This window comes from Streptomyces sp. NPDC029296, assembly GCF_055569255.1.
Map to the genome: position 1 here is coordinate 78742 of NZ_JBVHXT010000026.1, position 56407 is coordinate 135148.

A 56407-nucleotide genomic window follows, 5' to 3' on the forward strand; every position below is an offset into this window, starting at 1 on the left:
GTACGAGGGCCTCTTCTGCCGCCTCCCTCCCCCAGGCGGTGGTGCGCCCGGCGGCCCGCCCCCCCTCGACGGTCTCGGGGGTCTGCACCTCCGGCCCGGTGTACGGCGCCGGCGCGGGCTTGCCGACGTACTCGGGGCGGCGGATGTTTCCGGGAACCGAACGGGTGGGGGACAGCTCCCCTGGTACGAGCAGCGACTGGCCAGACATGCCAGCGAGTCTAACCAGCGGGCATGGGGGAACATGTCGGTGGCGAGAGGAGCTGCCCATGGCCCTGTTCAAGAAGCGCACCGCCGGAAAGCCGGGCGAGTGGTACTACTGCCTGGAGCACCAGAAGGTCGAAGAGGGTCCCGACTGCCCCGGCAAGGACCGCTTCGGGCCCTACGCCTCCCCCGAGGAGGCCCGGCACGCGATGGAGACCGCCGCCGAGCGCAACCTCCGGTGGGAGAACGACCCGCGCTGGCACGACGCGTCCGCGGGCGGGAAGACCGAGGAGGGCTGAGCGGCCCGCGCCGGTCACCAGGGAGGCGGCGGCGGAGCCGTCAGGGCCTCCGTGAGGCGGGACAGGCGGTCGCGGAAACCCCGGCGGGACCGCGAAGGACCCGCGTTCTCGCCGGCCGCCGCGCTCACCAGGTGCTGCACGCTGTCCAGGTCCAGCTCCGCCCCCCGGGGCACGGCCAGCGTGTCGTGGGCCATCGCGGCCAGCCCGCCGCCGCCCGCGCCGCCCAGCGCCAGCACCGTCACCCCGGCCCGCCGGGCGTCGTGCACCCGCTCCAGCAGCGAGGCGGGCTCCTCGGGCGCCACCACCAGCAGGGTCTCCCCGCGCCGCGCCGCCGTGATCCGGCCCGGCCCGACCGCCAGGTGCGCCGGATCCAAGGGGTGCGCGTGATGCCGTACCAGCGTCGGTGCCAGCTCCGGCGTGCCCGACCAGGCGGCCTCGTCCACCAGATGCGCCGCCAGGTGCCACGGCTCGTACTCCGGGGTGCCCACCAGCAGCAGCCCGCCCCCGTGCGCCACCACCGACCCGCGCAGCACCCCCGCGAACCTCCGGGTGGCCCCCAGCCACTCCGTCCCGGCGAGCACTTCCCGCAGCAACGCGACCCGTACGGCGTCCATGGGCCCGCATCCTGCCGCAACCGGTCACTCGTGACCCGGAGTTCACCGCGAATTCGCCCGACCCGGGGAGGGGCGCCCCAGACGCGCCCCGTGCGCGCCCCCGTCCGCGACCGAGGAGCCGCCCGATGACCGATGTGACCGTCCCCTTCCGCGCGGGCCGCGAGGGCTACGCGAGCTTCCGCATACCCGCCGTCGTCGCCACCCGGGCCGGCACCCTGCTCGCCTTCTGCGAGGGCCGGGTCGCCTCCGCCGCCGACCACGGGCACATCGACATCGTGCTCAAGCGGTCCACGGACGGCGGCCGGACCTGGGGCCCGCTCCAGGTCGCCGCGAGCAACGGCACCGGCCTCGCCGGCAACCCCGCCCCCGTCGTCCTCGACACCGGCCGGGTGCTGCTCGTCCACGTCCGCGCCGCCGCCTCCGCGACCGAGGCCGCCATCCTGCGCGGACAGGTCCCGGAAGCCGACGGGCGGCGGGTGTGGGTCCGGCACAGCGACGACGACGGAGTGACCTGGTCCGCGCCCAGGGAGATCACCGGGCAGGTGAAGAAGCCGGGCTGGCGCTGGTATGCCACCACCCCCGGCCACGCCCTCCAGCTGACCTCGGGCCGCGTCCTCGTCCCGGCCAACCACACCCTGCCGCCCACCGGCACCGACACCGGCGCCGAGGCCAAGTACAACAGTGGGCACTGCCTGCTCAGCGACGACCACGGCGAGAGCTGGTACCTCGGCTACCTGGACGAGAACACCGACGGCTACGTCAACGTCAACGAGACCACCGCCGCCGAACTGCCCGACGGCCGCGTCTACCTCAACACCCGCAACGACTCGCCGTCCCCCGGCAACCGCGCCGACGCCCACTCCCCGGACGGCGGGAAGACGCTCCGCAAGCCCTTCCGCCCGCAGGCCGGACTGACCGCGCCCGTCTGCGAGGCCGCCGTCCTCCAGCTCCGCGATCCCGACCTGCTGCTGTTCTCCGCCCCCGCCGACCCGGGCGGCGCCCGCGCCCTGATGACGATCCGCGTCTCCCGCGACGGAGGCACCACCTGGCGCCCGGCGTTCACCGTGGACGGACTGCCCGCCGCCTACTCCGACCTGGTCCGCGTCGACCCGCGCACGGTCGGGCTGCTGTACGAGACGGGCGACTTCGGCGCCTACGAGACGATCACCTTCCGCCGGGTGCCGGTACGGCGGCTGACCTGAACCGGTGCCCCGGCCGGCCCGGACGTAGAGTCGGGCCATGACCTCTACCGACAGCGCACAGAAGGCCCCCGTCAAGGACCCCTGGGACCTGCCCGACGTCTCCGGGTACACCGTCGGTGTGCTCGGCGGCACCGGACCGCAGGGCAAGGGCCTCGCCTACCGGCTCGCCCGGGCCGGCCAGAAGGTGATCATCGGTTCCCGCTCCGCCGACCGCGCCGGGTCCGCCGCCGCCGAACTCGGCCACGGCATCGAGGGCGCCGACAACGCCGAGGCCGCGCGCCGCAGCGACATCGTGATCGTCGCCGTGCCGTGGGACGGCCACGGCGACACCCTGAAGGCGCTGCGCGCGGAACTGGCCGGCAAGCTCGTCGTGGACTGCGTCAACCCGCTCGGCTTCGACAAGAAGGGCGCCTACGCCCTCAAGCCCGAGGAGGGCAGCGCCGCCGAACAGGCCGCCGCCCTGCTGCCCGACTCGCGGGTCACCGCCGCCTTCCACCACCTGTCGGCCGTGCTGCTCCAGGACCCGGGGACCGAGAGCATCGACACCGATGTCATGGTGCTCGGCGAGGACCGCGCCGACGTGGAGATCGTGCAGGCGCTGGCCGGCCGCATCCCCGGCATGCGCGGCGTCTTCGCGGGCCGGCTGAGGAACGCGCACCAGGTGGAGTCGCTGGTCGCCAATCTGATCTCCGTCAACCGCCGGTACAAGGCGCACGCCGGGCTCCGCGTGACCGACGTGTGAGCGGCCGGGGGCCATGGGGGACACTGGTCGGCGAAGCAGTTCCGAGCAGTGTCCCCGACAGGAGCCCCCCGTCATGCCCCGCATCGCCCTCTACGCCCTCGTGGTCTGCGTCCTCGCCGTGGCCGCGGCCGTCGTCTCCTTCGTCCAGGGGAACTGGCTGGGGATCGTCTGGGTGCTGCTGGCGGGCCTGTCGTCCAACATGAGCTGGTACTACGTCAGGCGCGCCCGGACCGCCTCCGCCCGCGACGCCTCCGTCACGGGTTGAACGAGCAGATCGCCGGGCTGTCCTCCCAGAAGCGGTACTGGGCGTCGCCGCAGTACTGCGAGAAGGTGTCCACGTCCAGCGTGCGCATGATCGCGTCGACCACGTCGAAGAACGCCTCGTTGACCGACGGCAGCCACAGCACCGCGAACACGAACAGCAGCCCGAACGGGGCGAACGGCTCCACCTGCCGCCGCACCTTGTACGACAGCCACGGCTCGATCACGCCGTAGCCGTCCAGGCCCGGCACCGGCAGGAAGTTCAGGATCGCCGCCGTCACCTGGAGCAGCGCCAGGAACGCCAGCGCGAACCGGAAGTCCGCGGGCACGCCGTCCAGGGCGTCCAGCCAGAACGGCGCCGTGCACACCGCGGCGAACAGCACGTTCGTCAGCGGGCCCGCCGCCGAGATCAGGCTGTGCCGCCAGCGGCCCCGGATCCGGCCGCGCTCGATGAACACCGCGCCGCCGGGCAGACCGATCCCGCCCATGATCACGAACACCACCGGGAGCACGATGCTCAGCAGCGCGTGCGTGTACTTCAGCGGGTTCAGCGTGAGGTAGCCCTTCGCGCCGACCGTGATGTCCCCGCTGTGCAGGGCGGTACGCGCGTGCGCGTACTCGTGCAGGCACAGGGAGACGATCCAGGCCGCGGTCACGAACAGGAACACCGCGACACCCGGCTGCTCGGCGAACCCGGTCCAGGTGGCCCAGCCGGTCACCGCCGTCACGGCCAGGATGCCGACGAACACGGGACTGACCTGCCGGTCGCCGGGGCGGGTGGTGGCGGTGGTCATGCATCGGCTCCTGGGGTGACGAGGGACACGAGAGGGGACTCCCGGAAGATCCGAGAGCATACGGGGAAAACGTCTCGCGGTCGCCGCCGGGTTCCTGGAAGGTGGGGGTGCGTACGCCGAGCCGTTGGGCGTGCGGACGGCTTCGCCGGGCTTGCCTGGTGGGTGGGTGGGTGCCGAGCCGGTGGTCGTCCCGCGCCCCGCCGGGCTCGCCCGGTGGGTGGGGGCGCCGAGTCCGCGGCCGTCCCCGGCGTCCCCCCATCCGCCCGCGCCTCCACCGGCGGTCACCGCCCGCATCCCCTACGGAGACAATGGACCCCGTGCGATATCGGCTGCTCGGCACCACCCAGGCGATCCGTCCCGACGGCACGGCCGTCCCGGTCGGCGGGGCGCGGCTGCGTGCCCTGCTCAGCGTGCTCGCCCTGCGGGCCGGCCGGACCGTGCCCGCGGCCGTGCTCGTGGACGAGGTGTGGGGCGCCGACCCGCCCGCCGACGCCCCCGGCGCCCTCCAGGCACTCGTCGGCCGGCTCCGCCGCGTCCTCGGTGCCGGGGCCGTCGCCTCCGTCGACGGCGGCTACCGGCTCGCCGCCGCCCCCGACGACGTCGACCTCACCCGCTTCGACCGGCTCACCGGCGACGGCCTCGCCGCCCTCGCCGACGGCGACCCCGCCAAGGCCACCGCCGTCCTCGACGAGGCCCTCGCCCTGTGGCACGGGCCCGCCGTGCCGGACCTGCCCGACCGCACCGCCGAGGCGGCCCGCTGGGAGACCCGCCGGCTCGATGCCCGGCGTGCCCGGCACGCCGCCGCCCTCGCCCTCGGCCGCGCCGAGCAGGCGCTGCCCGAACTGACCGCGCTGTGCGACGACCACCCGCTGGACGAGCCGCTCCAGGCGCTGCGGCTGCGCGCCCTGCGCGACACCGGCCGCCCCGCCCGGGCCCTCGCCGCCTACGAGGACGTGCGCCGGCTGCTCGCCGACCGGCTCGGCTCCGACCCCGGGCCCGAGCTGCGCGCCCTGCACACCGAACTGCTGCGCGCCGAGGAACCGCCCGCCCCGGCCGCCGGCGGACCGGGCAACCTGCCCGCCCGGCTCACCTCCTTCGTCGGCCGCGAAGCCGACCTGAAGGCCATCGCCGCCGACCTCGCCGGGGCCCGCCTGGTCACCCTGCTCGGACCCGGCGGCGCCGGGAAGACCCGGCTGTCCCAGGAGGCCGCCGAGGCGGTACGGCACACCGTCCGGGACGGGGTGTGGCTCGCCGAGCTGGCCCCCGTGGACGACCCGGACGCCGTGCCCCAGGCCGTGCTGACCGGCATCGGCGCCCGGGACACCGTGCTGCACGGCGCCGGCGTGGACGGCATGCGCGCGGTCGCCGAGCGCCATGACGACCCCCTCGAACGGCTCGTCGAGCACTGCGCCCGGCGCCGGATGCTGCTCGTCCTCGACAACTGCGAGCACGTCGTGGACGCCGCCGCCCGGCTCACCGGGACCCTGCTGGCCCGCTGCCCGGAGCTGACCGTCCTCGCCACCAGCAGGGAACCCCTCGGCGTGCCCGGCGAGCTGGTACGGCCCGTGGAACCGCTGCCCGAGCCCGTCGCGCTGCGGCTGCTCGCCGAGCGCGGCGCGGCGGCCCGCCCCGGCTTCCGGGTGGACGACGACCCCGAGGCGTGCGCCGAGATCTGCCGCCGCCTGGACGGACTCCCGCTCGCCATCGAGCTGGCCGCGGCCCGGCTGCGCATGCTGACCCCCCGCCAGATAGCCGACCGGCTGGACGACCGGTTCCGGCTGCTCACCTCCGGCAGCCGCACCGTGCTGCCCCGCCAGCAGACCCTCAGGGCCGTCGTGGACTGGTCCTGGGACCTGCTGGACACCGGCGAACGGGACGTCCTCGCCCGGCTGTCGGTCTTCGCCGGCGGCTGCGACCTGGCCGCCGCCGAGGCCGTGTGCGGCCCGGCCGCGCTGGACGCCCTCGGCTCCCTGGTCGACAAGTCCCTGGTGGTGGCCGCCCCCGCGGGCGGCGGCATGCGCTACCGGCTGCTGGAGACCGTCGCCGAGTACGCCGCCGAACGGCTCGCCGAGACCGGGCGGCGCACCGAGACCGAGCGCGCCCACCTGACGTACTACCGCGAACTCGCCCGCACCACGGACCCGTTGCTGCGCGGACCCGAGCAGCGCGCCGCCATCGGCCGGTTCCAGCTGGAGTACGAGAACCTGCGCACCGCCCTCAGACACGCCGTCGCCCTCGACGACGAGCAGGAGGGGCTGTGCCTGGTCCACTCCCTGCTGTGGTTCTGGCAGATGCGCGACCAGCGCGTGGAGACCCGCTTCTGGTGCCGGGAGGTCATGGCGCTCGGCCCGGACCCGTTCGCCGAACCGGTCCGCCGGGCCGCCCCGGTGTGGCAGCGCTGCACCGACACCCCGCCGCCCTATACCGGCGAGGCCCTCGTCGAGGCCCGGCGCGGGGTCCACCTGGCCCATCTGGCCTGCATGGACACCGAGATCGACGCCTGGCAGACCCCCGCGGCACAGGCCAAGCTGCGCACGGTCGCCCAGGTCTACGAACCCGGACTGCCGCAGACCTGCCGGGTGCCGGGCCTGCTGTGGTTCTTCGCGGTGCTGCTGACCGGCGGCGCCGACCGGCTGCACACCATCGTGGACGCCTGCGTGCGGACCTGCCGCACGACCCCGGGCTTCGAATGGGAACTGGCCGGCGTGCTGCACCTGCGCGCCAACTTCCTGTCCAACCGGGCCGCCTGGACGGGCGACGCCACCCGGGACGCCGACGAGTCGCTGGAGATCTTCCGCCGCCTCGGCGACGCCTGGGGCGCCACCGAGGCCCTGGCCGCCCGCGGCGAGGCCAACGAGCGCAAGGCCGCCTTCGACCGGGCGGCGGCCGACTACCGGGCCGCCATCGAACACGCCGAACTCCTCGGCGCCCGCGCCCAGAAGGCCGTGCTGCGCGCCCGGCTCGGCGGCGTCCTGCTGGAGTCGGGCGACAGCGGGCACGGCGAGCGGATGCTCCGGGACGTCGTCGCCGGCCAGGACGGCGGCCTGAACGAGGCGACGACGATGGCCCGGCTGCACCTGGCCTCCTGGCTCGCCCTGACCGACCGCACCGCCGAGGCGCGCGAGCAGCTACGGGTGCTGCGCGAGGAGCTGCCCGTCGCGCGCTTCGTCATCTTCGACTCCCTGCTGACGTGCCAGGAAGCCCTGGTGGACGCCCTGGACCGGCGGACGGAGCCGGCCCTCGCCGGGGCCCGCAAGGCGCTGCGGCTCAGCGCCGAACCGCTGTCCCAGGCCCTCACCCCGCATCTGCACTCCGTCTGCCTCACCGCCGCCGCGATGGCCCTCGCCGACGGCGGCCGGGCCCTCGACGCCGCCCGCTGCCTCGGTGCCGCCCGGGCGCTGCTGCCGGCCGGCCATGTGGTGGCCGGCGTGGAGCTGCGGATCCGCGACCTGGCCGGGGCCCGGATCCGGGCCCGGCTGGACGAGCGGTCGTACGAGGCCGCGTACGCCGAGGGCGGTGGCCTCTCCCTCGCGGAGGCCACCGCCCTGGTCTGACCGGCGCGGCAGGTCAGCTCTTCGTGCGGAACTTGTGGATCGCCACCGGGGCCATCACCACGGTCAGCCCGACCGACCAGAGGACCGTCACCCACAGGGCGTGCGCGACCGGGCCGCCCTCCATCAGGCCGCGCGCGCAGTCGGCCAGCGCGGAGAGCGGGTTGTAGTCGGTGAACGCCTGGAGCCAGCCCGGCATCGACCGGGTCGGCGCGAAGATCGAGGAGCCGAACTGGAGCGGCATCAGCACCAGGAAGCCCATCGCCTGCACCGACTGGGCGTTCTTCATGATCACGCCGAGGGTCAGGAACACCCACATCAGCGCCGAGCCGAACAGCGCGGACAGCGCCACGGAGCCCAGCAGGCCGCTCCAGCTGCCGACGTCGTAGCCCACGAGCAGGGCGACCACCAGCAGCACCGCCGTCGCGAACAGCATCCGCAGCAGCTCCACCGCGATCTTCGCGAAGAGCACCGAGCCGCGCCCGATGGGCAGCGAGCGGAAGCGGTCCATCACACCGGAGTTGAAGTCCTGGTTGAAACCGGTACCGACGCCCTGGGCCATGTTCATGCCCATCATGGCGAGCAGTCCGGGCACCACGTACTGGACGTACTGGTCCTGGCCGCCGCCCAGCGACTGGCCGATGGAGCCGCCGAAGACGTACACGAACAGCAGGGTGAAGACCACCGGGAACAGGATGGCGTCGAACATCGACTCCGGGTCCTGGCGGATCCACAGCAGATTGCGGCGGATCAGCGCGCCGGTGTGCCGCAGGTGGGCCCGCAGCGGGATCGGCGTGTCGGCCTTCGCGGCGGCCGGGGACAGGGTGGCGGTGCTCATACGGCGACCTCCTGGCGGGCGGGCGCGGCGTCCTGCGGGGCACCGGCACGGTGGCCGGTGAGGGACAGGAACACCTCGTCCAGGCTGGGCAGTTCGGTGGTGATGGAGGACAGGGTGATGCCGCGCGCGGTGACCGCGCCGACCACGGCGGTCAGCTGCTCGTCGCTCAGGATCGGCACCAGCAGCGCCCCGGTCTCGGCGTCCACGGTGGTGGACGCCAGCCCGGTGATGCCCAGCTCGTCCAGCATGCCGGCGAGCGGGCGCAGCTGGAGCGGGTCGACCGGCCGCACCCGCAGGGTGCGCCCGCCGACGCGGGCCTTCAGCTCCTCGATGCCGCCCTTGGCGATGACCCGGCCCCGGTCCACCACGGTCAGCTCGGAGGCGAGCTGCTCGGCCTCCTCCATGTACTGGGTGGTCAGCAGCACGGTGACGCCGTCGCCGACCATCGCCTTGACCTCGTCCCACACCTCGTTGCGGGTGCGCGGGTCGAGACCGGTGGTCGGCTCGTCCAGGTACAGCACGGCCGGCCGGCCGATCATCGAGGCGGCCAGGTCCAGCCGGCGCCGCATGCCGCCGGAGTAGGTGCCGGCCGGGCGCCGGGCGGCCTCCGTCAGAGAGAACCGCTCCAGCAGCTCGTCGGCGCGGGCCCGGGCCTCCTTGCGCGACAGGTCCAGCAGCCGCCCGATCAGGTACAGGTTCTCCCAGCCCGGGAGCTTCTCGTCCACCGACGCGTACTGGCCGGTGAGACCGATGACCCGGCGCAGCTGCCGGGGCTGGCGTACGACGTCGTAGCCGGCCACGGTGGCCTGCCCGGAGTCCGGGGTGATCAGGGTGGACAGGATGCGCACGAGGGTGGTCTTGCCGGCGCCGTTCGGCCCGAGCACACCCATCACGGTGCCCTCGCGCACGTCCAGGTCGACCCCGTCCAGCGCCTTGGTCTCGCCGTAGTGCTTGACCAGCCCCCGTACGGTCACGGCGGCACGTCCGCCGGCGGGGTTGTCGTCGATGCGTGTCATGGGGACGACAGTGCCAGGCCCCACCGACAAACCGCCGACAGAGCGCCGACAACGGCTGCCGGCGCCTGTCGGCGCGCGGGCGGGGCGCTACGACACCTGCCGGATGTCGGCGCCGACGAGCCTGCCGCCAGCCACGGTGTAGGTGCCCCGGAACACCCGCACGCTGCCGTCGGTCTGGGTCGCCCGGATCTCCGCGGCGACCTCCCCGCCGCCGTTGTCGGTGGCGGTGACGTCGATGCGCGAGGTGGAGGAGAAGCCCGCCACCCAGTCCTGGTAGGAGCCGCCGAAGAGCCGGTCGCCGCCCAGGGACCAGGCCGCGGAGAAGTTCCCCGCGTTCAGGTAGCCGTAGTAGGCGGTGACGACCGTGCTCGCGTCGGCTGCCCCGTCCGAGGGCTCGGGAGCCGGGGTGTCCTGGCCGTCGTCGTATCCGCCGTCGTCGCCGGACGCGTAGTCGCCGGGCGTGGTGTACCCGCCGTAGGCGGAGGACGCGGTGGCGCTCCAGCCGTCGTGGCTCCCGGGCGACACCGAGACGGCGGGCAAGCCGTCCGCCGACGCGCTGCCGGGACGGTTCGCGACCGCCACCCCGAGCGTCACCCCGCCGGTCACCAGCACCGCCAGCAGGGCCCACGGCAGCCACACCGGCAGCCGGGTGGAGCCGACGCGCACGTACCCGCTCCCGGGCGGCCGCCCGGCGGCGAGCGGTGCCCCGCAGCCGGGGCAGTCCGGCCGCGCGGCGTCCTCCACGCGCGTGCCGCAATGCACACAGAAGTCCATGGCCCCCCGCTTCCCGTCTCCAGGCCCTGTGCGGCTACAGGCCGCGGACGGCTTCCTCGATGGCCACCGCCAGCGAGGCCAGCGCGGTGAACCCGGGCACGGCCTCCACCAGTGCCTTCGCGACCCGGCGCAGCTTTCCCGTACGGGGCTCCGGCCCGGCCAGCTCCTCGCGCGCGTCCTCGGCGAACTCCGCCAGGTCCTCCCGCTCCGGGTGGTCCGAGCGGCGCAGCTCCTCGATGAACCGGGCCAGCAGGTCGCTGATCTCCTGCGGGGTCGGCGGACGGTCCCCGGCCTGCTCCGCCGCCTCCCGGGCGACCCGGAAGTCGACGCGCGCGTTGCTGCCGCTCGCCACCACCGTGTTCCTGACCTGCGCGTTCCCCGTCGCGATGACGCCGTCGTTGGTACGTCCGTGCATGCCCGTCCCCGTTCGTCCGTTGCGTGTGCGGTGGCTGTCAGTCGGTGTTGGGCCGCGGGATCTTCTTCAGGATGGCCGAGATGCGGGACTTGTCGCCCGAGGCGACCGCGCTCGACTCGACCCTCGCCCCCGCGGTGGCGATGATGCCGTTGTTGATGATGGTCTCCTGACGCTTGATCAGGTCGCCCGCGTCGATGTCGTGGTCCACGGCGAACTCCACCAGCGCGTCCAGGATCCGCCGTTCGACGGTCTTGAGGACCATGCCGGAGTCGACCTTCTGGAAGTACCGCCGGTGGTCCGTGGCGGAGGCGAGCTGCCGCACGCTCGCGCGCGCCCCGTAGTCGAACATGCCGAGCCGGGTGATCTGCCGGTGCTGCTTCTTCAGCCGGCCGCGCATCCGGAAGTCCGGGAAGAAGCCCGTGACCGCGCGTCCCGGCGAGGCGATCATCACGAAGGGCGTGCTGGCGAGGGACTGGAGCGCCAGCGAGAGGAACTCGCGCGGCGAGGGGGCGGGCATGAGGGAGTCGATGGTGCGGTAGCGGTCCAGCAGCGGGCACAGCACGGTCGGCAGGGCCTCCACGAACAGGTTGGAGTCCGAGCGCACCAGCCGCAGGAACACCGAGGTCACCAGCTCCCCGCCCCAGCCCGAGGAGTGGGTGACCAGATAGGCGCGGGCGGTCTCCTCCGGGTCCCGTTTCAGTGCGTCCAGCCGGTCGGTGCCGATCTTCGCCACCGGCCGGCCGAGCGGGTCGGGCAGGAAGCGGGTGTCGCCCAGCAGCGCCGTGCCCTCCACGAAGACCCGCTCCTCCAGCTCCAGACAGGGCAGCGACAACTCGCCGATCCGCCGGGCGACATGGGCGTACAGATCGGTGACGTCGAAGTCGCGCGGCCGCACGCCCTCGCGCCCGGAGGCGGTCACGTCGAAGGTCAGCGACCAGGAGTCGAGTTCCTGGCCGTATCCGGTGAACGGCGAGAAGCCGCTGTAGACGGTGAGGTTGCCGCGCGCGTACTCGTCGATCCGGCGCAGCCGCCGGGCGACCGACTCGTTCGGCGGCGGCGGCGCCTGCGCCGGGTCGAACCGGTCGGGCCGCAGCCGCTGGAGACGCTCGCCGTAGTGCGTCGAGAGCGCCGACACCAGGGTCGTCACCCAGCCGGCCAGCAGCATGAGGAACACGACCGGGCCGCTGCCGGCCACCAGCCACCCGAGGACCAGCACCAGGAACTCGGCCGCCAGCAGCAGGTCCCTGGCGTGCCGGCGCGCGTTGGCCTCGTAGGCGTGGCGCAGCACCACGGGCACGTCGCAGCCGGGGGCCGGGGCCACGCCGAGATGCGGTTCGGCGGCGACGTCCCTGATGAGCGAGTCGGCGTAGTGCCGGTCCAGGAAGACGGCCGCGCACATGTACCGGGTCAGGTCCCGGCCGCCGGTCCAGCGGGGCACGGCGAGGCCGGGTGCCGGGCGGTCCGCCTCGGGGGCGTCGCCGACGGTCAGGGTGGCCCCGCACGCGCCGCAGAAGGCGGCCCCCGGCACGGTGGCGGTGGAGCAGTCGGAACAGACGGCCGGTGCCTGGCTCATTGTCTCTCCCCCGAGTGTGAGACGGCCCACACTGTCGAGTGCACCACTCGGCCGGGAACCGGGAAGACCCCGCGGCGGTTTCGACGCCACTCCGTTACAACTGCCGTTCCGTACAGGCAAGTCAAGGCCAAAGATGCGCGGCCGGAAGGAGGGCGGGGACGCGCGGCGCCGGAAAGCCGGAAAGCCGGAAAGCCGGAAAGGCTGGTAAGGCCGGAAAGCCGGAAAAAGGGGACGGCCCGCCGACGGGGGAAGATCGGCGGGCCGTCCGGTGGTGCCGCGGTGGACTAGTGGACGGAGTGCTCCGCCGCCGGGAACGCGCCGCCGACCACGTCCTCGGCGAACGCCTTGGCCGCGCCGGTCATGACCTCGCGCAGGTCGGCGTACTTCTTGACGAACTTCGGCACCCGGCCGGAGGTCAGGCCGAGCATGTCGGTCCACACCAGTACCTGCGCGTCCGTCTCCGGACCCGCGCCGATGCCGACCGTCGGGATGTGCAGCACCCGGGTCACCTCGGCCGCCAGCTCGGCCGGCACCAGCTCCAGCACCACCGCGAACGCGCCGGCGTCCTGCACGGACTTCGCGTCCCGCAGCAGCTGCTGGGCGGCCTCCTCGCCGCGCCCCTGCACGCGGTAGCCCATCGCGTTGACGGACTGCGGGGTCAGCCCGATGTGTGCCATGACCGGGATGCCGGACTCCACCAGCAGCCGGATCTGCTCGTGCGAGCGCTCGCCGCCCTCCAGCTTGACCGCGCCGACCCCGGCCTCCTTCACCAGCCGGGTCGCCGAGCGCAGCGCCTGCACCGGGCCCTCCTGGTAGGAGCCGAAGGGCAGGTCGCCGACGATGAGGGCGCGCTGCGTGCCGCGCACCACGGCGGCCGACAGCATGGACATCTCGTCGAGGGTGACGGGCACGGTGGTGTCGTACCCGAGGTGGCAGTTGCCCGCCGAGTCGCCGACCAGGATCACCGGGATCCCGGCCTCGTCGAAGACGGACGCGGTCATCGCGTCGTAGGCGGTGAGCATGGGCCACTTCTCGCCCCGCTCCTTGGCGAGGGCGATGTCGCGGACGGTGATGCGGCGCGTGCCCTTGCCCCCGTACAGCGCCTTGCTGCCGTCGGAGGGCTTCGTCTGGGCAGCCGAAAGCTGCGTCATTGCAACGGCTCCTTACGTCATCTCGAGGCGCCCTGACGGCGTCCCCGGACCGCCTCCATGGTGGCACCTCGTGCCGGGCGGGGCCAGGGGACCCCCCGTGATCCTCCGAACCGCCTCGCCGCGTAAGGCGTTGGCAAAGAAAATAAGATACGAGACCGTTCCGTATCGAAATGATCGTAGGGTCGGACGCATGACAAGTCCCGTCCCTGCCGCCCGCATACCGGAGGCCGTGCACCGGCGCCGCTGGGCGATCCTCGGCGTGCTCATGCTGGCCCTGCTCATCGTCGTCCTCGACAACTCGATCCTGAACGTCGCGATCAAGACCATCGCGACCCCGGCGCCGACCGGTCTCGGCGCCACCCAGAGCGAGATCGAGTGGGCGATCAACTCCTACACCCTCGTCTTCGCCGGCCTGCTGTTCACCGCCGGACTCGTCGGCGACCGGCTCGGCCGCAAGAAGGTGCTGCTCGGCGGCACCCTGGTGTTCGGCATCGGCTCCGCGCTCGCCGCCGAGTCCGGCACGCCGAACCAGCTCATCGCCTACCGCGCGGTGATGGCCCTCGGCGCCGCCTTCGTGATGCCCGCCACCCTGGCCGTCCTGATGAACGTCTTCGAGCGCCACGAGCAGCCCAAGGCCATCGGCATCTGGGCCGGCGGCGTCGGCCTCGCCATCGCCATCGGCCCGATCACCGGCGGCGCGCTCCTCGACCACTTCTGGTGGGGCTCGGTCTTCCTGATCAACGTGCCCATCGTGATCGTCGCGCTGATCCTGATGGCCTGGCTGGTGCCCGACTCCCGCGACCCCCGGCCCGGCCGCCTCGACCCCATCGGCGTCGTCCTGTCCGTCGTCGGCCTGATCCTGCTGGTCTACGGCATCATCAAGGGCGGCGAGCTGGCCGACTTCACCGACGCCAAGGTGCTCGCGACCATCATCGCCGGTGTCGTCGTCCTGGCCGTCTTCGTCGTCTTCGAGAAGCGCACCGCGCACCCCTCGCTGGACGTCACCTACTTCAAGAACAAGGTCTTCTCGGCCGCCATGAGCGCCATCGCGCTGGTCTTCTTCGCGCTCATGGGCGTCACGTTCTTCGGCGTCTTCTACACCCAGAGCGTGCGCGGCTACTCGGCACTGGAGTCCGGCCTGCTGATGCTGCCGCTCGCCGTCGCCCAGCTGCTCTTCGCGCCGCGCGCCCGGCTGGTGGTCGACCGGTTCGGCTACCGGGCCACCACCACCGGCGGCCTGCTGCTGATCGCCGCGACGCTGGCCGCGTTCGCCGGGTTCGAGGCCGACACCCCGATCTGGCTGCTGGAGGTCGTCTTCTTCCTCATGGGCACCGGCATGGCACACATCATGACCCCGACCTCGGTCGTGATCATGCAGGCCCTGCCCCGGGAGAAGGCCGGCTCCGCCTCCGCGCTCAGCAACACCTTCCGCCAGGTCGGCGGCGCCCTCGGCATCGCCGTCCTCGGCTCGGTCCTCGCCACGTCCTACCGCAACGGCATCGAGGGCAAGCTCGGCGCGCTGCCGCCGAACCTGCGCGACAGCGCCGCCGAGTCCATCGAGGCCACCCTCGGCGTCGCCGAGAAGCTCGGCCCGCGGGGCGAGGCCCTCGTCACCCCGGCCAACGACGCGTTCCTGCACGCCATGCACGTCACCGCGCTGTGCGGTACGGGCGTCGCGCTGGTCGGCGCCGTGGTCACGGCCCTGTTCCTGCCGGGCCGGACGCCCACCGGACCGCAGGGTGAGAAGGAGCAGGAACTGGTCACCGCGATGGACTGAGCCCCGGGACGGCACCACGCCGCGACGACCCGGCTCCGGGAGCACGGCACCACGGGAGAGCGGAGACTCCGCGCGCGGCCCACGGGGGAGACCGGGGGCCGCGCGCGTCGCGTCGGGGGCCGGGCGGGCGGCCTGTGGCGGGTGCCGGGGCTCGGGCCGGTGTGACGGGGAACCGGGCCGGGGTGGGGCCGCGGCGGACGCCGGCGGCCGGGCACGGCACCACGGCAGAGCGGAGGCTCGGGGCGGGGCCCACGGGGGGACCGGGGCCGTGCGCGGTGGGTCGGGGGAGCGGAGCCGGGGTGCGCCCGCGCCGGGTGCCGGGTCCGGCGCGGTGTGACGGGAAGCCCGGCCGGGCGCGGTGCGACGGGGAACCGGGCCGGGCGCGGTACCTGCGGCGGTGCCGGGGTTCGGTGCGGCGGGGGAGGGAGGCCGCTGCGGGACAATCGCCGCAGCACAGCGAGAGGACGGAACGACGTGAGCCCTGCCGGCAGCCGACCGGGACCGGACGACGTACCCGCGCGGGGCCGCCCGCGCAGCGAGGCCGCGGAGCGCGCCATCCTGGAGGGAGTGATGCGGCTCCTGGAGGAGGGCGTCCCCCTCGCCGAGCTGTCCATCGAGCGGATCGCCCGCACCGCCGGGGTCGGCAAGGCCACCATCTACCGCCGCTGGAGCGGCAAGGACGAACTGTTCATCGAGGTCGTCCGCGCGGCCGAGCCCCCGGAGCCCGACCTGCCCGGCACCTCCATGCGCGACGACCTCCTCGTCCTGCTGGAGAACCTGCGCCGGCGCGGACTGGCCAACCGCTCCTCGGTCCTGCTGCACAACGTGCACGTCCAGATGAAGTCCAACCCGAGGATCTGGGCCGCCTACCACGACAACGTCATAGAGCCCCGGCGCCGGCTCGTGCTCGACGTGCTGCGCCGCGGACAGCGCAACGGCGAACTCCGCGCCGACGTCGACGTGGACCTGGCCAACGACCTGTTCGTCGGCCCCATCCTGGTCCGCTCCGTCATGCGCCCCGACGCCGACCTGTGCGAGGACCTGCCGGAGCGGATCGTCGACGCGATCCTGGCCGGCCTACGACCCGTCAGCTCCACAGCCTCGTAGCACTCATGTGCGCGTTTCGTCACAGACGCCGCCCGCCGGGGGCCGACCGGAACTCCCGCCCCCGCATCGCACGTCATCGTCTTCCGTACAGCCGTCATGGGACGGCGGGAACGGAGCCGATCATCCCCTAGGGTCGGGGGCTACGGGGGACGAACGGTGTGCACGGCAGGCAGTGAGGCAGACGGTATGGCGCAGCAGGCGTACACGACGGAGACGGCGGACGGCGGCTCGGGGCCCGAGCGTCCGGGGGCCCGGCTCCGACGCCTCGCGCACCGGCTGATCGCCGGCTGGCGGGGCGACCCGGGCATCTGGCGCCGCGGCGCCGTCCTCGCCGCGCTGGCCCTGCTGCTCGCCCTGGTGATGCTGCTGCACGCGCACATCCCCAACGCGGTGGGCAACCTCGGCAGCCTCACCGAGACCTTCCTGCCCTGGCTCGGCCTCGCCCTCCCGGTGCTGCTGGTCCTCGGCCTGCTGCGGAAGTCGGCGACCGCGCTGATCGCCCTCCTGCTGCCGGCGATCGTCTGGCTGAACCTCTTCGGCGGGCTGCTGGCCGACCGCACGGGCGCCGGCGGCGATCTCATGGTGGCCACCCACAACGTCAACGCGGACAACCCCGACCCGGCCGCCACCGCCACCGACGTGGCCGCCTCAGGCGCCGACGTGCTGGCCCTGGAGGAACTGCCCGCCTCCGCCGTCCCCGTCTACGAGAAGGCGCTCGCGCCGACGTACGAGCACCACGCGGTGGTCGGCACGGTCGGGCTGTGGAGCAAGTACCCGATGACCGACGTGCGCGCCGTCGACATCAAGCTCGGCTGGAAGCGGGCGATGCGCGCCACCGTCGCCACGCCCGAGGGCCCGGTCGCGGTCTACGTCGCCCACCTGCCCTCGGTCCGGGTGAAGATCGAGGCCGGGTTCACCGCGCGGCAGCGGGACAAGAGCGCCGACGCGCTCGGCGAGGCCATCGCCGACGAACCCCTGCCCCGGGTCGTGCTGCTCGGCGACCTCAACGGCACCATGAACGACCGCTCGCTCAACGCCGTCACCTCCCAGCTGCGCTCCACGCAGGGCGCGGCGGGCAGCGGCTTCGGCTTCAGCTGGCCGGCGTCGTTCCCGATGGCGCGCATCGACCAGATCATGGTCCGGGGCGCGGAGCCGGAGAGCAGCTGGACGCTGCCGCGCACCGACAGCGACCATCTCCCGGTGGCGGCCCGTGTGAAGCTGGACACAGGCTCGTAACCTGCCGGAATGCCGGACCCGAGAGCGTTTGTTCGACACGGGAACATACTGCGACACTCGTCGTTCCCCCTCTTCCGCTCTGAAAGGTCCCTCATGCCCCTGGCCCTGCTCGCCCTCGCCGTGGGCGCCTTCGGCATCGGCACGACCGAGTTCGTGATGATGGGCCTGCTGCCCGACGTCGCGGACGACCTGCACATCTCGATCCCCACCGCCGGGCACCTGGTCTCGGCGTACGCGCTGGGCGTCGTCATCGGCGCCCCGCTGCTGGCCGCGCTCACGGCCCGCATGTCCCGCCGCACGGTGCTGATCGCGCTGATGGCCCTGTTCGTGGCCGGCAACGCGCTGTCGGCGTTCGCCCCCGGCAACGGCTCGCTGCTGGCCGCCCGCTTCCTCAGCGGGCTGCCGCACGGCGCCTTCTTCGGCGTCGGCGCGGTCGTCGCCACGGCGATGGTCCCGCCGGAGCGCAAGGCGCGCTCGGTGTCCCTGATGTTCCTCGGCCTGACCGTCGCCAACGTCGCGGGCGTGCCCGCCGCCACCCTCATGGGCCAGCACCTGGGCTGGCGGGCGACCTTCCTCGCGGTCGGCGCGATCGGCCTGGCCGCGATCGCCTCCCTGGCGCTCCTGATCCCCCGCGACCACGCCCCCGCCCCCGCGGCGGGCCTGCGCGGCGAACTCGCGGCCCTGCGCTCGCTGCCGGTCTGGCTGGCCCTGGGGACGACGGTGGCGGGCTTCGGCGCGCTGTTCGCGGCCTACAGCTACGTCACCCCGATGCTGACGGACGCGGCGGGCTACGCGGAGACCAGCGTGACCCTGCTGCTGGCCCTGTTCGGCGTGGGCGCGACGGCGGGCAACCTGCTGGGCGGCCGGCTGGCGGACCACTCCCTGCGCGGCACCCTGTTCGGCGGGCTCGTCTCGCTGGTGCTGGTCCTGGCGCTGTTCCCGCTGCTGATGCGGGCGGAGTGGAGCGCGGCCCTGGCGGTGGCGCTGCTGGGCATGGCCGCGTTCGTCACCGGCTCCCCGCTCCAGCTGATGGTCATGGAGAAGGCGTCGGCGGCCCCGTCCCTCGCCTCCTCGGCCAACCAGGCGGCCTTCAACCTGGCCAACGCGGGCGGCGCCTGGCTCGGCGGCGCGGCCCTGGCGGCCGGCTTCGGCACGACGTCCCCGGCGGTGGCCGGCGCGCTGCTGGCGGTGCTGGGCCTCGGCGTGGCGGGCGCGGCGTGGGCGGTGGACCGCCGGTCCGCCCCGCAGCCCGGCCGGGTGGTGGCCGCGCACCTGCCGGAGGAGTCCGGCGCACTGCACCACTGACACCACCGACACCACGAACACCACTGCCCCGGCCGGAAGCACCGGCCGGGGCAGTGACGCGCGACTAGCGGAGACGCTGGGCGACCGCCTTGACGAGGTCCGTCCGGGCGACGCGCAGGGCCCGGCCCTTCTTGCCCGCGGGGCCGGACTTGGCGTACCAGGGCAGTCCGAGCCGGCGCCACTTCGCGGCGGGAAGATCGCGCGGGGGCTGCGGCAGGGCCCACTTCCAGGGCCCGAGGTGCAGGTCCCCGCTCCACAGGCCGGCCGGGAGCTTGGTGACGGGGATCCGTACGGCGACCCGGCCGTCCCGGTCGACCACCGGGCGGACGGTGTACGTGTCGCCCTGGTCGCTGGTCAGCATGACCTTCAGCTCGCCCTCGGGGAACTCGGCCAGCGTGCAGCGGCCGGTGATCTCCAGCTCGGTGGGGGCGTCCGCGGCCCAGTGCACGTCGTCGAAGGCGAACCCGGACCGCACCCGGTGCTTCGTCTCGGCGAGGTCGAGGGTGAAGTTGCCGTAGGGGTGGGTGGTGTAGAGGGTGACGGCGCGCGGGCCGCCGTCGACGGTGACGATGCGCGTGGTCGCCTTGCCGGAGACGTCGTCGGCCCGCCTGCTGCCGATCCGGGCCTGCTTCGACACCCCCTGGGCGCCGATGATGAGGGAGATGTCCCACAGCCCGGCGTCCAGCGGCTTGCCGTCGGCGGCGGTGGCGACGTCGACGGTCGCCTCGAAGCCGGCGAGGTCGTACACGTACCGCCCGCAGTCCTCGTCGGCACCGGCGCCGGGGGACGGGACGTGCTTGACGGGCAGCTCGTACTCGACCTGGGTGTTCCGCTCGCGCAGGAGGAGGTAGGTGCTGACGTCGCGGGTCTCGACGCGGTGCAGATAGGCGTGGCCGGCCAGGTGGAGCGTGGTGCCGCGCATCTCCGCCCGGGTGACGAAGTGGCGGACGCCGAGCTGGCCCGTCACGTCGTAGCAGGAGTCGGGGATGTCGCGCTCGGGGTCGCGCAGGAAGGGGTAGCGGGCGTAGGCCCTGCCCTGGACGACGAGCACGGGCGTGGACACCTTCGACTTGGCGAGCTGGCGCTCGAACTCGCCGAGTTCCAGCACCTCGTCGAGCATCCGGTGCCGGACCAGGTAGATGCGCAGCCGGGCCATGGCCGACAGGTGCTCGTTCATGCCCTCGTGCCACAGCGGCTCGACGATCTCGGCGAACTGGTCGAGGATCTTCTGCTGGTCCTCACGGGGCTCGCGCCGCAGGTGGTTGAGGAACGCCTCGACCTCGACGGTCAGGTGCCGGTGCGCCAGGTGGTCGCGGCCGGGGCCCGGCGGCACGTTCTCCAGGAGCACGTTGACCATGATCGGCAGGAAGCGCAGGCGGGGTTCCGTGCCCCGGGTGCGCTGGGTGATGTTGCCGCCGTCCTCGCGCAGGGAGCAGAACAGGCAGTCGTAGTCCGCGATCACCGAGACGCCCGAGGCGTGCAGGTACGCCAGGGCCACGAACTTCTGGTCCTCGCCGACGGGGAGCCCGGTCGGGAAGCGCAGGCTGTGCCGCTCCAGCAGGGAGCGGCGGTAGAGCTTCAGCGGGTTGAGGGCCCAGTAGACGCGGGAGTTGAAGACGTCGGTCTTCGGCTGGTTGCGCTTGAACATCGACTGGGGCAGCCGGCGGCCGCCGACGCCCACCATCTTGCCGAGGACGATGTCGGTGCCGTTCTCCTCGGCCATCGCCACCATGCGCTCAAGGGCTTCCGGGCCGATGTAGTCGTCGGCGTCCAGGATGAAGACGTACGTCCCCATGGCGTGGTCGAGACCGACGTTGCGCGGCGCGGAGGGGCCGCCGGAGTTCTCCTGGTGGAAGACGCGCAGCAGGTCGGGGTAGAGCTGGCTCAGCCGGTCGAGCTCGGCGGCGGTGCCGTCGGTCGACCCGTCGTTGACGACGATGAGCTCCAGCCGCTCCTGTCCGATGCTCTGCTCGGCGACCGAGGTGATGCAACGTGTCAGATACGGCATCGCGTTGTACGCGGCGACAACGACGGAAACGGTGGGGCCGGGCATGATTATGCGCTCCAAAGAAACCGGTCAGCCCCATTCCATGGAGGGTTCTGTCATCTCCTATGGAGGCATTGCTTGCCTGGGGGAAGCTGCTAGGCGGCTGTGAACATATCATGGAATGTCGATGTACAGAAGATGAGATCCTGATGAAACGGCGAGGGGCGAGAGGGCTCGCTTGACCAGCCAGAAGGCCGATTTGCCCCAGTATCTCCACGAATCTTCAGCGGTTTGAATTCATGGTGTTTCCCAAGGAAGTGAATTCCGGCTCAGTTTCTAGTCGCCGAGGAACCAAAGAGAGCTTCCCGGCGTCCGTGCACAGGCTTCCAGGAACTCGGCGAGATCGAGGAGGGCGGCTTCCTGGAAGGGGCTCGTGCACTTACCCACCAGGGCGGTCACCTCGGGAAGGGCGGCCTGCGCGTCCTGCTCGGTGAACCGGGTGTCCCGATAGGGATCGATCCGCGAGAGCCGCCCCCGACCGGCCGGGACCAGCGTTTCCAGGGCCAGGGCGAGCGAGTCTCCATGACGGTGGGACCGCCGTGTCGTGCTCTGCGGGATGCGCAGCTCCAGCTCTCTCCCCATGCGTCCCCCTCGGTACGGTCCTTTCCACTGCCTGAGTTGCCAAGGTAACCCGTGTTCCGGTGTGGGGCCGGTCCGCGCCCCCTGGGGACCAGGTGGCTGTTGGGCCGCTCGCTTCCCGGTCAGTGTCGGGCTTCCGCGAGCCGAGTCAAGGGCGCTGCGCGTCGCCTTCGGCGATGGCCCTCCGGGCCACCCTTGACACGCCTCGCTCCAGCCCGGGGAAGAAGCGAGCGAGCGGCCCGGAAGAGCGGTGGCCCCGACCGGTACCGGACCCTGGGGCAGGCTGCCCACCCCTGTCGGCAGGGGCACGCGCCCGCGCCTCGCCAGCACGCCGGGTGAGCTTGGCGGCTTCCGGCCCGGCGGGGCGGTGCGCGTCCTCGCCTCGCCTGCACGCCGGGCGGGCGAAGCGGCTTCCGGCCCGGTGGGTGGTACGCGCTCGCGTCTCGCATGGACGCCGGGAGGGCGCGGCGGCGAACGGCCCGGCGGCGGGTGGCAGGTGGCGGGTGGCAGGTGGGCGATCTTGCCTCGCCTGCACGCCGGGAGGGTCAAGCGGCCTGTAGCCCGGTGACGGGTACGCGCTCGCGTCTCGCGTGGACGCCGGGAGGGCGCGGCTGGCGGGCCGGTGGTGGGTGCCGGTCGTCCTCGTCTCGCCTGCGCGCCGGGCCGGGGCCGGTTCGGTGGCTGGCTGGTGGTCCGGTGGGGTGGCGCGGCGCCTTGTGGCGGGGTGGTGGCGGACGGCCTTCAAGGCTCTGGAGCCGTGGATTCGGGGGGCGGGGCTGCTGGCGTGGTGGGGCTGGGGGTCGAGGGGGTTAATTATGGACAGGCATTCCAAAACTGCCTACCGGGTGGATCGGCCGACAGTCCGGTGAGGCCCGGCCGCCGCCCGGGGAACCCGAAGGGGAAGCCCGCCCGGGGAGCCCTTGTGACCGGCCGGCCTGATGACGGCCGCCGGACGCCCACCGGCCCGGCGTGCAGGCGGGACGCGAGGGCGCACCCGCCACCGAGCCGGAAGCCGCTGAGCCCTTCCCGGCGTGCAGGCGAGACGCGAGCGCGTACCACCCGCCACCGGGCCAGCAGCCGCCAAGCCGACCCGGCGTGCAGGCGAGACGAGACCGCGCACCGCCCCACCGGGCCGGAAGCCGCCAAGCCGACCCGGCATGCAGGCGAGGCGCGAGCGCGTACCACCCGCCACCGGGCCAGCAGCCGCCAAGCCGACCCGGCGTGCGGGCGAGACGAGACCGCGCACCGCCCCACCGGGCCGGAAGCCGCCAAGCCGACCCGGCATGCAGGCGAGGCGCGAGCGCGTACCACCCGCCACCAGGCCAGCAGCCGCCGAGCCGACCCGGCGTGCGGGTGAGGCGAGACCGCGCACCGCCCCACCGGGCCGGAAGCCGCCAAGCCGACCCGGCGTGCAGGCGAGGCGCGAGCGCGTACCACCCGCCACCAGGCCAGCAGCCGCTTAACCCTCCCGGCGTGCTGGCGAGGCGCGAGCGCGCATTCCTCGCCGACGATGCGAACGCAGCCGACCTCAGGGGCCGACGAGGTCGAGCCGGCCACTTTCCCCTGGCCGCCCGCTCGCTTCTCCCCCGTGCTGGAGTGAGCCGTGTCAAGGGTGGCCCGCAGGGCCATCGGCGCAGCCGACGCGGAACGCGCCCTTGACTCGGCTCACGGAAGCACGACACTGACCAAGAAGCGGGCGGCCCCACGGCAACCCCTTCAACTCCTCAGCTCACACCACACCGTCTTGCAGCTGGGCCCCTGCACCACGCCCCAGCACTCGGCCAACGCGTCCACGAGCGCCAGACCCCGCCCCGACTCCTCCGATTCCGTGGCGGAGAGAAGGACAGGCAGTGCGCGCGGATCAGGATCGGTCACCTCGATGCGCGTACGACCGTGGAGCGCCGCCGTACCGATGACGCGTACCGTCACCGGCGTGCCGTCGCCCAAGTGATCGATGACATTGGTCAGCAACTCGGTGGCGCACAGACGGACGTCGTAATCGTGGTCACGGAGCTGGTGACGCAGGTCCGGCGCGGCCTTCGGCGTCGCCAGCAGGTGGAACTCCAGCGACGTCATCATCGGTCCGCCGCCTTCCGCAGTACGGCGGCGAGGGCCTGCGCCGTGGTCGTGTTGCAGTTCCCGAGCGTGACGAGACCGGGGCTGTACGTCCCGGCGAAGCTCGGCAGGTCGACCTGGAGGGACGGGAGCGTGATGCCGTGCAGGGCGAGGGCGGCGCGTAGTTCCTCTACGCAGAGAGCGACGGTGTAGGGCGCGGGGGAGTGGTCGGGCATGTGGGGGCGCAACCTTCTGTGCGATGTGTGACGAACACCTCACAGACTGTCGCCACGCTCGCTACCGTGAAAGGGGTTTCGCGTTCGCGATCACGCCAGCGGAGGAGGATGAGCGATGGCTCGCGGCAAGGACATCGACGGTTCGATCAGCGTCCCCACCTTCTACGGAAAGGAGTTGCGGTGGAAGAGGGAGGCGGCGGGCCTGTCCCTGGAGGCGTTTCTCGAAGGCAGCTTCTACGGCAAGACCTACCTCAGCGACATCGAACACGGCGAGCGACGCATGCCACTCGACTTGGCCCGGCACGCGGACCGGGTCCTGGGCACGGACGGCTTCTTCGAGCGCCGCTGCGAGGATGTGCGGAAGGCGCGGAGGACTGGGCATCCCGCTTATTTCGAGAAGGTCTTGGAGGCGGAGAGGTATGCCGTGGCGATTGAGGAGTGGTGTCCGAGGCTCCTCCCTGGGCTGCTTCAGACCCCGGCCTATGCTCGGGCCGTGATCCTGGCAGGTCTCCCGCTTTCCGCGGACACCGAGGTGGACGAGAAGATCAACGCCCGAATGGCGCGTGCCGACCTCTTCAAGGCGAACCATCACACCCCGGAGTACTGGGTGATCCTCCATGAGTCGCTGATCACCGAACCGCTCTTGGGAGCCCAGGATATGAGCGCGCAGCTCGACCGCATTGCGGAGCTGGTGGACCGGCGTCGGATCACTCCGCAGATCGTTCCGTGGAAGCAGAGGGCGTATCCCTTGATGGCAGCCTCCATCATGACCATGACGTTCCCCGATGCCCCGCCGCTTGTGTACACCGAGGCGTCCTACAGCGGAGACACCATCGATGATCCGGCCCTCGTGGAGCGGTACCGCAAGGCATACGATCGGCTCAGGGCCGTCGCGCTGTCACCAGACACGTCCCTCGCCATGATCAAGGCAGCGGCAGAGGATTATCGAAATGGCAAGCAACCGGATCGACTTGAGTGAAGCTCTCTGGTTCAAGAGCAGCTACAGCAACGAAGACGGCGGCAACTGCGTAGAGATCGCCGACAACATCCCCGGCCTCGTCCCCGTCCGCGACTCCAAGTTCCCCGACGGCCCCACTCTCACCCTCCCCGCCACCGCCTGGACCCCCTTCATCACCGCACTCAAGTCCCAGTAACAGCAGGAAGCATCACCGCCGTGTCCGAGTGGAGCTTCACTCTCCTGGTCAACCAACCCCTCACCCCAGAACAGGCCGACGCCTTCGACCACTGCGACGCCTTCGCCGACGGCTCGGTGTCGTACACGTTGGGGCCCGAGAACCCTGCGGACTACCCGCACCGCCCGGACCCGGACACGCTGCGGGAGCTGTCGTGCGACATCGAGGCCCCGACACTCCTGGACGCCGTCGTGCAGGTGGCACGCGACATCCGGCTCGTTCCGGGCCTGCGCGCGGTCGGTGTGCGCTACGACGACACCGTGACGTTGGCGGAAGCGGCCCAGCGCTGTGGGCAGGAGCTGTCCGCACTGGCCCGGCGCCACGGGTTCCCGGAGCCGGAAGCCGGCCCTGGCGGAACGGAGTTCTACTCCTGGCGCGAGATCACCGCATGGCTGGCCCGCGCCGGTCACGACGTACCCGAAGAACCCCGCGACCTGCTCATCGCCGACCGTGCCCTGCGGCTCGCCGACGCGCTCGAAGGGGCCGATGTACCGCCGGGCACCCTGCGCTCCTTCGGACTGGTGAAGGAGTGAGGCTGTCCGGCTGAGCGGCCGCCGCCTGAGCGGGGCAGGGCTACAGCGGCTCCCCGCAGCTGAGGCAGGTGGACTCACCCTCCTCGTAGATCATGCCGCAGCAGTAACCGGCGTCGCCGTCGGTCCCGTCGTCGCCCCACTCGCAGCCGAGCTCCTGGTGGATGGACAGGCCCTGCGGGTAACCGAAGTCGACGTCGCAACTGGGGCACACATACGAGGACACGAACCTCAACCTCCCAAGCAGTCGGGCAGCCCCGGTAGGCGCTCACCCAGCCCACCATATTCTCGGCAGAAGCGGGTTGTCGGTCTTTCGCTCAGAGCCCCGCGGCGCGAAGGGGGCGTGAGGCCGGACCCCACGCCCCCGGTCAGCGCAGCGACTCAGCGTCGCCGGAACGACTGCACGTACCCGTTCGCCGGCGAGCCGACGCCCGTCACGTCGTCGTAGCCCTTGACCGCCGACAGGGAGCTGTCCTTGCCGAGGGAGCGGGCCGAGTAGAGGAGGCCGTCCGTCGCGTCGAGGCCGTTGGCGAAGTCGACGCGGGCCACCGCGAGGCCGGAGCCCGTGGGGTTGTCCGTGACGTCGTGGTAGACGCCCCGCTCGCCGTACTTGGCGTAGATCGCCGGGTTGGCGAAGCCGAGGGGCGCACCGCCGCGGGCCTCCTGGGCCAGGGCCTGGACCGCCGCGATGACCGGCGCCGCCAGCGACGTGCCGCCGATGCGGTACTCGCTGTACTGCTCCGTGCCGTCCGGGAAGGTCTGCGTCTGGCCGACCAGGAACCCGGTGTTCGGGTCGGCGATGGCCGCGATGTCCGGGACCACCCGGTTGCCGGCGGCGTCGTTGGCCTTGGCCAGGGAGTCGGGGACGACGCCCTTCTGGTAGTACGGCTGCGGCACCGTCCTGCTGGTTCCGCCGCCCGCGCCGGAGGTGAACGCGCCGGGGAAGTTCTCCCACGTCGTGCCGTCGGCCGACAGCGACGCCTTCTCGGTGCCCCAGCCGGTCTCCCAGAGGTACTTCTCGCCCTTGCCGACCGCCAGCGAGGTGCCGCCGACCGCCGTCACCCACGCCGAGTTCGCCGGGGTGTCCACCTGCTTCGTCCCCGTGTTGGCGACCTCGTCGCCGTTGTCGCCGGAGGAGAAGTAGAAGCCGATGCCCTGCACCGCGCCGAGCTGGAAGACCTGGTCGTACGCGGCGGCGAGGTCCGGCGTCTGGTTGGCCTCGATGTCGCCCCAGGAGTTGGAGACGATGTCGGCCAGGTGGTTGTCGACGATTCTGCCGAGGGAGTCCAGCAGGTCGTCGTCGTAGCAGGAGGCCGCGCCGACGTACGTCACCTCGGCGTTCGGGGCCACCGCGTGGGCCGCCTCGACGTCGAGGGTCTCCTCGCCGTACCAGCCGGCCGCGCCGCACTCCTCGGTCTTGGTGTAGTTCTTCGGCAGGACCTGGTGGAGCTGGCCGGTCTTCCAGGCCGCGTCGCCGTTCTTCGCCGCGTAGGCGGCGGCGTCGTAGGCGATCGTCGGGGAGGCGTACGCGTCCGTGATCGCGATGCGGACCCCGCGGCCGGTGTACGTGCCCGCGCCGTACGCGGCGCGCAGCTGCTTGCCGGTGTAGCCCTTGACCGCGTACGGGATCTTGCCGCCGTAGGCGTCCGGGAGCGTCGTGGCGAGCTTCGAGCCGTAGTACGAGGAGAACGGGCCCGCGTTCTTGAACACCGCGTCCGGCGGGGGCAGCTGGTCGGCGTGGCGTGCCTTGTGCGGGGCGCTGTCCAGGCCGGTGACCGTGAGGACGGCGCCGTTCAGGGAGGCGGGGGCGGAGGCCGTCGCGGCCGGGGCGCGGTAGGTCTTCGAGCCCTTGGCGAAGTCGTGCAGCTGGGTGCCGAAAGCCTTCTCGGCGGCGGCCACGTCACCGGAGACGGCGACGTAGCGCGGGGTGACCTCGGTGACGGTCAGACCGGCCGACGTCAGCCAGGACGTGACGGCGGCGACCTGCGCCTTGGTGGCGCCGAAGCGGGCCTGGGCCTTCTTGGCGCTCAGGTACTTGCCGTAGAGCGGGGAAGCCGGGTCGGACACCGCCCTGGCGTACGCGGCGAGGCCGGCGGCGTCCCGGCCGGCCAGGTAGACGCGGGCCCTGACCCGGGCACCGTCCGGGGTCGCGCCCCTGTCCGCCCTGGCCGTGGCCCACAGCGGCTTGGTGCCCTTCAGTACGTCCCGTGCGGGGCTGCCGGCGGCGTGCGCCGCGGGCATGCCCAGCGCCAGCGCGCCGGCGATCATCGGCAGTGTCGCTGCCAAGCTCACACCGGCGCGTATGGTGGCGCGGTCGGATCTCATAGAACCCCCTGCGATGCGGTTCGCATGCATGTAGTGGCTGGTGCGTCATGCGATCCGCGCCCGGTCCGCGGCGGTTCGGCCGCGCAATGGATCACACGCTGGGGGTCACTCTTGCGATGAACCGTTCATGCCAGGGGAACGTGGAAGTCAAGAGAAGCTCAAGCCGCGTTCAGACCGGGTGATTTGGGCCCTTGTGTCACGAACGGGGCCGCGCGCCCCGCTCCTTGAGCATCCCCGCCATCAGCTCGATCTCCGACTGCTGCGCGTCGACCATGCCCTGCGCGAGCCGCTTCTCCACCCCGACCGCGCACTTGTCGACACAGCCCTCGGCCATGTGGATGCCGCCCTTGTGATGGGCCGTCATCAGCTGGAGGTAGAGGACCTCCGCCTGCTTCCCGTCGAGCGACTGGAGCTTCTTCAGCTCGGTGCCGGTGGCCATCCCCGGCATCAGCGCGCCGTCCTCGCCCGGCGGCATGTCACCCATGCCCATCCAGGTCATCGGCGGATCGGCCGACACCTTCGGCAGCCCCCACAGGTCCAGCCAGCCCAGCATCATCCCGCGCTGGTTGGCCTGCGTCTGCGCGATGTCGTACGCGAGCCGCCGCACCTCCTCGTCCTTCGTGCGGTCCCGCACGATGTACGACATCTCGACGGCCTGCTGGTGGTGGACGGCCATGTCCCGCGCGAAGCCCGCGTCGGCGGACCCGGCGTCCGGTGTCCGCGTCCGCGGGCCGTCGCCGTCCTGGGCGACGGCGTAGGTGATCGCGCCGGCCGCGACGAGCACCGCCGCCGCGGACCCGGCGACCCAGCCGAGGGAACGCCGGCTCACTTCATGACCCCGCCGGTGCACGAGGCGCCCGGCTCGGGCGTCTGCTTGCCCTGGACGTACTCGGCGAAGAACTTGTCCACTTCCGGGTCCTTGGCGCTCTTGACCGCCACCTGGTGGCCCCAGGCCGACAGCAGCAGCGGGGCGTCCTGCTTCTCGTACGGACTGATCAGCGAGTACGGCGTGTTCTTCACCTTCGCCGCGAGCGCGTCGACGTCCCCCTTCGGCGCCTTGTCGGTGTACGTCACCCAGACCGCGCCGTGCTCCAGCGAGTGCACGGCGTTCTCCTCCGGCACCGGCGCGGTGTAGACGTCGCCGTTGCAGTTCAGCCAGACCGGGTTGTGGTTGCCGCCGACCGGCGGGTGCATCGGGTACGACACCTTGGTCGTCACGTGCGTCCGGGCCAGCTTGCCCGACCAGGTCCGCACCCCGTCCTTGCCGGTGGTGAAGTGCCCGGAGTCGCCGGAGCCCTTCGCGTCACCGCTCGCGGTGGAGTCCTTGTCGTCGGACTGGGAGTTCACGAGCACCACGCCGCCGACCACGAGCCCGGCGACGACGACCGCGCTGGCGGCGATGACGAGGATCCGGTTGCGGCGTTCCCGGGCACGCTCGGCGCGCCGCATCTCGTCTATGCGCGCCTTGCGCGCCGCGGTGCTGTTGTTCTTGCCGGAGCCCATGAGACGTGTCCTTCTGGAGAGGAGCGGGTGGGGACGGTGGGGCTCGCTGATCGTAATGCGGAAACGGCCGACTTCCGTAGGGACCGCACAGCACACGGATGATTTGGCGCCAGGATGCGCATTACCTACGCTCGCGGTATGCGGCTGTTGCGCTCCACCGACCTGGCCCTGCGCGTCCTGATGCGACTCGCGGTCGCCGCCGACGCCACCCCCACCACGCGCCGGGTCGCCGCCGACATGGAGGTGCCCTACACGCATGCCGCGAAGGTGGTCGCCGAACTCCAGCACCTCGGCCTGGTCGACGCGCGCCGGGGGCGGGGCGGCGGGCTGGCGCTGACGGAGAAGGGGCGCACGGCGTCCGTGGGCGCGGTGGTGCGCACCTTCGAGGGCGAGGGCGACGTGGTGGACTGCGAGGGCACGCCGGCCTGCCCGCTGCGCTCCGGCTGCCGGCTGCGGGGCGCACTGCGACGGGCCCAGGAGGCGTTCTTCGCCACCCTGGACCCGGTCACGCTCTCCGACATCGTCACCGACCCGACCGGCCCCCTGCTGCTCGGAATCTCCCGGGGGCCCGCGGGCGGGGACTGAGCCGGTCCCCGGCGGTCGGGTTCAGTAGCGCTGCGCCTTGGCGAGAACAGGCGTCAGACGCGGCTCGGGCGGCTGGTGGCTGAACACGATCGGCTCTTCCCTGTTTCCCGACTCGAGCCCCTCCGCGCCGGTGTACCGGGTCTCGACGACCTTGCCGTCCGCGTTCTTGAAGTCGACCTGTACGGCGTACGACGCCTTGCCGTCCGTCTTGTTGGTGATGGCGACCCGGACGGCGAGCACGCCCCCGGTCTCCGCCCTGGGAATCCCCGTCATGCCCACCTCGGCGAGCGCGTTGCCGCGGCCGTCGACCTTCTTCAGCTCCTTCTCCGCCGCCGCACTCCTGCGCCGGGTCTCGGCCTCCACCGACGCCTCGAACTCCGAGGCGCGCGCCGAGGCCGACGAGGCCGCGGCGGAGGCCGAGGCCCGGGCCGAGCCGATGGCCGCGGAGGCCGAGGACGCCAGGGCCGACGGCAGTTCTCCGCTGAAGGACGAGGCGTTCGGCGTACGGGGAGCGCCGGTGCGGGGTGAGGAACCGGTGTCCTGACCGTCGCCGCAGCCGGTGAGCGCGCCGGCGAGCAGGATGCCGCCAAGGGCGCTTCCCGCGGCGATCCGGCGCGGGCTCCCGGCGGGGCCGGCGAGTCGTCGTGTGGGCATGGTGCCGTCCAGGGGTGGGGGGTTTCGTGCCCTCATCGTCGGCGAGACACCTGCCGGGTGCTACTCGAACGGTCCGGCGGGCCGGCCGCCGGGCGCGCGTCCGCACGTGCGGACGCGCGGAAGATGCCGAGGACCCCCCTGTGCCGCACAGTGGTGGCATCCGTTCCCTGATCCCCGAGGGATGGCATGTCGCAGGCCGCAGTGGTGGGGCGACCCCGAGCTGGACTGGGGCCAGGCCACCTTCGAGGGCGGCGACATCATGCCGGTCGGCAACGGTGTCGTCCTCATGGGCATGAGCGAGCGCACCTCCCGGCAGGCCATCACCCAGGTCGCCGCCGCCCTGTTCCGCGCGGGCGCCGCCGAGCACGTGATCGTCGCCGGGATGCCGAAGCTGCGGGCCGCCATGCACCTGGACACGGTGTTCACCTTCGCCGACCGGGACGTCGTCACGCTCTACCCCCGGATCATGGACGCGGTGCACACCTTCCTGCGCCCCGCCGACCGGGCTCCCGGCTTCGACATCGCCGACGAGGGCACGACGCCCTTCGTCGAGGTGGTCGCCAAGGCGCTGGGGCTGTCCTCGCTGCGGGTGGTGGAGACCGGCGGCGATGTGTACGCCTCCGAGCGCCAGCAGTGGGACAGCGGCAACAACGCGGTCGCCGTGGAGCCCGGCGTGGTGTTCACCTACGACCGCAACACGCTCACCAACGCCCTGCTGCGCCGGGCCGGCGGCCGGTTCGGACTAGCCCTGGGCCAGCCACAGGTCGGGGCCGAACACCTCGTAGTGGATGTCGGCCGGGGCCACGCCCTTCCCGATCAGCTGGGCGCGGATGGCGCGCATGAACGGCAGCGGGCCGCACAGGTACGCGCGCGTGCCGGGCCGTACGGCGATGTCCGCCAGGTCGACCAGGCCGGTGCGGGTGCCGGGCTCGGCGTCCTGCTCGTAGAAGAAGTGCACGTCGGCGTCGGCCAGCTTGCCGGCGTAGGCCGTGTGGTCGGCGCGCAGGGCGTGGTCGGCGGGGGAGCGGTCGCCGTGCACGACGGTGACCGGGCCGCGGTGGCCGCCGGTGGCGAGGCCGGCCAGCATCGCGATCATCGGGGTCACGCCGATGCCCGCCGAGGCGAGCAGTACCGGGGCGGTGTCACCCGCGTCCAGGACGAGGTCGCCGTACGGCTCGGACAGCTCCAGGACGTCACCGGGCCGTACGCGCGCGTGCAGGTGGGCGGAGACCTCGCCGTCGGGGGCCGTGCCGCCGTGCACCCGCTTGACGCTGAACTGGCGCACCGACTCGGCCGGCGCCCCGGTCAGGCTGTACTGGCGGATCTGCCGGGCGCCGTCGGGCAGGGTGACGCCGACGGAGACGTACTGGCCCGCGCGGAAGGGCGTCACCGGGCCGCCGTCCGCCGGGCGCAGCCGGAAGGTGACGACGTCCGCGGTCTCCTCGATCCGCTCGGTCACCTCCCAGCGGCGCGGGGCCGGGCCGCCGCTCTCCTCGTAGAGCCGCTTCTCGATCGCGATGAGCGCGTTGGCCATCAGCCAGTAGACCTCGTCCCAGGCGGCGGCGACCTCGGGCGTCACGGCCTCGCCGAGGATCTCGGCGATCGCGGCGAAGAGGTGCTCGTGGACGACCCGGTACTGCTCGGGCGCCACGCCCAGCGAGGCGTGCTTGTGGGCGATGCGGGCGAGCATGGCGTCCGGCCGCCGGTCGGGGTGGGCGACCAGGTGCGTGGCGAAGGCGGCGATGGAGCCGGCGAGGGCCTGCCGCTGGGTGCCGGCGGCCTGGTTGCCGCGGTTGAACAGGTCCCGCAGCAGCTCGGGGTGGGCGGCGAAGAGGCGGTCGTAGAACCGCTCGGTGATCTCGCCGATGGCCGCGCCGACGGCGGGCAGGGTGGCGCGGACGGTGGCTGCGGACTGTTCGGTCAGCATCGGGACTCCTCGGAGAGCTCGGCTGATCATCACGGTAGGAAAATTGGTATCTGAGATGCAAATTAAACGGAGGTGGTGTCGGTCACGGGCGAAGCGGACCGGCCATTACGGATACCGGTGCGAGCAGGCAAGATGGGCGAGAGCGCAGTACATCCGCCGTACGGGAGGCGTTCAGCACGTGGACGCATCCGCGATCAAGGTCCGCAACGCGCGCGAAATGGTGTTGTGGTGGGATGCTCAGGTGCCCGACCGCCTCCTGCGGTATGGGGGACAGGCGGCCTGACCAGCAAGGATGGGGAAGCGGAAGATGGACAAGCAGCAGGAGTTCGTGCTCCGGACGTTGGAGGAGCGCGACATCCGGTTCGTACGCCTGTGGTTCACGGACGTGCTGGGCTTCCTCAAGTCCGTCGCCGTGGCCCCCGCCGAACTGGAGCAGGCCTTCGACGAGGGCATCGGCTTCGACGGCTCCGCCATCGAGGGCTTCGCCCGGGTCTACGAGTCCGACATGATCGCCAAGCCGGACCCGTCCACCTTCCAGGTGCTGCCGTGGCGCGCGGAGACCCCCGGCACGGCCCGCATGTTCTGCGACATCCTCATGCCGGACGGCTCCCCGTCCTTCGCCGACCCGCGCTACGTCCTCAAGCGCGCCCTCGCCCGCACCTCCGACCTGGGCTTCACCTTCTACACCCACCCGGAGATCGAGTTCTTCCTGCTGAAGGACCGCCCGCTGGACGGCTCCCGCCCCACCCCGGCCGACAACTCCGGCTACTTCGACCACACCCCGACCAACGTCGGCATGGACTTCCGCCGCCAGGCGATCACCATGCTGGAGTCGATGGGCATCTCGGTGGAGTTCTCCCACCACGAGGGAGCGCCCGGCCAGCAGGAGATCGACCTGCGCTACGCCGACGCGCTGTCCACCGCCGACAACATCATGACCTTCCGGCTGGTCATGAAGCAGGTGGCGCTGGAGCAGGGGGTGCAGGCGACGTTCATGCCCAAGCCGTTCTCCGAGCACCCGGGCTCCGGCATGCACACCCACCTGTCGCTCTTCGAGGGCGACCGGAACGCGTTCTACGAGTCCGGCGCCGAGTACCAGCTCTCCAAGGTCGGCCGCTCCTTCATCGCGGGCCTGCTGAGGCACGCCGCCGAGATCTCCGCGGTCACCAACCAGTGGGTGAACTCCTACAAGCGCATCTGGGGCGGCTCGGAGCGCACGGCGGGCGCCGGCGGCGAGGCCCCGTCCTACATCTGCTGGGGCCACAACAACCGCAGCGCCCTGGTCCGCGTCCCGATGTACAAGCCCGGCAAGACCGGCTCCGCCCGGGTGGAGGTCCGCTCCCTGGACTCCGGCGCGAACCCCTACCTGGCCTACGCCGTCCTCCTCGCCGCCGGCCTCAAGGGCATCGAGGAGGGCTACGAACTCCCGCCGGGCGCCGAGGACGACGTCTGGGCCCTCTCCAACGCCGAACGCCGCGCGATGGGCATCGAGCCCCTGCCCCAGAACCTCGGCGAGGCCCTGACCCTCATGGAGAGCAGCGATCTGGTCGCCGAGACCCTCGGCGAACACGTCTTCGACTTCTTCCTGCGCAACAAGCGCCAGGAGTGGGAGGAGTACCGCAGCGAGGTCACGGCCTTCGAGCTGCGGAAGAACCTGCCGGTGCTGTAGGCGTCCTGGGCAGATCACGGAGCCGGCGGTTGTGTACCGTCGGCTCCGCTGTGTGCGGCGGGGGGCGGGGCCTCTCGTTTTCCAGCAGCCGGGCCGGATGCCTCGGCTCGCTGTTCATGAGTGTGGTGGCGACCGTCGTCCTGATCCGGTCTCCGGTCGCCGACGACTTTGGCCGCCACCCGGGTGCTCAGCCGGACCCGGAGCGCCGCCGGGCCTCGTCGGTGAGCTGCCGGCCGGAGTCGCGGGCCTGCTCGGCCACCTGGCCGGTCTGCTCGCGCGCCTCGTCCTGTGTGGTGCGAGCGGCTTGCGCGGCAGTCTCCTGCACCTCCGCCGCCGCGCTCTGTGTCACTTCCTTGGCGCCTTCCTTCAGGTGCTGTGCGGACTCCGCCGTGGCCTGCTTCACCGGCTCCAGCGCGTCGGCCCCCATCAGCTGGGACGCCTTCTCCTGCTCCTTGCCGGAGGTGGGCAGCAGCGAGGACGTCAGCAGGCCGACGCCGAAGGCGACCAGGCCGGCGGCCAGCGGGTTGCCCTGGGTCTGGCGGCGGGCCAGGTCGGGGGCCTGCTGGATGGCATGTCCGGCCTCGCCGACCGTGTCGCGGGCCGTTTCGGCCACCCGGCCGGCGCCCTCCTGGAGGGTTTCGGCCGCTGATTGCGCGGTGTTCGTGACACCATGCGCGGTGTCCGACGCGGTGCCCATGACCCGGTCGCGGATATCCGCCACCGCGCCGCGCACCCGGTGCGCCCGGCGGCGGACCATTCGTCTGGGGCTGGTCCGGTCGGCGAGCTGGTCCACGTCCGCGGACAGCCGGTCGCGAGTGGCCGCTATATCGGCCCTCACCTGGTCGGGTGACGTGCCCATTCCGCGTTCTCCTTCATGGTCTCGACGGTTCGCTCGGGTTTGGGGGAAACGGCGCGCATCCGGCTGCGGCCCTTCTGGTACAGCACGGCGGCTACGACGGCCCATACCGCGGCGACGATCAGGGCGGCCCAGCCTCCGTCCATGACGTTGGCCAGACCGAACACGGCGGCCAGTGACAGGAACAGGAGGACCAGATGACCGGCGAGGCCGGCACCGCCGTACATCCCGGCGGCCTTCCCCGCCCTGGTTCCCTCCTCCTTGACCTCGGCCTTGGCCAGCTCGACCTCCTGACGGAAGAGGGTCTGCAGGTCCGAGGTCACCGCGGACAGCGCCCCGCCCACGGAGGCGTCCTGCCCTGGTGTCCTGGCCGGGCCGGACGCGGTCGGCGGCACCGAGGCCATCTCACACCTCCGGGTACGGACGACCCGGCGTGCCGGCGGTCGGCGGCACCGGCGGCGGCGCTCCCGGCACGGGTTCCGCGGGAGTGCCGGGCGGCAGCACCGGGGCGGCCGGTGCGCCCAGCGCGCCCTGGTCCGCCCCGGCGGCGGCCTGCCCCGGCTGCGGGGACCCCGAGGCGGTTCCCGCCGCTTTCGCCAGGCGTCCCACGGCCATTCCGGTCAACAGCGCGCCGCCCAGGAAGGCCCCCGGACGACGGCGGGCGAACCTCTGGAGGTCGGCGACGACGCCCTGGGCCCCCTGCTTTTCCAGGTAGTCCGCCACCCGGTGTCCCCGGTCGGCCGCCTGGGCCGCCAGGCCGCGGGCAGGCGAGTCGTCCTTGGAGTTGTCGGCCAGGCCGGCGAGGTCTTCCGCCCACTGCCGCAAGGTGCCGGCCGCGCGCCTGGTCTGCTCCTCGGCCTCGTCCATCGCACGGCCGCGCAGCTCGTCGATGGCCGTGCCCACTTGCTGCCGCGCCTCGCCCACGACGGCACGGGTCTGTTCCGCCGCGGTTCCGGCGACCTGGGCCACTGCCTGCCCGGCCTGGCCGGCCGTCGCGGAGGTCTCCGCCTTGACCTTCTCTGTGGCGCCTTTGGTGCCCGTCTGTATGGACTCACTCATCGGCGACGTCTCCTCATCGGGTGTCCAGCGTGCGGTCTCGTGCCCGGGACGGCCGGCCCCCCGTGCCGGGGGCCGGTACGCCGCTCGTCGCACGAACCGTCCGTCCCGACCCGGGTCGCCATTTGTCGCTTTTTGACACGCTTTGGAAGTGATGGATTGTGCACCCGCGATATCGCCGTTCCCGGCCGCGCCACGGGCGCGTCAGTCCCGCCGCAGGCACTCGATCTCGTAGTCGCCGGTGTCCTCGTCGATCGTCACGCCGTGGGTCTCGCTGCGGAAGCCCGGGAAGCGGCGGTCGAAGGTTTCGAGGGCGGTGAGGTAGCGCAGGAGGGGGCCGTCGGGGGTGCCGGTGGATTCGCCGGGCATGAGGACCGGGATGCCGGGCGGGGTCACCGTGACCATCGCCGCCGCCACCCGGTGCGCCGCGTCGGCGATGCGGACGCGCTCCGTGCCGCCCCGCACCAGCCGCTGGTAGCAGTACTGCGGTGGGTGCACCGGCTCCGGAAGCTCCTGGAACGCGGTGTCCAGCAGCTCCACCAGGCGGGCCGAGCGCAACTGGTCGTGCATCTCCTGGCACAGCTGCCGCAGGGTCATCCCCGAGTAGCGGCGCGGATGCCCGGCGACCGCCTCGGGCAGCACCTGGTCCAGCGGCGCGTCGGAGTCGTAGAGGGCCTTGAAGTCCATCAGGGCGTCCAGCAGCGTGCCCCACTTGCCCTTCGTGATGCCCATGGAGAACAGGATCAGCGTGGTGTAGCTGTCGGTCTTCTCGACCACGATGTTCCGGGTGGCCAGGTACGCCGTGAGCACCCGCGCCGGGATGCCCTCCTCGGCCATCTCACCGGTCGCGCCGATCCCCGGACAGGTGAGCGTGACCTTGACCGGGTCCAGCATGCAGTGGCCCTCGGTCAGGCCGGGGAAGCCGTGCCAGGCCGCGCCCGGCTCCAGCAGCCAGCAGGACTGCTCCCGGCCCAGCAGCTCCGGCGGGGCCTCGTCGAAGGCCAGCCGCTTGCCCGTCGCCGGGTCGGTGACCTCCGTCGGCTGCCAGACGCCGAAGAACCACGGCGGCCGGTCCCCGGCGCTCGCCACCCGCCGCCCCAGCCGCACCATCTCCTGCCGGAACCGGACCGCCTCGGTGACCGCCTCGTCCACCAGCCACTCGCCCTGCGGCCCGTCCATCATCGCCGTCGCCACGTCCAGCGAGGCGATCATCGGATAGAGCGGGGAGGTGGTGCCGTGCATCATCAGGACCTCGTTGAACCGGTCGTGCTCCACCGGGGCCCGGGGCGCCGGCCGCACGTGCACCATCGCCGACTGCGACAGCGCGGCCAGCAGCTTGTGCGTGGACTGGGTGGCGAACACCGTCGGCCGGTCCGGGCCGGGGAAGGACGCCTCGTCCACGGACATGCCGTACCGGCCCGCGTACAGCGGGTGGAAGCGGGCGTAGGCGAACCACGCCTCGTCGAAGTGCACCCGGGGCGTGCTGGCCGCGAGCGCCTTCGCGGCCGGTACGGCGTCGTAACTGAGGCCGTCGTAGGTGGAGTTGGTGAACACCACGTACTGGGGGTCGCGGGAGGCGGCGCCCTCGGCGAGGGGGTGCGCGGCGATCCGGGCCGCGATCGAGTCCGCCGCCAGCTCGGCCGGGGGCAGCGGCCCGGCCAGGCCGTAGCCGTTGCGGGTCGGGATGAGGTAGACCGGCCGGGCGCCGGAGACCACCAGCCCGTGCAGCACCGACTTGTGGCAGTTGCGGTCCACCAGCGCCAGCTCGTCCCGGGTGACGCTGAAGTGGCCCACCAGGCGGTTGCAGGTGGAGTCGCCGTGCAGCACGAAGTACGTGAGGTCGGAGCCGAAGACGCGGGCCGCGTTGCGCTCGGCCTCGCCGATGGGCCCGGTGTGCTCGAACAGCGAGCCCAGTTCCTCCACCGAGATCGACAGGTCGGAGCGGAGCAGCCGCTCGCCGAAGTAGTCGTGGAAGGCGCGCCCGGCGGGCGACTTCAGGAAGGCGACGCCCCCGGAGTGGGCCGGAGTGTGCCAGGAGTACTCGTGCGCGTCGTGGAAGTGGCGCAGCGCCCGGAAGAACGGCGGCAGCACGTCCTCCCGGTAGCTGCGGGCGGCACTGGTGACGCGGCCCGCGATGAACCCGGGGGTGTCCTCCAGGGGCCAGACGTACCCGACGACCGTCTCCGACACCCACAGCGGCAGTTCCTGCATTCCCTCCTCGGCGGCCATGACCAGGAACACCGGCAGGTCCCGGTAGCGCCGCCCGATCCGGCGCAGTACGGCGGCCCCGCCCGGGCCCCCGTCGACGGTGCCGGCCGGCCCGGCGAGCGCCGCCCCGGGACCGTCGCCGGCCCGCGCGCCCCCGGGCAGGTCCCAGGCGACGAGGGCCGCCGCCAGTCCCGCCTCGGTGCGCAGCACCGCGTCGGCGTCCTCGGCGGTGACGGCCCAGCGCACCCCGAAGCCGTCCGCCTCCACCGCCTCCCGGATCTTCCGCAGCTGCTCGGCGCCGGCGCTTTCCGCACGCGGGTGCTCCGGCACCGCCACCAGGATCCTGCTCTCGCTCATCTGGTGCCCTGCCCTCTCCCGGCGGCCGCCCGGCCGCCGCCGCGGAAAGTCTCCGGGGCTCCCCGCCGGGCGGCCGGGCGGCGGCGACGGCAGATCACCCGGATGGCGCACATCCCCGCCCTCGCGTTGACGCAAGCGCGCGGCTATCCGAGGTACGCCGGCGACACGGCGGCCCGGCTGATCCCGCGTGCCCGGCCCGACCCGTCCGCCGGGACCTCGTACAGGTCGGCGCCGTAGTCGCCGGGCAGGGAGTACACGAGCGTGTGCGCGTCACGCCACACCGCCTGGTCGTCCACGCTGCGCGGCTCGGCGAGGGCCGTCTCGCGCATCGTCCGCAGATCGAGGACGTACAGCCGCCACGGCGCGTCCTTCGGCAGCCCCGCCACCCGCTTCTTGTACGCGACCCGGGTGCCGTCCGGCGACAGCGACGGGCACTCGACGTTGGCGTGCAGGGTGGTGACCGTACGCGTGCGCAGGTCGCCGCGGACCAGGTACGTGCGGCCCTTCGTCGCCAGCGTCGCGTAGAACGTACGGTCGTCGTCCGCGAACGTCACGCCCCAGAAATTGACGTCCGCCGCCCGGTAGACACGCCCGTCCTTGACGATCCGGAACGCCTCCAGGGAGGGGATCAGCCTGCCGCCGCGGGTGTCCACGACCGCCGTCCGGGTGGAGAAGTCCGTCCCGGCGTACGAGTCGCCGCCCACGAACGCCGTCCAGGCGGCGAAGTGCCCGGTGGGGGAGACCCGGGCGCGGGAGGGGATGCCGGGCACGTCGTAGCGGTCCCGGATGCGCAGGCCGGCGTCCAGGACCAGCGCGCGGTAGGTGTCCGACACGGGTCCGTGCACGGCCTGGAGGCACACCCCGGTGCCCGCGGCGGCGTGGAACCGCAGGCACTTCAGCCCGGCGGCGGTGCGCGGCCCGTCCGGATCACCGGCCGGGACGGTCGTCAGCTCGTCCCGGTGCGGACCCCACGCCAGGTTCCGGAACACCAGCCGCCCGGAGGCGCGCAGCGACACCGTGCCGGATGTGACGCGCGGCCCGCCCGCCTGGGCGTGGTCCCGGCGCTCCGCCCGCGCGGAGGCGTGCAGCACGGCGGCCAGCCCGACCGCCGCGAGCACGGCGACGGCCGCGACGAGGACCAGCACCCGGTTGCGTACGCTCACGCGCCCACCACCGCCTTCGGACGCAGCGTCAGGGCGAACGCCACGCACCCCACGAGCGCCGCCGCCGCCCCGGCCAGCGCCGCCCGGTCGCCCCACACCGTCCAGGCCGCGCCGAACAGCAGCGAGCAGGCGAACCGGGTCAGTGCCTGCCCGGTCTGTACGACGGCCAGCCCGGAGGAGCGCAGCCCCTCCGGCACGCTGTCGGAGGCGGCGGCCATCAGCACCCCGTCGGTGGCCGCGTAGAAGCAGCCGTGCAGGGCGAGCACCAGCCAGGGCAGCGCCGTGCCGTGCCAGGAGCCGAGCAGCAGCCCGTACCCGGCGAGCAGGGCGCCGTGCCCGGCGAGGAAGACCGTCCAGCGGCCCACCCGGTCCGCGAGCCGGCCGAGGGGCACCGCGAGCAGCAGGAAGGCGGCGGCCGTGCCCAGCGGCAGCAGCGCGAACCAGCGGTCGGGCACCCCGAGCCGGCGCTGGAGCAGCAGGTACACGAAGGAGTCGCTGACCGTGGCGAGGCCCAGCAGCATGGCGCACACGGTGATCCGGCGCAGGTCGCGGCGGCGCAGCAGGGCGAACGCGGCCCGCAGCGTGGGCCGCCTGCCCGCCGGCGCCGCGCCCCGCCCGCCCGGCACGAACAGCACCAGCACCAGGACGCCCAGCACGGCGACGCAGAAGCTGACGGTGAACACCGCGTCGTACCCGTCCACGGTGGCCCGCAGGATCAGGAACGCCGCCAGCGGGCCGAGCAGCGCCCCGGCGGTGTCCATCGCCCGGTGCACCCCGAAGGCCCGGCCGCGTGTCGCGGGTGTGCTGGACAGCGAGATCAGCGCGTCCCTGGGCGCCGTCCGCAGTCCCTTCCCGGTCCGGTCGACGGCGAGCACGATCCCGATCGGGGTCAGCGAGTGCGCCACCAGCAGCAGCGGCTTGCACACGGCCGAGATGCCGTAGCCCAGCCCGGCGACCCACTTGTGGCGTCCGCCGCCCCGGTCGGCGAAATGCCCACCGACCAGCCGGACGAGCGCCGAGAACCCGTTGTACACGCCGTCCAGCAGGCCGAACCCCAACGGTGACAGTCCCAGCCCGCTCACCAGGTACAACGGCAGCACCGCGGTCACCATCTCCGACGAGACGTCGGTGACCAGGCTGACCGTCCCGAGCGCGAGCACGGTCGGCGCGAGGGCCGCACGGCGCCGCCCGGCCGGGGGCCGGACGGCGTCATGCGCGGACGTACTGGCACGGCTGTCCGCTACGTACACGTCAGGACGCCCAGATGCCGGTGATGTCCTTGGCGGAGGCCGCGTTGCCCGCGTGCGTGCCCAGCCCCTGCGTGTCCTCCAGGGTGCGCAGCAGGTCGTAGTGGTTGTACGTGGTGCCGGAGGAGGACCCGGCGGTGACGGGCTGCCCGTAGAACACCGTGGGGATCCGGTTCCCGCTCAGCCGGTTGTCCTCGTCGAAGGTGACGACGAGGAGGCTGTTGTGGGTCTTGGCCCAGGTCGCGTACGCGCCCAGCTTGTTCTTCAGCCAGGTGTCACCGGTGGACACCGAGCAGTCGTGCATGTCGCTGCACAGGTTCGGCACCACGAAGGACAGCTGGGGCAGCGTCGAGTAGTCGGTGGGGAACTGCGCGAACGTCTTGGCGCTGGACGTGGGCACGTTGGCGAACCCGAACCACGGGTTGTGCTTGCGCGCGTAGTCACCGCTGCTGCACGTCGTCGACCCCTGGCTCGGCAGGGTCTCGTTGTAGCTGGCCCAGCTGCGTCCGGCGGCGATCATCTCGGACGCGAGGTTGGGCGCCTTCGAGAAGCCCGGGGTGTAGCAGCTGTCGTCGGTGATCCCCTGGGTGGACCCGGAGAACATCGCGAAGTAGTTCGGCTGGCTCGGGTGGGTCTCGGCGTACGACTGGGTCAGATTGGCACCGCCCGCCTTCAGCGAGTTGAGGTACGGCGCGCTGGACGACCCGATGACCTGGCTGTACGCGTGGTTCTCGAAGACCACGACGACGACGTGGTCCGGGCTGGGCACGACGCCCGCGGCGTGCGCGGACTCCTGGCCGAGCCCGGTCCACAGCCCGACCGCGGCCGCGGCGAGGGCCGCCGTGGCGGCCACCAGGGCACGGGCACGGCGGTACACGGAACTGCCGGACACATCAACCTCCGGAAATGGATGGACGGCTGGCGGTGCGGACAGAGCATGCACACGCCAACACTCTCGCGCCCCACGCCGGCCGACCTCGTGGGTGAAGACCGGATGAACGCCGGGTACCTGCGCCCCCATGGCGGACATCCTCATCGGCACCTGCGGCTGGACCGACCCCCACCTGCTCAGCAGCGGCTGGTACCCACCGGGCCACCGCGACCCCGAAAAACGCCTGCGCCACTACGCGACCCGCTTCCCGCTGGTGGAATCGGACTCCCCGTACTACGCCCTGCCCTCCGCCCGGACCACCACCCACTGGGCGGAGCGCACACCCCCCGGCTTCCGCTTCGACGTCAAGGCGTTCTCCTTCCTCACCGGCCACCCCACCCGCCCCGCGGCCCTCCCCCCGGACCTGCGCACCCACCGCCGCGACGAGGCCCTGCGCACGGAGATCTGGACCCGCTACGCCGAGGCCCTGGCCCCCCTCCTCCACTCCGGCCGCCTCGGCACCCTCCTCTTCCAGTACCCGGCCTCCCTCCACCCCGGCCCCGAGGCCGAGACCTTCATCCGCACCGCCCGCGAACGCGCCCACGGCTGGCCGTTCGCCGTGGAGTTCCGCGACCCCGCCTGGTGGCAGCCCGGCCACGCGGCCCGGACGGCCGCCTTCCTCCAGGACCTGAACGCCACGGCGGTCGCCACGGACACCCCCGAGGACCGGCACCCCGTCCCCGTCACCACCCCCCGCCTGGCCGTCGTCCGCTTCCACGGCCGCAGCCCCCACTGGCGCACCGGCACCAAGGAAGAGCGCTTCCGCCACACCTACACCGAGCGGGAACTCACCGAGTGGCTCCCGCACATCCGCACCCTGGCGGCGGCCTCGACCAAGCTGCACCTGCTCTTCAACAACTGCTGCGGGGACGCGGCCCCGAGGGCGGCCGAGATGATGCGGGAGCTCCTGCTCACCAGCGGACTCCCGCACCAGAGGGGAGCGACGGAGGACACACCGACGGGTCCGTAGACAAGCGCCGGGGCCGGGCGGCCGTACCCGGCGCGGGAACGGGGGAGAGGGGCCCCGCGGACCCGCGGGCGCGTACGGCGGGAAGGGGACGTGGCGGGTCGTGTCCGCCCGCGGCGGCCGGCGAGGAGTCCGGCGACGCACGGGAGACCGGGCGCCGGACCGAGGACGGACCCTGCCCGGCGCGGCCCCGGCACCGAACGCACAGCGGGCGCGACCGCGACGACGACGCACCCGCACGGGCCGCCGCAGGCACCGCACCTCCGCCACGACGCGCCCGCGGGGGCCGCCACGACGCGCCCGCGGGGGCCGCCACGACGCGCCCGCGGGGGCCGCCACGACGCGCCCGCGGGGGCCGCCACGACGCACCCGCGGGGGCCGCCGCTGCGCGGCCCGCGCCCCCACGGGCCACGCACCCCCATGGGCCGCCGCAGTTCAGGCCACGCTCCCGCACGGCCCCCGCACCCGCACGGGCCGCCGCAGTTCAGGCCCCGCACCCCCACGGGCCCCGCACCCGCACGGATCGCCGCAGCTCAGGCCCCGCGCCCGCACGGGCCCCGCACCCCTACGGGCCGCCGCACGCGCAGGCCACGCACCCGCTGACGGCGAATCATCGCCACCCCCGCCACGGCCGAAGGCCACCCCCCGCCCCTCCGGTTAGGCTCTGGCCAGGACAACGCACACCCCTCAAGGAGGCCACGGACATGACGCCGGGGCGCAGAAGCAGCACCTTCACCCGTCTGCTCCGACACGGCTTCACCGACCCCTCCGCGGCCGAACGCCTCCTGGACGGCCCCGAACTGGCGACCGTCCGCAACGACCCCGTCCTGCTCGAAGCCCTCGGCGCCACCGCCGACCCCGATCTCGCCCTGCACGGCCTGGTCCGCCTCCTGGAGGCCCAGCCCGCCCCCGCCGCCCACCGGGAACTGCTGGACACCCTCATCGCGGCCAAACCCCTCCGCGACCGCCTCCTCGGCATCCTCGGCGCCTCCACCGCCCTCGCCGACCACCTCGCCCGCCACCCCTCGGACTGGCACGCCCTGGTCACCTACGAACCGCACGACCTGCACCCGGGCGTCACGGAGTTCGAACAGGGCCTCGCCGAGGCCACCGACCCGGTCGCCCTCCGCGTCGCCTACCGCCGCTGCCTGCTGTCCATCGCCGCCCGGGACGTCTGCGGCACCACGGACGTCGCCGAGACCGCCGCCGAACTCGCCGACCTGGCCACCGCCACCCTCCGCACGGCCCTGGCGCTCGCCGAGGAGGCCGCCCCCGAGGACGCCGCCGCCTGCCGCCTCGCGGTGATCGCGATGGGCAAGTGCGGCGGCCACGAACTGAACTACGTCTCCGACGTCGACGTGATCTTCGTGGCGGAACCGGCGGAGGGCACCCCCGAACCCCAGGCCCTCAGGTCCGCGACGAAACTCGCCTCCCACCTGATGCGGATCTGCTCCGAGACGACGGTGGAGGGCTCCATCTGGCCGGTGGACGCGAACCTGCGCCCCGAGGGCCGCAACGGCCCCCTCGTGCGCACCCTCAGCAGCCACCTCGCCTACTACCAGCGCTGGGCCAAGACCTGGGAGTTCCAGGCCCTCCTCAAGGCCCGCCCGGTGGCCGGCGACCCGGCCCTCGGCCAGGCGTACGTCGACGCGCTGGAACCCCTCGTCTGGCAGGCGGCCGAGCGGGAGAACTTCGTCCCCGACGTGCAGAAGATGCGCCGCCGCGTGGTGGAGAACATCCCCGCGGCCGAGGTCGACCGGGAACTCAAACTCGGCCCCGGCGGCCTGCGCGACGTGGAGTTCGCCGTCCAGCTCCTCCAGCTGGTGCACGGCCGCACCGACCCCGCCCTGCGCAGCGGCACCACCCTGGACGCCCTCCGGGCCCTCGCCGCCGGCGGCTACGTCGGCCGCGAGGACGCGGCCCGGCTGAACGAGGCGTACCGCTTCCTGCGCCTGCTGGAGCACCGCATCCAGCTGTACCGCCTGCGCCGCACCCACCTCGTCCCCGAGGCGGAGGCCGACCTGCGCCGCCTCGGCCGCTCGCTGGGCCTGCGCACCGACCCGGTGGCCGGGCTGACCCGCGAGTGGAAGCGGCACACCACGGTCGTACGGCGGCTGCACGAGAAGCTGTTCTACCGCCCGCTGCTCGACGCGGTCGCCCAACTCGCCCCGGGGGAGGCCCGGCTGAGCGCGGAGGCGGCCCGGGAACGCCTCATCGCCCTCGGCTACGCCGACCCGGCCGCCGCCCTGCGCCACCTGGAGGCCCTGGCCTCCGGCGTGTCCCGCAAGGCGGCCATCCAGCGCACCCTGCTGCCGGTCCTGCTCGGCTGGTTCGCCGACTCCGCCGACCCGGACGCCGGCCTGCTGAACTTCCGCAAGGTCTCCGACGCGCTCGGCAAGACCCCCTGGTACCTGCGGCTGCTGCGCGACGAGGGCGCGGCGGCGGAGAACCTGGCCCGCGTCCTGTCGGCGGGCCGCCTCGCCCCCGATCTGCTGATGCGCGCCCCGGAGGCGGTCGCCCTGCTCGGCGACGGCGGCGGCGACGGCGGGGGCCTCGCGCCCCGGCGGCGCGCCGCGCTGGAGCAGGAGATCCTCGCCGCCGTGGGCCGCGCGGAGAACGCCGCGCAGGGCGTCACGGCGGCCCGTGGCGTCCGCCGCCGCGAGCTGTTCCGCACCGCCGCCGCCGACATCGTCGGCTCCTACGGCACCGAGACCAACCCCGCCGAGGCCGACCAGGGCGCCCTGGTGGACCGGGTCGGCGCGGCCGTCTCCGACCTGACCAAGGCCACCCTGGCGGGTACCCTGCGCGCGGTCGTCCGGGAGGGCTGGGGCGACACCCTGCCCACCCGGTTCGCCGTCATCGGCATGGGCCGCTTCGGCGGGCACGAGCTGGGCTACGGCTCCGACGCCGACGTCCTGTTCGTGCACGAGCCGAGGGAGGGCGTGGCCGAGCAGGAGGCGTCGGCCGCCGCCAACCGGGTCGTCGCCGAGATGCGCCGGCTGCTCCAGCTGCCCAGCGCCGACCCGCCGCTGCTCATCGACGCCGACCTGCGCCCGGAGGGCAAGTCGGGCCCGCTGGTGCGCACCCTGAAGTCGTACGAGGCGTACTACCGCCGCTGGTCCCTGGTCTGGGAGTCCCAGGCACTGCTGCGGGCCGAGCCGGTGGCCGGCGACCCCGACCTGGGCCGGCGCTTCACCGAGCTGATCGACCCGCTGCGCTACCCGGCCAAGGGACTCACCGAGGAGGCCGTGCGCGAGATCCGCCGGCTGAAGGCCCGCATGGAGTCCGAGCGGCTGCCGCGCGGCGCCGACCCCAAGCTGCACACCAAGCTGGGCCCCGGCGGCCTGTCCGACGTGGAGTGGACGGTGCAGCTGCTCCAGCTCCGCCACGCCCACCGCGTGCCGGGCCTGCGCACCACCCGCACCCGCGAGGCGCTGGCCGCCGCCCGCGCGGCCGGGCTGCTGTCCGCCGAGGACACGGAGATCCTGGACGAGGCGTGGGTGCTGGCGAGCCGGGTGCGCAACGCGGTGATGCTGGTGCGCGGCCGGGCCGGGGACACCTTCCCCACCGAGCCGCGCGAGCTGGCCGCCGTGGGCCGCTACCTCGGCTACGGCGCCGGTCACGTCGGCGACATGCTGGACGCCTACCGCCGCACGGCCCGCCGGGCCCGCACGGTCGTGGACGACCTGTTCTACGCGGACTGAGCGGCGACGGCACCGCGGGGACCGCGCGGCCACCCCGCGCACCGTCCCGGAGCCCCCTCGCGCGGGCCCGCAGCGATCACACCGCCCCGGGGCGCGGGCCGGGACCGGGCGGGACCGCGACGGGCCCGGCCGCGCCCGGACGGCACGGAGGGCGCCGGCCCCGGCGTCCCGGTCACGCCCGCCCGGTCGCGGACGGTCTGTTCCGCCCGCCCGTCGGCCCGCCCGGTCGCGGACGGCCTGTTCCGCGTGGACGGAGGCCCGCCCGGTCGTGGAGGATCCGCTCTACGCGGACCGGCCGAGGGCCGAGGCCGGCGCCCGCCCCCCGGCGCCCGCCCTGCGCGCGGCCAGCCGGGGCAGCGCGTACGGCAGGCTGCCGTACCAGAGGCGGGCCGCCGCGTAGCCGAAGCCGAGGCAGACCACCCCGCCGACCGCGTCCAGCCAGAAGTGGTTGGCCGTGGCGACGATCACCACCAGGGTGACCGCCGGATACAGCAGCCCCAGCACCCGCGCCCACGGCACCGACGCCAGCGCGCAGACGGTCAGCCCGCACCACAGCGACCAGCCGATGTGCATCGAGGGCATCGCCGCGTACTGGTTCGACATGTGCTTGAGGTCGCCGGAGGCCATCGATCCCCAGGTGTGGTGTGCCATCACGGTGTCCACGAAGTGCCCGCCGCGCATCAACCGGGGCGGCGCGAGCGGGAACAGGTAGTAACCGAGCAGGGCCACACCCGTGGTCGTGAACAGCACCAGCCGGGTCGCCGCGTACCGGCCGGGATGCCACCGGTACAGCCACACCAGCACCGCGAGCGTGATGACGAAGTGCAGTGTGGCGTAGTAATAGTTCATCCCGATGATGAGCCAAGTCACCGAGTTGACGGCGTGGTTGATCGTCTGCTCCACGCCGACGCCGAGCGCGTGCTCGGCCCGCCAGATCCAGTCCGCGTTGCGCAGCGCCGCCGTCCGCTGTTCCGGGACGGCGTTGCGCACCAGCGAGTACGTCCAGTAACTCACCGCGACCAGAAGGGTCTCGAACCACAGCCGGGGCCGGCGCGGGAGACGCGGCCGGCCGGCCGGACCCTGCCCGTGCTCGCCCGTGACGGCCCGCGGAGCGGCCACTTTCTCGCGACCGTCCGGCTCTGTCACGGTCGAGTCACTCATGGTCACAGAGTCTGCCAGAAAAGGATTCCCCGGCCGATCATCCCAAGGTTGGGTCCGGAGCGCACCTTCTGGGGCGACCGCGACCGCGACCGTGACCGCGATCCCGGCCGCTAAGACGGGCGCGGCGCCGAGGCGGTCGAGCCGCGCACCACCAGCTCCGGCATGAACACGAACTCGCTGTGCGGCGCCGGGGTCCCGCCGATCTCCTCCAGCAGCGTGCGCACCGCCGCCTGCCCCATCGCCGGGACCGGCTTGCGGACCGTCGTCAGCGGCGGGTCGGTGAAGGCGATCAGCGGGGAGTCGTCGAAGCCGACCACCGAGACGTCCCGGGGCACTTCGAGGCCCCGCTGCCGGGCCGTGCGTATCGCGCCCAGCGCCATCATGTCGCTGGCGCAGACCACCGCCGTGCAGTCCCGCTCGATCAGCGCCGCCGCGGCGGCCTGGCCGCCCTCCAGCGTGTACAGCGAGTGCTGGACCAGCTCGCTCTCCACGGTCTGCGCGGCGAGCCCGAGCTGGTCCTGCATCGCCCGCACGAAGCCCTCGATCTTGCGCTGCACGGGCACGAACCGCTTGGGTCCGAGGGCGAGGCCGATCCGGGTGTGTCCCAGCGAGACGAGGTGCGTCACCGCGAGCGCCATCGCCGCCCGGTCGTCGGGGGAGATGAACGGGGCCTGCACCTGCGGCGAGAACCCGTCCACCAGCACGAACGGCACGCCCTGCGCCCGCAGCCGCTCGTAGCGCTGCGTGTCGGCGGTGGTGTCGGCGTGCAGTCCGGAGACGTAGATGATCCCGGCGACCCCGCGGTCCACCAGCATCTCGGTCAGCTCGTCCTCGGTCGACCCGCCGGGGGTCTGCGTGGCGAGCACCGGGGTGTAGCCCTGGCGGGTCAGCGCCTGGCCGATGACCTGGGCCAGGGCCGGGAATATCGGATTCTCCAGTTCCGGCGTGATCAGCCCGACCAGGCCCTCGCTGCGCTGCCGCAGCCGGACCGGGCGCTCGTAGCCCAGGACGTCCAGGGCGGCGAGCACGGATTGACGGGTGGTGGCGGCGACGCCCGGTTTTCCGTTGAGGACCCGGCTGACGGTCGCTTCGCTCACCCCCGCCTGCGCAGCGATGTCGGCAAGCCGTGTGGTCACGCCACTGGACTGTACCGGTCGGCCCCGCCCTTGCACACCGGCCGGACGCCGGGCGCGGGCGGCCGGACGGCCCGCCGTGGGTTGCTGCCTCATCGCGGCTCCCTCGATTGATGGTGGCAAGAGCTTGCAGAGTCTTGCACAAGTGTCCGTCGGCCGCCGAACGGTTACGACCGGGTAACCATCGTGTTCCCTTGCACTTTTTTGCTGCAAGGTCTTTCGCAACGCTTACATCGCTGTTACGTTCCCTGTCGCCCGGCCGCGGCAACGGCGCAGTCGGCAAGTCGCGGGGAGCGGGCGGGACCGCCCCCCGTACCACTCGGGCTTAACCCTCAAGGAGAACTCATGCGGCGTGGCATAGCGGCCTCCGCGCTGGTGGCGTCCCTCGCCCTGACGGCGACGGCGTGCGGCGGGAGCGACAGCGACAGCGGGAAGTCGGACGGCCCGGTCACCATCACCTGGTGGGACACCTCCAACGCCACCAATGAGGCGCCGGCGTACCAGGCCCTGGTCAAGCAGTTCGAGGCCGCGCACAAGGACGTCAAGGTCAAGTACGTCAACGTGCCCTTCGACCAGGCGCAGAACAAGTTCGACACCGCGGCCGGCGCCACCGGCGCCCCGGACGTGCTGCGCTCCGAGGTCGGCTGGACCCCGGCCTTCGCCAAGAAGGGCTTCTTCCTGCCGCTGGACGGCACCGAGGCCCTCGCCGACCAGGCCAAGTTCCAGCCCAGCCTGATCAAGCAGGCCCAGTACGACGGCAAGACCTACGGCGTGCCGCTGGTCACCGACACCCTCGCGCTGGTCTACAACAAGGCCCTGTTCGAGAAGGCCGGCATCACCGAGGCCCCCAAGACCTGGGACGAGCTGAAGACCGCCGCCGCGAAGATCAAGGACAAGGCAGGCGTCGACGGCTACTGGGGCTCCACCCAGGCCTACTACGCCCAGCCCTTCCTCTACGGCGAGGGCACCGACACGGTCGACGTCGCCGCCAAGAAGATCACCGTGAACTCGGCCGCCGCCAAGAAGGGCTACGGCACCTGGCAGAGCCTGTTCTCCGGCAAGGGCCTGCACAAGGCCGACACCACCGCCGACGCCTACGCCCACATCCAGGACGCGTTCGTCAACGGCAAGGTCGCCGCGATCATCCAGGGCCCCTGGGAGATCACCAACTTCTACAAGGGCTCGGCGTTCAAGGACAAGAACAACCTCGGCATCGCCACCGTCCCGGCCGGCTCCACCGGCAAGGCGGGCGCCCCGACCGGCGGCCACAACCTGTCGGTCTACGCCGGCTCGGACAAGGCCCACCAGGAAGCGGCCCTGGAGTTCGTGAAGTTCATGACCTCCGCGAAGGCCCAGGAGACGGTCGCCCTGAAGAACTCCACCCTGCCCACCCGCTCCGACGCCTACACCGCGAACGTCAAGGCCGACCCGGGCATCGCCGGCTACCAGGGCGTCCTGGCCGCCGCCCAGCCCCGCCCGGCGCTGCCCGAGTACAGCTCCCTGTGGGTCCCGCTCGACACCGAGCTGGCCAAGGTCGGCGGCGGCAAGGAGTCGCTGGACAAGGCTCTGGACAACGCCGAGCTGGCCATCTCCAAGCTGGTGGACGGCTTCGCCAAGTGAGTCCGCGTGGCCGCCGGATCCTCCCGCCGTGACGGAGGGGAAGGCCCGGCGGCCACCGCCCTGTGCCCAGCCCAACCCCTGATCCTTTGAAGGTGTCGAACCATGACAGTCGCCATCGACCGCGCCACCGGCAAGCGCCGCGGTGACCGCGCGCCTCGTCCCGGGCTGGGACAGCGCGTCAAGAACGGCTTCCAGAAGTACTGGTACGCCTACGCGATGATCGCCCCGGTGGTCGTCGTCCTCGGCGTCCTCGTCGGCTACCCGCTGGCGCGCGGCTTCTACCTCACCCTCACCGACGCCAACAGCCTCAACTCGGCGCGGACGATCGGCGTCAACCACATCGACGCCACGTACGAGTTCATCGGCCTGGACAACTACCAGGACATCCTGTTCGGCCCGACCGCCTACGACCGGTTCTGGTCGCACTTCCTGTGGACCGTCTTCTGGACGGCCGCCTGTGTCGCCCTGCACTACTGCCTCGGGCTCGGCCTCGCGCTCATGCTCCACCAGAAGCTGCGCGGCCGTACCGTCTACCGGCTGCTGCTCGTCCTGCCCTGGGCCGTGCCGACCTTCGTCACCGTCTTCTCCTGGCGGATCATGCTCGCCGACTCCGGCGCGCTCAACCAGCTCCTCGGCACCCTCCACCTGCCCCAGCCGGAGTGGCTGGAGGACACCTTCTGGCAGCGGTTCGCCGCGATCATGGTGAACACCTGGTGCGGTGTGCCGTTCATGATGCTCTCGCTGCTCGGCGGACTGCAGTCCATCGACTCCACGCTCTACGAGGCCGCCGAGATGGACGGCGCGAGCGCCTGGCAGCGCTTCCGCCACGTCACCCTGCCCGGGCTGCGCGCGGTCAGCTCCACCGTGGTCCTGCTCGGCATCATCTGGACCTTCAACCAGTTCGTCATCATCTTCCTGCTGTTCGGCAAGAACTCCGCCCCGGACGCCCAGATCCTCGTCACCTGGGCCTACCAGCTGGGCTTCGGCCAGCAGCCGCGCGACTTCGCCCAGTCCGCCGCCTACGGCGTGCTGCTGCTGTCGATCCTCACCGTCTTCACCTCCTTCTACTTCCGCTGGCTGAAGCGCAATGACCAGCTCGCCGTCTGACGCCGCAGGAGCCGCCGCCATGAGCACCACCACCCTGGACCCCACCGAGACCGCGCAGGCCCCCGCCGCCGCGCCCGTCCGCCGCACCCGCCGGCGCGGCGAACGCGGACCGCTCGGCACCGCCCTGCTGCACGGCGGCCTCGCCCTGGCCAGCCTGATCGCCCTCGCCCCGGTGGCCTGGCTGTGCTACCTGTCCCTCGGCCCGGACAAGGACGACTACCTCCACCCGGGCCAGATCGCGGGCAAGCTGACCTTCTCCAACTACGACTTCGTGCTCCGGCACACCGGCTTCTTCGACTGGTTCAGGTCGACGATGATCGTGGCCCTCGGCACCACCGTCATCGGTGTCCTCGTCGCCGCCACCACCGGCTACGCGGTCTCCCGGATGCGGTTTCCCGGCTACAAGCCGCTGATGTGGGTCCTGCTGCTCACCCAGGCCTTCCCGATCGCCATCCTGATCGTGCCGATGTACGAGATCTTCAGCGAACTCGGCCTCATCGACACCTACTGGGCGCTGATCGCCGTCAACTGCTCCACCGCCGTGCCGTACAGCGCCTGGCTGCTCAAGGGGTACTTCGACACCATCCCCTTCGAGATCGACGAGGCCGGGCGCGTGGACGGGCTCACCCCCTTCGGCACCTTCTTCCGGCTGATCCTGCCGCTGGCCCGCCCGGGCCTGGCCGTCGCCGCGTTCTACACCTTCATCACCGCAGTCGGCGAGGTCGCCTTCGCGACGACCTTCCTGCTGGACGACTCCAAGTACACCTTCGCCGTCGGCCTGCAGACCTTCGTCAGCGAGCACGACGCCCAGTGGAACTACATGGCCGCCACCGCGGTGCTGATCGCGATACCGGTGACGGTGTTCTTCTACCTCGTGCAGAAGAACCTGGTCACCGGCCTCACCGCCGGCGGCACGAAGGGCTGACGCCCGCCACCGGACCGGGCGGGCCGCGGTGGCCCATTCCACCCCGCCGCCACCGCGGCCCACCCCGACCTGCCGGCCGTCCGTCGCCGGCCCACCGACCGCCCACCACGCCCCGTCACGTATCAAGGACGCCATGAGCCAGCAGCACTCCGCCGCACCGGCCCGCAGCCTCGCCGCCGTCACCGTCGCCGACCACCGCGACTGGTGGCGGGACGCGGTCATCTACCAGGTCTATCCGCGCAGTTTCGCCGACGGCAACGGCGACGGCATGGGGGACCTGGCGGGCGTACGCTCCCGCCTGCCGTACCTGCGCGACCTCGGCGTCGACGCGGTGTGGCTCAGCCCCTTCTACGCCTCCCCGCAGGCCGACGCCGGCTACGACGTCGCCGACTACCGCGAGGTCGACCCGATGTTCGGCTCCCTGCCGGACGCCGACGCGCTGATCCGCGACGCCCACGCGCACGGCCTGCGCGTCATCGTGGACCTGGTCCCCAACCACTCCTCCGACCAGCACGAGTGGTTCAAGCGCGCCCTCGCCGAGGGCCCCGGCTCCCCGCTGCGCGAGCGCTACCACTTCCGCCCCGGCAAGGGGGAGAACGGCGAACTGCCGCCCAACGACTGGGAGTCCATCTTCGGCGGCCCGGCCTGGACGCGGGTGCCGGACGGCGAGTGGTACCTGCACCTGTTCGCGCCCGAGCAGCCCGACTTCAACTGGGAACACCCCGCCGTCGGCGACGAGTTCCGTTCCATCCTGCGGTTCTGGCTGGACATGGGCGTGGACGGCTTCCGCATCGACGTCGCCCACGGCCTGGTCAAGGCCGAGGGCCTGCCCGACCTCGGCTCGCACGACCAGGTCAAACTGCTGGGCAACGACGTCATGCCGTTCTTCGACCAGGACGGCGTGCACGCCGTCTACCGCCAGTGGCGCCGCATCCTCGACGAGTACCCGGGCGAGCGCATCTTCGTCGCCGAGGCGTGGACCCCGACCGTCGAGCGCACCGCGAACTACGTCCGCCCCGACGAACTCCACCAGGCGTTCAACTTCCAGTACCTGGCGACGGCCTGGGACGCCGAGGAGCTGCGGACGGTCATCGACCGCACCCTGGACGCGATGCGCCCCGTCGGCGCCCCCGCCACCTGGGTGCTGTCCAACCACGACGTCACCCGGCACGCCACCCGCTTCGCCAACCCGCCCGGCCTCGGCACCCAGATCCGTACGGCCGGCGACCGCGAGCTGGGCCTGCGCCGCGCCCGCGCCGCCACCCTGCTGATGCTCGCCCTGCCCGGCTCGGCCTACCTCTACCAGGGCGAGGAACTGGGCCTCCCGGACGTCGTGGACCTGCCCGACGAGGTGCGCCAGGACCCGGCGTACTTCCGGGGCGCCGGCCAGGACGGCTTCCGCGACGGCTGCCGGGTGCCGATCCCGTGGACCCGTACGGGCTCCTCCTACGGCTTCGGCGGCGGCGGCAGCTGGCTGCCCCAGCCGCCCGCCTGGGGCGAGCTGAGCGTGGAGGCGCAGACCGGCGTGCCCGGCTCCACGCTGGAGCTGTACCGGGCGGCGCTCGCGGCCCGCCGGGCGCACCCCGACCTGGGCGCGGGGGAGTCCGTGGAGTGGCTGCGCGCCCCCGAGGGCGTCCTCGCCTTCCGGCGGGGCGGGTTCGTGTGCGTGGCCAACACCACCGGGGAGGCCGTCGCGGTCCCGTCCCACGGCCGTGTCCTGCTCGCCAGCGGCGAGCTGACCGAGGCGGGCGGCGAGACGAAGGTGCCCGCCGACACCACCGTCTGGTGGACCACCACCGACTGACGTCCCGTCCGGAAGTTCTTGCATCAACCTCACCAGGGCCCGCCGCCTGGCGGGCGGCGGGCCCTCACCCTCCGCGTCACGCAAGCTTGCTGAAAGATTGCGGCAAGCGCTCTTCGCCGTCCCTGTCGCCTTCACCGTCGAAGGACCCCGCATGGCACGCGGCACGCTCCCCACGGCGGTCGCCCCCACCGCCCCCGGCCCCGCCGGCCGCGGATACACGTCCGGGATCGCCTTCGGCCGCGGCACCAAGGGCCACGCGGCGATCAACCACGAACCGGGCGGCGCGACCCGCACCCACCAGTCTCCCCGCCCGCCGGCAAGCCGAACTGCTGAGGAGTCACCCGCTGTGATACCGAGATGGCCGGCGCCGCCCGGGTGCCGTACCCGGCGGCGCGCGAGAGCGGCGGCCGTCACCGCCGCGGCCCTCGCCGCCACCCTGCTCCCGCCCCTGGCCGCCCACGCGGCCGGCCCGCCCGCGCCGCCCTCGGACGCGCGGCTCGCCGCCGAACCCGCCCGGCACGACGCCACCCGCGAGCAGTTCTACTTCGTGCTGCCGGACCGCTTCGCCAACGGCGACCCGTCCAACGACCGGGGCGGCCTGACCGGTTCCCGGCTGAGCACCGGCTACGACCCCACCGACAAGGGCTTCTACCAGGGCGGCGACCTCAAGGGCCTGACCGGGAAGCTGGACTACATCAAGGGGCTCGGCACCACCGCCCTCTGGCTGGCCCCGATCTTCAAGAACCGCCCCGTTCAGGGCACCGGAGGCAACGCCTCGGCGGGCTACCACGGGTACTGGATCACCGACTTCACCCAGGTCGACCCCCACTTCGGCACCAACCAGGACCTCAAGAACCTCATCTCCAAGGCCCACGCCAAGGGCATGAAGGTCTTCTTCGACGTCATCACCAACCACACCGCCGACGTCGTGGACTACGACGAGAAGTCCTACGACTACCTGTCCAAGGGCGCCTTCCCCTACCTCACGAAGGACGGCCGGCCCTTCGACGACGCCGACTACGCGGGCGGCGGCCGCGCGTTCCCCTCCGTCACCGCCGGCTCCTTCCCGTACACCCCGAGGGCGACGAGCGGCAGCAAGGTCCCGGCCTGGCTCAACGACCCGGCGATGTACCACAACCGGGGCGACTCGACGTACAGCGGCGAGTCCACCACCTACGGCGACTTCTCCGGCCTGGACGACCTGTGGACCGAGCGCCCCGAGGTCGTCCACGGCATGGAGAAGATCTACCAGCGCTGGGTGCGGGACTTCGCCGTCGACGGCTTCCGGATCGACACCGTCAAGCACGTGAACATGGAGTTCTGGACCCAGTGGGCCACCGCGCTGGACCGGTACGCGGCGGCGCACGGCCGGAAGGACTTCTTCATGTTCGGCGAGGTCTACTCCGCCGACCCCTCCGTCACCGCCCCGTACGTCACCCGGGGCCGGCTGGACGCCACCCTGGACTTCCCCTTCCAGGACGCGGCCCGCGCCTACGCCTCCCAGGGCGGCAGCGCCCGGAAGCTGGCGGCCGTCTTCGGTGACGACTACAAGTACACGACCGACAAGGCCAACGCCTACGAACAGGTCACCTTCCTCGGCAACCACGACATGGGCCGCATCGGGTCCTTCCTGAAGCAGGACAACCCGAACGCGACCGACGCCGAGATCCTGGCCAAGGACCGGCTCGCCACCGAGCTGATGTTCCTCAGCCGGGGCAACCCGGTCGTCTACTACGGGGACGAGCAGGGCTTCACCGGCGCCGGCGGCGACAAGGACGCCCGCCAGACCATGTTCGCCTCCAAGGTCGCCGACTACCTGGACGACGACGAGATCGGCACCGGCCGCACCCACGCGAGCGCCGCCTACGACACCCGGGCCCCGCTCTACCGCGAGATCGCCGCCCTCTCCGGGCTCCGCAAGGCCCACCCCGCCCTGACGGACGGCGTCCAGACCGAGCGGTACGCGGCCGACGGCCCCGGGATCTACGCCTTCACCCGCACCGACGCCG

48 protein-coding genes and 2 pseudogenes (1 of these 50 cut by a window edge) are annotated in these 56407 nt (G+C 72.7%); 22 read left to right on the forward strand and 28 right to left on the reverse strand.

Annotation, left to right across the window (positions count from 1 at the left end; genetic code table 11):
* Nucleotides 1-208, reverse strand: a pseudogene (locus tag ACZ4W9_RS23015) (type I methionyl aminopeptidase); the annotation flags it as partial.
* Between the two features lie 58 nt (nucleotides 209-266).
* On the opposite strand from ACZ4W9_RS23015, the gene ACZ4W9_RS23020 reads away from it, so the two are divergent.
* Entirely contained in the window at nucleotides 267-500 is a 234-nt protein-coding gene (locus ACZ4W9_RS23020) for a hypothetical protein (protein WP_467938706.1), read from the forward strand.
* Between the two features lie 14 nt (nucleotides 501-514).
* On the opposite strand, the gene ACZ4W9_RS23025 is transcribed toward ACZ4W9_RS23020, so the two are convergent.
* Entirely contained in the window at nucleotides 515-1114 is a 600-nt protein-coding gene (locus ACZ4W9_RS23025; RefSeq protein WP_467938708.1) for a hypothetical protein, read from the reverse strand.
* Between the two features lie 125 nt (nucleotides 1115-1239).
* On the opposite strand from ACZ4W9_RS23025, the gene ACZ4W9_RS23030 reads away from it, so the two are divergent.
* The 3 genes from ACZ4W9_RS23030 to ACZ4W9_RS23040 are packed head-to-tail and all read left to right on the forward strand — an operon-like array spanning nucleotide 1240 to nucleotide 3323.
* Nucleotides 1240-2316: a sialidase family protein gene (locus ACZ4W9_RS23030; protein WP_467938710.1), complete on the forward strand. Its 1077-nt coding sequence runs from the start codon at nucleotides 1240-1242 to the stop codon at nucleotides 2314-2316.
* Nucleotides 2317-2353: 37 nt separating this feature from the next.
* On the forward strand, nucleotides 2354-3058 hold the full coding sequence (gene npdG / locus ACZ4W9_RS23035) for an NADPH-dependent F420 reductase (protein ID WP_467938712.1): 705 nt from the start codon (nucleotides 2354-2356) through the stop codon (nucleotides 3056-3058).
* A 13-nt stretch (nucleotides 3059-3071) separates the two neighbouring features.
* Nucleotides 3072-3323 (forward strand): hypothetical protein, encoded by a 252-nt coding sequence (locus ACZ4W9_RS23040; RefSeq protein WP_467938714.1) that lies wholly within the window; start codon nucleotides 3072-3074, stop codon nucleotides 3321-3323.
* Here the strand turns inward: ACZ4W9_RS23040 and ACZ4W9_RS23045 are convergent.
* A complete protein-coding gene (locus ACZ4W9_RS23045) occupies nucleotides 3313-4113 on the reverse strand; it encodes a site-2 protease family protein (protein WP_467938716.1) in 801 nt (266 codons plus the stop codon). The genes ACZ4W9_RS23040 and ACZ4W9_RS23045 overlap by 11 nt on opposite strands.
* Before the next feature lie 308 nt (nucleotides 4114-4421).
* Between ACZ4W9_RS23045 and ACZ4W9_RS23050 the strand changes: the two genes are divergently transcribed.
* Complete coding sequence (locus ACZ4W9_RS23050) at nucleotides 4422-7667, forward strand: AfsR/SARP family transcriptional regulator (protein WP_467938718.1); 3246 nt, start codon at nucleotides 4422-4424, stop codon at nucleotides 7665-7667.
* Nucleotides 7668-7680: 13 nt separating this feature from the next.
* Here ACZ4W9_RS23050 and ACZ4W9_RS23055 read toward each other — a convergent pair whose 3' ends face one another.
* From ACZ4W9_RS23055 to panB, 6 genes are all read right to left on the reverse strand, one after another.
* Nucleotides 7681-8502, reverse strand: coding sequence for an ABC transporter permease (locus ACZ4W9_RS23055; RefSeq protein ID WP_467938720.1), 822 nt, complete (start codon nucleotides 8500-8502; stop codon nucleotides 7681-7683).
* Nucleotides 8499-9518, reverse strand: coding sequence for an ATP-binding cassette domain-containing protein (locus ACZ4W9_RS23060; RefSeq protein ID WP_467938722.1), 1020 nt, complete (start codon nucleotides 9516-9518; stop codon nucleotides 8499-8501). The genes ACZ4W9_RS23055 and ACZ4W9_RS23060 overlap by 4 nt, the downstream gene beginning before the upstream one ends.
* 87 nt (nucleotides 9519-9605) lie before the next feature.
* On the reverse strand, nucleotides 9606-10292 hold the full coding sequence (locus tag ACZ4W9_RS23065; RefSeq protein ID WP_467938724.1) for a hypothetical protein: 687 nt from the start codon (nucleotides 10290-10292) through the stop codon (nucleotides 9606-9608).
* 34 nt (nucleotides 10293-10326) lie between these two features.
* Entirely contained in the window at nucleotides 10327-10707 is a 381-nt protein-coding gene (locus ACZ4W9_RS23070) for a hypothetical protein (RefSeq protein ID WP_467938726.1), read from the reverse strand.
* A gap of 37 nt (nucleotides 10708-10744) precedes the next feature.
* Nucleotides 10745-12280: a zinc ribbon domain-containing protein gene (locus ACZ4W9_RS23075; RefSeq protein WP_467938727.1), complete on the reverse strand. Its 1536-nt coding sequence runs from the start codon at nucleotides 12278-12280 to the stop codon at nucleotides 10745-10747.
* A 284-nt stretch (nucleotides 12281-12564) separates the two neighbouring features.
* The gene (panB, locus tag ACZ4W9_RS23080) at nucleotides 12565-13431 is read right to left on the reverse strand and encodes a 3-methyl-2-oxobutanoate hydroxymethyltransferase (RefSeq protein ID WP_467938729.1); all 867 of its coding nucleotides are present in this window, start codon (nucleotides 13429-13431) and stop codon (nucleotides 12565-12567) included.
* A 190-nt stretch (nucleotides 13432-13621) separates the two neighbouring features.
* On the opposite strand from panB, the gene ACZ4W9_RS23085 reads away from it, so the two are divergent.
* The 4 genes from ACZ4W9_RS23085 (at nucleotide 13622) to ACZ4W9_RS23100 (ending at nucleotide 18856) form a co-directional block, all read left to right on the forward strand.
* Nucleotides 13622-15208 carry an MFS transporter gene (locus ACZ4W9_RS23085; protein ID WP_467938731.1) on the forward strand — a complete coding sequence of 529 codons (1587 nt, stop codon included), beginning with the start codon at nucleotides 13622-13624 and terminating at the stop codon, nucleotides 15206-15208.
* Nucleotides 15209-15682: 474 nt separating this feature from the next.
* Nucleotides 15683-16315: a TetR/AcrR family transcriptional regulator gene (locus tag ACZ4W9_RS23090; RefSeq protein WP_467938733.1), complete on the forward strand. Its 633-nt coding sequence runs from the start codon at nucleotides 15683-15685 to the stop codon at nucleotides 16313-16315.
* Between the two features lie 186 nt (nucleotides 16316-16501).
* Complete coding sequence (locus ACZ4W9_RS23095; RefSeq protein WP_467938735.1) at nucleotides 16502-17551, forward strand: endonuclease/exonuclease/phosphatase family protein; 1050 nt, start codon at nucleotides 16502-16504, stop codon at nucleotides 17549-17551.
* Nucleotides 17552-17644: 93 nt separating this feature from the next.
* Nucleotides 17645-18856, forward strand: coding sequence for an MFS transporter (locus ACZ4W9_RS23100; RefSeq protein ID WP_467938737.1), 1212 nt, complete (start codon nucleotides 17645-17647; stop codon nucleotides 18854-18856).
* 64 nt (nucleotides 18857-18920) lie between these two features.
* On the opposite strand, the gene ACZ4W9_RS23105 is transcribed toward ACZ4W9_RS23100, so the two are convergent.
* The 4 genes from ACZ4W9_RS23105 to ACZ4W9_RS23120 all read right to left on the reverse strand — a co-directional run bounded on the left by ACZ4W9_RS23105 (nucleotide 18921) and on the right by ACZ4W9_RS23120 (nucleotide 23773).
* Entirely contained in the window at nucleotides 18921-20909 is a 1989-nt protein-coding gene (locus tag ACZ4W9_RS23105; protein WP_467938739.1) for a glycosyltransferase family 2 protein, read from the reverse strand.
* Nucleotides 20910-21179: 270 nt separating this feature from the next.
* Nucleotides 21180-21485 carry a hypothetical protein gene (locus ACZ4W9_RS23110; protein ID WP_467938741.1) on the reverse strand — a complete coding sequence of 102 codons (306 nt, stop codon included), beginning with the start codon at nucleotides 21483-21485 and terminating at the stop codon, nucleotides 21180-21182.
* Between the two features lie 1713 nt (nucleotides 21486-23198).
* On the reverse strand, nucleotides 23199-23561 hold the full coding sequence (locus ACZ4W9_RS23115; protein ID WP_467938743.1) for an ATP-binding protein: 363 nt from the start codon (nucleotides 23559-23561) through the stop codon (nucleotides 23199-23201).
* Entirely contained in the window at nucleotides 23558-23773 is a 216-nt protein-coding gene (locus ACZ4W9_RS23120) for a hypothetical protein (RefSeq protein ID WP_467938745.1), read from the reverse strand. The genes ACZ4W9_RS23115 and ACZ4W9_RS23120 overlap by 4 nt, the downstream gene beginning before the upstream one ends.
* 115 nt (nucleotides 23774-23888) lie before the next feature.
* Here ACZ4W9_RS23120 and ACZ4W9_RS23125 point away from each other — a divergent pair, with 115 nt between their 5' ends.
* From ACZ4W9_RS23125 to ACZ4W9_RS23135, 3 genes are read left to right on the forward strand one after another with little or no spacing between them, the layout of a single operon-like run.
* Nucleotides 23889-24752 carry a helix-turn-helix domain-containing protein gene (locus tag ACZ4W9_RS23125; RefSeq protein ID WP_467938747.1) on the forward strand — a complete coding sequence of 288 codons (864 nt, stop codon included), beginning with the start codon at nucleotides 23889-23891 and terminating at the stop codon, nucleotides 24750-24752.
* Nucleotides 24724-24927, forward strand: a complete 204-nt coding sequence (locus ACZ4W9_RS23130) for a DUF397 domain-containing protein (RefSeq protein ID WP_467938749.1) — start codon at nucleotides 24724-24726, stop codon at nucleotides 24925-24927. The genes ACZ4W9_RS23125 and ACZ4W9_RS23130 overlap by 29 nt, the downstream gene beginning before the upstream one ends.
* Nucleotides 24928-24947: 20 nt before the next feature.
* The gene (locus ACZ4W9_RS23135; RefSeq protein WP_467938751.1) at nucleotides 24948-25499 is read left to right on the forward strand and encodes a hypothetical protein; all 552 of its coding nucleotides are present in this window, start codon (nucleotides 24948-24950) and stop codon (nucleotides 25497-25499) included.
* 40 nt (nucleotides 25500-25539) lie between these two features.
* Here the strand turns inward: ACZ4W9_RS23135 and ACZ4W9_RS23140 are convergent, their stop codons facing one another.
* From ACZ4W9_RS23140 to ACZ4W9_RS23155, 4 genes are all read right to left on the reverse strand, one after another.
* Nucleotides 25540-25722, reverse strand: coding sequence for a hypothetical protein (locus ACZ4W9_RS23140; RefSeq protein WP_467938753.1), 183 nt, complete (start codon nucleotides 25720-25722; stop codon nucleotides 25540-25542).
* 155 nt (nucleotides 25723-25877) lie between these two features.
* On the reverse strand, nucleotides 25878-27821 hold the full coding sequence (locus ACZ4W9_RS23145; RefSeq protein ID WP_467938755.1) for a S53 family peptidase: 1944 nt from the start codon (nucleotides 27819-27821) through the stop codon (nucleotides 25878-25880).
* 196 nt (nucleotides 27822-28017) lie between these two features.
* A complete protein-coding gene (locus tag ACZ4W9_RS23150) occupies nucleotides 28018-28650 on the reverse strand; it encodes a DUF305 domain-containing protein (RefSeq protein ID WP_467938757.1) in 633 nt (210 codons plus the stop codon).
* Entirely contained in the window at nucleotides 28647-29324 is a 678-nt protein-coding gene (locus tag ACZ4W9_RS23155) for a DUF3105 domain-containing protein (protein ID WP_467938759.1), read from the reverse strand. The genes ACZ4W9_RS23150 and ACZ4W9_RS23155 overlap by 4 nt, the downstream gene beginning before the upstream one ends.
* Before the next feature lie 138 nt (nucleotides 29325-29462).
* On the opposite strand from ACZ4W9_RS23155, the gene ACZ4W9_RS23160 reads away from it, so the two are divergent.
* Nucleotides 29463-29909 (forward strand): RrF2 family transcriptional regulator, encoded by a 447-nt coding sequence (locus ACZ4W9_RS23160; protein ID WP_467938762.1) that lies wholly within the window; start codon nucleotides 29463-29465, stop codon nucleotides 29907-29909.
* A gap of 21 nt (nucleotides 29910-29930) precedes the next feature.
* Here ACZ4W9_RS23160 and ACZ4W9_RS23165 read toward each other — a convergent pair whose 3' ends face one another.
* Complete coding sequence (locus ACZ4W9_RS23165) at nucleotides 29931-30563, reverse strand: hypothetical protein (RefSeq protein ID WP_467938764.1); 633 nt, start codon at nucleotides 30561-30563, stop codon at nucleotides 29931-29933.
* 202 nt (nucleotides 30564-30765) lie between these two features.
* Between ACZ4W9_RS23165 and ACZ4W9_RS23170 the strand changes: the two are divergent.
* Nucleotides 30766-31406: pseudogene (locus tag ACZ4W9_RS23170) on the forward strand (arginine deiminase family protein); the annotation flags it as partial.
* Here the strand turns inward: ACZ4W9_RS23170 and ACZ4W9_RS23175 are convergent.
* Entirely contained in the window at nucleotides 31306-32490 is a 1185-nt protein-coding gene (locus tag ACZ4W9_RS23175) for a globin domain-containing protein (protein WP_467938766.1), read from the reverse strand. The pseudogene ACZ4W9_RS23170 and the gene ACZ4W9_RS23175 overlap by 101 nt on opposite strands.
* A 307-nt stretch (nucleotides 32491-32797) precedes the next feature.
* Here ACZ4W9_RS23175 and glnA point away from each other — a divergent pair, with 307 nt between their 5' ends.
* On the forward strand, nucleotides 32798-34159 hold the full coding sequence (glnA, locus tag ACZ4W9_RS23180; RefSeq protein WP_450668563.1) for a type I glutamate--ammonia ligase: 1362 nt from the start codon (nucleotides 32798-32800) through the stop codon (nucleotides 34157-34159).
* 187 nt (nucleotides 34160-34346) lie between these two features.
* Here glnA and ACZ4W9_RS23185 read toward each other — a convergent pair whose 3' ends face one another.
* From ACZ4W9_RS23185 to ACZ4W9_RS23215, 7 genes are all read right to left on the reverse strand, one after another.
* Entirely contained in the window at nucleotides 34347-35018 is a 672-nt protein-coding gene (locus tag ACZ4W9_RS23185; protein ID WP_467938768.1) for a DUF3618 domain-containing protein, read from the reverse strand.
* Entirely contained in the window at nucleotides 34994-35419 is a 426-nt protein-coding gene (locus tag ACZ4W9_RS23190; RefSeq protein WP_467938770.1) for a phage holin family protein, read from the reverse strand. The genes ACZ4W9_RS23185 and ACZ4W9_RS23190 overlap by 25 nt, the downstream gene beginning before the upstream one ends.
* Before the next feature lies 1 nt (nucleotide 35420).
* Nucleotides 35421-36074: a hypothetical protein gene (locus ACZ4W9_RS23195; protein WP_467938772.1), complete on the reverse strand. Its 654-nt coding sequence runs from the start codon at nucleotides 36072-36074 to the stop codon at nucleotides 35421-35423.
* Nucleotides 36075-36275: 201 nt separating this feature from the next.
* Nucleotides 36276-38636, reverse strand: coding sequence for an Orn/Lys/Arg family decarboxylase (locus ACZ4W9_RS23200; protein ID WP_467938774.1), 2361 nt, complete (start codon nucleotides 38634-38636; stop codon nucleotides 36276-36278).
* Nucleotides 38637-38779: 143 nt separating this feature from the next.
* Nucleotides 38780-39799: a TolB-like translocation protein gene (locus ACZ4W9_RS23205; RefSeq protein ID WP_467938776.1), complete on the reverse strand. Its 1020-nt coding sequence runs from the start codon at nucleotides 39797-39799 to the stop codon at nucleotides 38780-38782.
* Nucleotides 39796-41049: an MFS transporter gene (locus tag ACZ4W9_RS23210; protein ID WP_467938778.1), complete on the reverse strand. Its 1254-nt coding sequence runs from the start codon at nucleotides 41047-41049 to the stop codon at nucleotides 39796-39798. Before ACZ4W9_RS23210 ends, ACZ4W9_RS23205 begins: the two co-directional genes overlap by 4 nt.
* 1 nt (nucleotide 41050) lies before the next feature.
* Nucleotides 41051-41938 (reverse strand): alkaline phosphatase family protein, encoded by an 888-nt coding sequence (locus tag ACZ4W9_RS23215; protein WP_467938780.1) that lies wholly within the window; start codon nucleotides 41936-41938, stop codon nucleotides 41051-41053.
* Nucleotides 41939-42065: 127 nt separating this feature from the next.
* Here ACZ4W9_RS23215 and ACZ4W9_RS23220 point away from each other — a divergent pair, with 127 nt between their 5' ends.
* Nucleotides 42066-42947 (forward strand): DUF72 domain-containing protein, encoded by an 882-nt coding sequence (locus ACZ4W9_RS23220; RefSeq protein ID WP_467938782.1) that lies wholly within the window; start codon nucleotides 42066-42068, stop codon nucleotides 42945-42947.
* Nucleotides 42948-43648: 701 nt separating this feature from the next.
* Nucleotides 43649-46648: a bifunctional [glutamine synthetase] adenylyltransferase/[glutamine synthetase]-adenylyl-L-tyrosine phosphorylase gene (locus ACZ4W9_RS23225; protein WP_467938784.1), complete on the forward strand. Its 3000-nt coding sequence runs from the start codon at nucleotides 43649-43651 to the stop codon at nucleotides 46646-46648.
* A gap of 282 nt (nucleotides 46649-46930) precedes the next feature.
* On the opposite strand, the gene ACZ4W9_RS23230 is transcribed toward ACZ4W9_RS23225, so the two are convergent.
* Nucleotides 46931-47809, reverse strand: coding sequence for a phosphatase PAP2 family protein (locus tag ACZ4W9_RS23230; protein ID WP_467938786.1), 879 nt, complete (start codon nucleotides 47807-47809; stop codon nucleotides 46931-46933).
* A gap of 110 nt (nucleotides 47810-47919) precedes the next feature.
* Nucleotides 47920-48945 carry a LacI family DNA-binding transcriptional regulator gene (locus ACZ4W9_RS23235; RefSeq protein ID WP_467938787.1) on the reverse strand — a complete coding sequence of 342 codons (1026 nt, stop codon included), beginning with the start codon at nucleotides 48943-48945 and terminating at the stop codon, nucleotides 47920-47922.
* Nucleotides 48946-49287: 342 nt separating this feature from the next.
* On the opposite strand from ACZ4W9_RS23235, the gene ACZ4W9_RS23240 reads away from it, so the two are divergent.
* From ACZ4W9_RS23240 to ACZ4W9_RS23260, 5 genes are all read left to right on the forward strand, one after another.
* Entirely contained in the window at nucleotides 49288-50562 is a 1275-nt protein-coding gene (locus ACZ4W9_RS23240) for an extracellular solute-binding protein (protein WP_467938789.1), read from the forward strand.
* Between the two features lie 102 nt (nucleotides 50563-50664).
* Nucleotides 50665-51669 carry a carbohydrate ABC transporter permease gene (locus ACZ4W9_RS23245; RefSeq protein ID WP_467938791.1) on the forward strand — a complete coding sequence of 335 codons (1005 nt, stop codon included), beginning with the start codon at nucleotides 50665-50667 and terminating at the stop codon, nucleotides 51667-51669.
* 19 nt (nucleotides 51670-51688) lie between these two features.
* Entirely contained in the window at nucleotides 51689-52594 is a 906-nt protein-coding gene (locus ACZ4W9_RS23250; RefSeq protein ID WP_467938793.1) for a sugar ABC transporter permease, read from the forward strand.
* A 133-nt stretch (nucleotides 52595-52727) separates the two neighbouring features.
* Nucleotides 52728-54398, forward strand: a complete 1671-nt coding sequence (locus tag ACZ4W9_RS23255) for a glycoside hydrolase family 13 protein (protein WP_467938794.1) — start codon at nucleotides 52728-52730, stop codon at nucleotides 54396-54398.
* A gap of 346 nt (nucleotides 54399-54744) precedes the next feature.
* Nucleotides 54745-56407 carry part of the coding region annotated (locus tag ACZ4W9_RS23260; protein ID WP_467938804.1) for an alpha-amylase family glycosyl hydrolase on the forward strand (this coding region is incomplete at its 3' end). The annotated region continues 1257 nt past the right edge of the window, so 1663 of the 2920 annotated nt are shown.

Bases quoted from the DNA above. Each gene is read 5' to 3' on its own strand.
- ACZ4W9_RS23225 (WP_467938784.1), top strand. From the start codon at position 43,649: ATGACGCCGGGGCGCAGAAGCAGCACCTTCACCCGTCTGCTCCGACAC.
- ACZ4W9_RS23220 (WP_467938782.1), top strand. From the start codon at position 42,066: ATGGCGGACATCCTCATCGGCACCTGCGGCTGGACCGACCCCCACCTG.
- panB (WP_467938729.1), bottom strand. From the start codon at position 13,431: ATGACGCAGCTTTCGGCTGCCCAGACGAAGCCCTCCGACGGCAGCAAG.
- ACZ4W9_RS23175 (WP_467938766.1), bottom strand. From the start codon at position 32,490: ATGCTGACCGAACAGTCCGCAGCCACCGTCCGCGCCACCCTGCCCGCC.
- ACZ4W9_RS23115 (WP_467938743.1), bottom strand. From the start codon at position 23,561: ATGATGACGTCGCTGGAGTTCCACCTGCTGGCGACGCCGAAGGCCGCG.
- ACZ4W9_RS23130 (WP_467938749.1), top strand. From the start codon at position 24,724: ATGGCAAGCAACCGGATCGACTTGAGTGAAGCTCTCTGGTTCAAGAGC.
- ACZ4W9_RS23085 (WP_467938731.1), top strand. From the start codon at position 13,622: ATGACAAGTCCCGTCCCTGCCGCCCGCATACCGGAGGCCGTGCACCGG.
- ACZ4W9_RS23255 (WP_467938794.1), top strand. From the start codon at position 52,728: ATGAGCCAGCAGCACTCCGCCGCACCGGCCCGCAGCCTCGCCGCCGTC.
- ACZ4W9_RS23125 (WP_467938747.1), top strand. From the start codon at position 23,889: ATGGCTCGCGGCAAGGACATCGACGGTTCGATCAGCGTCCCCACCTTC.
- ACZ4W9_RS23200 (WP_467938774.1), bottom strand. From the start codon at position 38,636: ATGAGCGAGAGCAGGATCCTGGTGGCGGTGCCGGAGCACCCGCGTGCG.
- ACZ4W9_RS23120 (WP_467938745.1), bottom strand. From the start codon at position 23,773: ATGCCCGACCACTCCCCCGCGCCCTACACCGTCGCTCTCTGCGTAGAG.
- ACZ4W9_RS23165 (WP_467938764.1), bottom strand. From the start codon at position 30,563: ATGCCCACACGACGACTCGCCGGCCCCGCCGGGAGCCCGCGCCGGATC.
- ACZ4W9_RS23030 (WP_467938710.1), top strand. From the start codon at position 1,240: ATGACCGATGTGACCGTCCCCTTCCGCGCGGGCCGCGAGGGCTACGCG.
- ACZ4W9_RS23075 (WP_467938727.1), bottom strand. From the start codon at position 12,280: ATGAGCCAGGCACCGGCCGTCTGTTCCGACTGCTCCACCGCCACCGTG.
- ACZ4W9_RS23230 (WP_467938786.1), bottom strand. From the start codon at position 47,809: ATGAGTGACTCGACCGTGACAGAGCCGGACGGTCGCGAGAAAGTGGCC.
- ACZ4W9_RS23240 (WP_467938789.1), top strand. From the start codon at position 49,288: ATGCGGCGTGGCATAGCGGCCTCCGCGCTGGTGGCGTCCCTCGCCCTG.
- ACZ4W9_RS23095 (WP_467938735.1), top strand. From the start codon at position 16,502: ATGGCGCAGCAGGCGTACACGACGGAGACGGCGGACGGCGGCTCGGGG.
- ACZ4W9_RS23055 (WP_467938720.1), bottom strand. From the start codon at position 8,502: ATGAGCACCGCCACCCTGTCCCCGGCCGCCGCGAAGGCCGACACGCCG.
- ACZ4W9_RS23050 (WP_467938718.1), top strand. From the start codon at position 4,422: ATGGACCCCGTGCGATATCGGCTGCTCGGCACCACCCAGGCGATCCGT.
- ACZ4W9_RS23250 (WP_467938793.1), top strand. From the start codon at position 51,689: ATGAGCACCACCACCCTGGACCCCACCGAGACCGCGCAGGCCCCCGCC.
- ACZ4W9_RS23065 (WP_467938724.1), bottom strand. From the start codon at position 10,292: ATGGACTTCTGTGTGCATTGCGGCACGCGCGTGGAGGACGCCGCGCGG.
- ACZ4W9_RS23045 (WP_467938716.1), bottom strand. From the start codon at position 4,113: ATGACCACCGCCACCACCCGCCCCGGCGACCGGCAGGTCAGTCCCGTG.
- ACZ4W9_RS23040 (WP_467938714.1), top strand. From the start codon at position 3,072: ATGGGGGACACTGGTCGGCGAAGCAGTTCCGAGCAGTGTCCCCGACAG.
- ACZ4W9_RS23195 (WP_467938772.1), bottom strand. From the start codon at position 36,074: ATGAGTGAGTCCATACAGACGGGCACCAAAGGCGCCACAGAGAAGGTC.
- ACZ4W9_RS23105 (WP_467938739.1), bottom strand. From the start codon at position 20,909: ATGCCCGGCCCCACCGTTTCCGTCGTTGTCGCCGCGTACAACGCGATG.
- ACZ4W9_RS23155 (WP_467938759.1), bottom strand. From the start codon at position 29,324: ATGGGCTCCGGCAAGAACAACAGCACCGCGGCGCGCAAGGCGCGCATA.
- ACZ4W9_RS23185 (WP_467938768.1), bottom strand. From the start codon at position 35,018: ATGGGCACGTCACCCGACCAGGTGAGGGCCGATATAGCGGCCACTCGC.
- npdG (WP_467938712.1), top strand. From the start codon at position 2,354: ATGACCTCTACCGACAGCGCACAGAAGGCCCCCGTCAAGGACCCCTGG.
- ACZ4W9_RS23020 (WP_467938706.1), top strand. From the start codon at position 267: ATGGCCCTGTTCAAGAAGCGCACCGCCGGAAAGCCGGGCGAGTGGTAC.
- ACZ4W9_RS23070 (WP_467938726.1), bottom strand. From the start codon at position 10,707: ATGCACGGACGTACCAACGACGGCGTCATCGCGACGGGGAACGCGCAG.
- ACZ4W9_RS23190 (WP_467938770.1), bottom strand. From the start codon at position 35,419: ATGGCCTCGGTGCCGCCGACCGCGTCCGGCCCGGCCAGGACACCAGGG.
- glnA (WP_450668563.1), top strand. From the start codon at position 32,798: ATGGACAAGCAGCAGGAGTTCGTGCTCCGGACGTTGGAGGAGCGCGAC.
- ACZ4W9_RS23160 (WP_467938762.1), top strand. From the start codon at position 29,463: ATGCGGCTGTTGCGCTCCACCGACCTGGCCCTGCGCGTCCTGATGCGA.
- ACZ4W9_RS23100 (WP_467938737.1), top strand. From the start codon at position 17,645: ATGCCCCTGGCCCTGCTCGCCCTCGCCGTGGGCGCCTTCGGCATCGGC.
- ACZ4W9_RS23060 (WP_467938722.1), bottom strand. From the start codon at position 9,518: ATGACACGCATCGACGACAACCCCGCCGGCGGACGTGCCGCCGTGACC.
- ACZ4W9_RS23110 (WP_467938741.1), bottom strand. From the start codon at position 21,485: ATGGGGAGAGAGCTGGAGCTGCGCATCCCGCAGAGCACGACACGGCGG.
- ACZ4W9_RS23145 (WP_467938755.1), bottom strand. From the start codon at position 27,821: ATGAGATCCGACCGCGCCACCATACGCGCCGGTGTGAGCTTGGCAGCG.
- ACZ4W9_RS23245 (WP_467938791.1), top strand. From the start codon at position 50,665: ATGACAGTCGCCATCGACCGCGCCACCGGCAAGCGCCGCGGTGACCGC.
- ACZ4W9_RS23025 (WP_467938708.1), bottom strand. From the start codon at position 1,114: ATGGACGCCGTACGGGTCGCGTTGCTGCGGGAAGTGCTCGCCGGGACG.